The sequence below is a fragment of the Virgibacillus sp. W0181 genome (assembly GCF_051846915.1).
Classification (GTDB): domain Bacteria; phylum Bacillota; class Bacilli; order Bacillales; family Amphibacillaceae; genus JBPYCR01.
Genome location: NZ_JBPYCR010000031.1, coordinates 1 through 42,107, shown reverse-complemented (window position 1 = coordinate 42,107; position 42,107 = coordinate 1). Strand labels below are relative to the sequence as shown.

The following is a 42,107-nucleotide window of genomic DNA, read 5'->3' as shown; positions in this document are numbered from 1 at the left end:
TAAGAAGTAAATCACAGCTGAAAAAAAGGCTATTGTAAATAAGTCAAATTTTCTTTTAGCTAAGAGAAAAAAGAAAAGGGAAATAAAACTTACTATATAAAACATTATAATCATTACGTTTAACTCCTCAAGGTATAATCAAATCTATTTCTTTTTGATTATTAATACCAATATTATCGACAACAATACCGTTTGTATAGAGCGAGAAAGAACTAATGCCCATGATGCACCTAATAAACCATTATTCATAATAAGATAGTACCCTAGAGATAAGGTTATAAAAAGATTTATTAGATTAACAGTTGACTGGATTATTAACTGTCTAGAGGATATTATTGATAAATTTAAAAAAGAATTAATAAATCCAAATAATATAGATGTATATAAAATAGTAAAGGTGATCGAATAAACTTCAAACTCTACACCATAAAACAACCGCAAAATGAATTTTGAGTGAAAAAGAACAGGAATAAATATGAGCAAAAACACAAATAGAGCAATGCCTATAAATACTAAATTAATTTTCAAGAACCTTCTATTACTTCCGTTCTGATATACATTAGCAATTTTGGGTGCTGCTAATAGCGATATAGGAGTCATAACCAAATTACTCGCTACTAAGACATAGTATAATGCTGAGTAAACTCCAACCTCAGCAATTCCATAAAAATAATCTAAAAAATACCTTGGTATATTAGCATTTAAAGAACCTATTAGTGCAGTCACCCCTAGTGGCCACGCCATTTTAATAAGCTCCCACGAAGTTGACTTTTTAAACTGAAGAAATACAGGGGTCAATTTTCGGACGTATTTTAAATCGTATAATAACAATCTTAAGGTCATTATAATTAACAAACCTATAATCGACGCTATAACACTCTTAGTTAAATAATAAATAGTGCCGAAAATAATAGTACTATAAATTCCTCTTAGTAATTGAGATTTACCTAATATACTAAGATTTTCTTTTTTTTGAAAGAATCCCATGCATATATCACTAAGTGCCTCTATGATTTTAACTAAACCAAGTAAAATTATTACAAAAAAAGTCTTTTTATCACTTGAATATATTAGAGCAACAGAAATAATTATAATATAAGCAACCAACATATGTAATATTCTTCCAGACATATACTCGCTGAAGTTATATTGGCTAGTACTATCCGTTGCAATTATAGTTCGCAAATCAAAGTTTAAAAAAAGTATTATTGGTGCGGTAATAGCTAAGCTTAAAGAGTATAATCCTAAGTCTAAAGCAGAGCCAAAACGAGCAAGTATTGTAATTATCAACCATTGTGATAGAGCAAAAGCGATGTTACCAGCAATAGCCCAACCTAATTTTTTTCTGAAATTTTGTAGTATTTTCTTAAACATTGCTACCTCACATTTTGCATTGGTTCTAATTTTAATTAGTAATTTTATTCAAAAGGATTTAAGAAACTAAACTCCCATACCACACTATCGATATCTCCTCTGATTATTTTACTTATCTTGCTACTGTTGCCCTAAAACCGAAAGGATAATCTAGCTACCCTTCACTGCCAACAACGTCTTTTCCATATAAACAATTTTCATTAATTCATCTTTTAAATCGGCTGAAGCGTAGTTATCGAATCGTTGAACCAATAGATTAACTAAACCAAAATCAACTTCCACCGTCCGGCCGACATATATCTTTTCGTACACTTCTCCCGGAAGAACTTCATCTTCACCCAGCAGTTCTTCGTACATCTTCTCACCGGGACGGATGCCGGAATATTCAATTCCAATTTCATCTTGGGTATAGCCAGACAGTTGAATCAAGTTCCGTGCAAGATCGACAATTTTTACTGGTTCACCCATATCAAGCACAAAGATTTCGCCTCCATTAGCAAGCGTTCCTGCTTGAATCACAAGTCTTGACGCTTCGGGGATCGTCATAAAGTACCTCGTCATTTCCGGGTGTGTGACGGTTACTGGTCCGCCGCGTTCAATTTGTTTCTTAAATAATGGGATGACACTGCCGCGACTGCCAAGCACATTCCCAAATCGTACGGCGACAAATTTTGTTGTACTTTGCTTTGCTATGTCTTGGATAACCATTTCCGCAATTCGTTTAGTGGCACCCATAACATTTGTAGGGTTGACTGCTTTATCGGTAGAAACAAGGACAAAGGTATCTACTCCATGTGCATCTGCTGCTTCTGCTACATTGTTCGTACCGATAATATTGTTTTTGACCGCTTCATGCGGATTATACTCCATAAGTGGTACATGTTTATGGGCAGCGGCATGGTAAATAATCGTTGGTTGATGCTTTTCGATAACTTCCATCATGCGCTCTCTATCCTGCACATCGGCAATGACCGGCAGGATTTCGATGTCGGTCTGTTTATATTTTTCTCTTAGTTCCATATGAATTGTATAAATGCTGAATTCCCCGTGACCGACGAGTACGATTTTTTTCGGTGCAAAGCGTAATAGCTGTCGGCATAGTTCTGATCCGATCGAGCCGCCTGCTCCCGTTACCATGACAGTATTTCCAGTCACATACCCTTGAATGGCGTGGATATCTAATTCGACCGGTTCTCGTCCAAGCAAATCTTCTACTTCAACATTTTTCAAGTGACTGACGGAAACTTTTCCTGTCATCAGATCTTCTATTTTCGGGATCATCTGCACTTTTGCTTTTGTTTTGTTGCATTGAGCAATAATTTTATTTAATTCCCCGTTCCGTAACGACGGGATGGCAATGACGATATGTTCAATTTCTTCTTTTTCCGCAATTGTTGGAATTTCTTTTACTTTTCCAAGCACCGGCAGATTGTACAGCTGCATCCGTTGCTTCGTAAGGTCATCATCAACAAAACCGACTGGAAGCAGTTCTGATTGATTATGGTTGTTGTTCAGTTGGCGGACAATCATCGCGCCGGCATCACCGGCTCCGATAATAAGTGTTCGTTTTTTCTTGCCAGTTTTCGTTATGTAGCGATCACGGTAGATGCGCCAAACAAAGCGCGATCCGCCAATTAAAATAATATGAAGCATCCATGTGACGATTAAAGCTCTACGATAAATGGAAAAGTCATTCATCAAGTATTGGACGATCCCTGCCGATATAATAGAAAAAGTAATTGCTTGAACAATGGCAGTCAGCTCGCCAACACTGGCATACGCCCATACTTTATTGTATAGCTTGTACAGTCCCGCATAAATATGATGAAAAATTAAAAGTGCAAGGGCGCTAACGATAATGACGGGCATATGGAGTTTATTAAAGTCCATACTTGGGTAGACAACCCAGGAAGCAATGAAGATGGCGGTACTGACGATGAGTGAATCAAGTATGATCAGCATGGTAAGTCGTGTTCGGTATGTCACAGGGGATCCCCCCTTTCTTCGGAAATTACTAGCTTGTTTTATGAATGATTCTGTTTCGTTTTAAGTTGCATGAAATTCTTTATATAGTTCTTTATTCATTCTCCATATTTTTACAAACGTACGTGACCATTGTACTAGTTTTACAGTCATAAAAGAAGTGACTTTTGGAATTAAAAGTCATTAATCGTTTTTATTTGTAAAGTTTTGGCGGAAAATTGCATGGTTTGTTTCCTGTTGTTCAACGAGTGACTTGCTGAAACGCACTTAGATCGACTAATTAAACAGTTAGTTCATTACGATTGTCAAATCCTAGTTTGCTGTACAGTTCGCTCACGTAATTTTTTATCGTGCCTTCCGTTAAGTGCAGTTCATGGGCAATTTCTTTATTCGTCCGCTCATTCGTTAGAAGGCTGGCGACATCAAGTTCGCGTTCCGTTAAATGAATGTTACGATTGATGAGCCGCTTCCGTAAGATTTCTTTTCGGCTGTATGCGTAATGCGTGATTTTTTCTGCCAAGATGCGTGCAGCCGCTCCGGAGATGATAAACTCGTCTTTTGCTATATCGCGGATCGCTTGGAGCAAATTTTCCGCAGGCTCGTCCGTTAACAAAAAACCTTTAGCACCTGCAAGAACTCCAGCAACAACGAGTTCTCTATCAGAATAATTGGTTAGCAGGATAAATGTAGTTTGTGGGTAATGTTCTTTCAACTGCGTCAATAATGCGATGCCGTTAATCGATGAAAGATGAATATTTACGACAGCCACATCTATTCTCTCTTGCTGCATCTGTTCATGGAAGGCGTCAAGCGTTGCTGCCATTCCGACAAAACGAATATCGTCTGTTCTTTCGGATATGGCGCGCATTCCTTCATAATATAATTGTTCCTCATGAACAAACAGCACTTGAATCATCTATACACACCTTCGCTTTCTTTCGCATTCTCTATTTTCATTATACAGTCGAAGGTAGACAAAAAGATGTATATCTTTCTTCCAGTAAAATATAATACGTCATCATTGGCTTGAAAGTATTGTAGTCGAATATGTATGAAAGTTAGTTCGTATAGGAGCAGCAGCTTTTCAAGCTAAATTGTCTGTACACACATTAAAACAACCCAAGAAACTTTTTCTTCTTCGGCATTTCCGGCTCCAGCCGGTTCACATTCATATTATCAATGAGCAAATGACTGTTCTCCAAGAGCATATAATACGTGTCAAGCCCATACAAATCCTTCACTTCCTGATACGCTTCGTTCAAATGGAAAGTCCGTGATGTTGTATTATGGGCATCTGATGCAATGAAATGGGTTAAATTGGCTTCAATGAGCTGGTGGCTGAGCTTCTGTGCATGCTTGCCAAATTTTCCAATAACGCTCGCCGCTGTCACTTGGGTCAATGCACCATTTCGTACAAAGTGATAAAGCTTTTCAGGCTGTGCGAGCAATTCCTTATTACGCTCCGGATGCACGATAATCGGCGTTAAGCCGGCAACTTGGATATCAAATAGCATCTGTTTTGCATAATGTGGCACACTGCTTGACGGAAATTCAATGAGCACATATTTCGTATCATTGACAGGAAGAATTTCCCCATTTTCGATATCGGTTAATATATCACCATTAATTCGCAGCTCCTGACCACCAAGAATGGTCAATGGGATCTGCTCACTTTGCAATAAATCGTTTAAAAAGGTGAGATGCTTCTCAATCTGACCTCGATCATTCTCATAGCTTCCATTTTTATGGTGTGGAGTAGCAATGATCGTATGGATGCCCTGCTCAACGGCTGCTTTCGCCATCGCTAGACTATCCTCCTCCGTCTTTGCCCCGTCATCAACACCGGGCAATATATGACAATGAATGTCGATCATGTTTTTTCCTCCTCACCTACTGCGATACAACGATGAAACGTTACTTTTTTCCTTTTAAACAAACAAACTGAAAAAACGAAACTCTGGTAACATAAGTAAAATGCCAACCGTAAGTGCAAGTTTACTAGTTTTCAACGGTTTAAGATAGGTACACTATTTAAAAGACATCTTGTAACGTATAGTTCAAATGTCACGACTTTTAGTATAATATATTTTTATTCTAACAGAAATAGACAAATTTTGCTAATTGATTAATTTTGTTCGTTGACTCTATTTAATTCGCAAGTACAGATGATTCATATCAGAGCCGCTTTGTTTTGGTTAGTGACAAATTCTATGAAAAACGGAACAATATTCAACGCTTTCTAGGGAGTTGCCCAATTATTGAGGTTCAACCCTGCACCAATCGAGCGCTCCCGCTGTTCCATCCTACAAGTGTGATTCTACAACAATTAACGAAAACTAGTTTCCGTAATAATAGTAGTAGTCAGACTTTGCCTTTTCCCGATCGTTCAAGACAGCTCCAAGCAGTTTAGCCGATGCACCTGCTAGAACTTCCTTTGATTTTTCGGCCGCTTCATATTCGGTCACTTTACTCCGTACAACTAGCAACGAGCCATCGACGATGTTTGCCAATATTTGCGCGTCAGCAACGGCCAGGATTGGCGGAGTATCGAATATGATTATATCGTACAATTTTTTTGCCAATTCTAGTGTCGTTTGCATTTTTTTCGATGCGAGTAGCTCGGATGGATTGGGTGGGATTGGTCCACATGAAATTAAATCCAGATTATCTACATCACTCGATACAATTGCATCTTCCAGTGTGCTTTCTCCGACAAGAACATTACTTAAGCCACGTAAGTTATCCAGGCGGAACGTGTAGTGTACTGTCGGTTTACGCATGTCAGCGTCAATCAGAAGAACTCTTTTCCCTTGTTGCGCATAGGTGACCGCCAAATTTGCGACCGTCATCGATTTCCCAGCTGCAGGACCGGGAGATGATATTAAAATTGACTGCAATTCTTCGTCAACCGAAGCAAATTGCAAGTTCGTTCGAATCGTCCGATATTGCTCGGATATGGGGGAACGTGGATTCAATTTTGTAATCAAGTGTCTTATTTTATTGTTTCTAGATTGTTTTTTTCTGCGTACCATTGAATCCACCTCTTTTCACTGCGTTCTTCCGAAAGGCTAAATGATCGCCGCGTATATCTTCGTCTTTTACGTGAGAAATCGTACCAAGAATTGGAATCCCAAGTTTTTTCTCGATATCTTCTTCCGTTGTAATTGTGTTATCCAAATACTCAAGCAAGAACGCCAGACCGACACCAACCATTGCACCAAGCACGACGGCGATTGCAATATTCAACATTGGTTTTGGAGCTACAGGAGACGGATTTGCTGACACTTCTGCTTCGGACAAGATCCCAATATTATCAACACCATTCATAATTTCAGGTGTTTTTTTCTGGAATATTTCTACAGTCGTGTTGGCAATTTTTGTTGCCAGTTCCTGACTTGGATCGGTTACTGTGACTGTTACAACTTGCGAATTTTGTTCGCTGGAAACTTGAACTTTCTCACTCAATTGTCCCGCATTGTATGACAAGCTTAGTTCTTCCGCAACGTCTTCTAGAATCGCTTTACTTTTAATGATAACGTTATATGTATTAATGAGTTCAACGTTTGTTCTGATATCATTTACATTCACTTGCATATCAGGGTCTTGCTGTTTCTGATTCACAATAAATTGTGAGCTTGACTGATACGTCGGCGTCAGAATGAAATAACTGACAACTGCTGCAATGAGCGCTGCTCCTATTATAAATAGAAAAATCATTAACAGGCGTTTCTTAATCACTTCAAAGATTTCCTTCAGGGATATTGTCTCTTCCATTAGTGTACCTCCACGTATTTACTATTGATCAAACTGGCTAGCTACTTGTCTTCTTCACCAGATTTGATTGAACTTTTTTGCTGATTGTTTCATTTTTTACATAAGGCTGCCAATATATAAGCGACAGATTGCGCCAGATAAATATAATAAATCTTTTTCGACATTACATTCGAGATTATACCATATTTATTATAAATAAAATATGGTTTTTCGTCGTAATCTAGTTCTTTTTATTTAGATCCTACACTAAATACCAACAATTCAATGATATTACCAAACTTTATACAAATATTCTAGCTATTTCCTTTTATTTCATGTTATAATCAGTGTTATATATTGGCGAGAAATATATTTATATTTAAATAATGGTTTAAATGACATAGTTCTCTAAGTTATAGTTATTTTTTTCTCATTCCGAAACGGATGAATTGTTGGTAAAGGTGGTAGGTTTTTACTGCAAGCACCAAAATGACAAACAATTTTTAAAAGGATTATATGGAAGATTAATAGATAAAAAGTTTTATATTTGAAAATTAGAAGGGAGTTCATACAGTGTCTAGTAAAAAGATAGTTATGTCTGTATCTGCTTCAGCCGTCATTGCATCAGCGTTTGTAGCTGCTGAACAGGCGGAAGCGGCAGCGTATAAAGTAAAAAGTGGGGATTCGCTCTGGACAATCGCACAAAAGCATCATACTAGTGTAGCTCAATTAAAATCGCTGAACAAACTCTCAAGTGATATCATTTTCCCGAATCAAGTTTTGCAAACAGATGGAGACAGCGGGAGTCGTTCATCGGGGGCGAGCTCGAATAACAGCCAACCAGCTGATTCGTCCGGCTCGAGTGATTCGAGTAACTCCATTTCAGACGGAAATACATATACAGTCAAGTCTGGTGACACATTGAGCGCCATCGCATTTAAGCATAACGTATCGATCGCTAACTTAATGAAATGGAATAACTTGAATTCGACACTCATCTATCCGGGAAATAAATTTGTTGTGAGCGGGAGTGGTTCTGGGTCAGGTAGCGGATCGAACGGAGGATCCAGTAGTTCGTCAGGGAATGATTCCGCGTCAAGTGGCGGAGGCTCGTCTAATTCCGGGTCAAGCGGGAGTTCTTACACCGTCGTTGCCGGGGATTCTTTATCAAAAATCGGCGCAAAATATGGCGTAAGCGTCGCTAACTTGAAAAAATGGAACAATTTACGCTCCGATTTAATTCTCGTCGGGCAGAAGTTGAAAGTAGGGAAAGCCGTCAGTTCCGGTTCAAACGGCGGGAATGCTGATGGTGGTTCCAGTTCGAACAGTGGATCGAATTCCGGCAGTTCGAGTGGTGGAAGCTCCAGCAGCGATTCAAGTACTTCCGTTTATACGGTGAAATCGGGTGACAGTCTTTCACGGATTGCTTCAAACTACAAGGTGAGCGTTGCCAATTTAAAGAAATGGAATAATTTAAGCTCTGATCTAATCCATATCGGACAAAAGCTTAGTATTAATGGACAAGCAAGTGGTGGTTCGAGTAGCGGCGGAAGTGGTTCTTCTGTTGAAAAGCCTTCAACAGATGTTAACTATAACGTCTCTCAGCTAGTGAACATCGCACGAAGCGTGCTTGGTACGCCATATACGTGGGGCGGACAGTCGACAAGCGGATTTGACTGCAGCGGCTTTATTCATTATGCATACAACAAGGCCGGAATGAGCATGACCCGCAAATCAACAACCGGCTACTTTAACCGCTCTTACTATATCGATAACCCGAAGCTCGGTGATCTCGTATTTTTCAAAAATACATACCGTTCCGGCATCTCGCATATGGGAATCTATTTAGGGAATAACCAATTCATCCATGCCGGCTCATCGACCGGGGTAACGATATCCAATTTAGACAACTCTTATTGGAAAAAGCACTACGACGGATTTAAACGATTTTATTGATAAGGATTCTAAAGAAACTTCCAGCTGCGGGCTGGAAGTTTTTTTAGAATCGTAATTATTGTTGTGACTTAAAGAAGTTTTACAAATTTTAACCACTAGACCTCATTTTATCTAACAAGAACATGGCTCTCTTGAACACGTAGCTCAGGATGTATCTTAAAATGACTTTCATGATCTTTCTTTCATTATATATTTTTCGATCGTTACTAAAATTCGGCAACGCTAAAAAGAAAGTGGTTTAAAATTAGCAATGAACAACTGGGATATACATCCAGTTTTATATTTTTCAATTTATTTATAGCATTAGTGTTTCTTACTATCTATCTCATCCGTTATTTAAAATCTTCTAAGTCTGACCAAAAATTACTTACCTCAGTTGTACACTTAAATCTTCATAAACGAACAGGACACCTTAAAAGGCATCCTGTTCAATTTTATAAATATAGTTTTGTCACGCGTTCTTTCTGTAAGAATAGAAAATCCTCAATACTATGGCTAGCCCAATTAATATCATCCCAACAAGTATCCAATTATAATTGGATGTGGATGTATGCGGTAGTTCATTGCCAGATTTACTCACTTCATCATTAGATTCATCTTTTAAATCTGAGTTTTCCTCCACTATAATCGTTTCTGAGCTTGCTTCCACTGTAACCGTGATTGTTTTGGTTGTCGTTTTCCCGTCACTGTCAGTCACTTCATAAACTACATCATAAGCCCCTGGCGTCGTTGTATCGACATCATTCGTTGTTACATTGATATTGCCCGTTACATCTCCATCTTCAGCATCTGTTGCAGTTACTCCGGCCAGCGGATCATACGTATCGCCTACGGTAATTGTTTTATCCGCTGCATTTATAACAGGTGCTTCGTTTGTGGATGCTGTTGCTTCCACTGTAATCGTGACCGTTTTGGTTGTCGTTTTTCCGTCACTGTCGGTCACTTCATAAACTACATCATAAGCCCCTGGAGTACTCGTATCAACATCATTCGTTGTTACATTGATATTGCCCGTTACATCTCCATCTTCGGCATCTGTTGCAGATACACCGGCCAGCGGGTCATACGTATCGCCTACCGTAATTGTTGTGTCCGTTGCATTAATAACAGGTGCTTCATTTGTGGATGTTGCTGCTTCCACTGTAACCGTAATCGTTTTGGTTGTCGTTTCCCCATCACTGTCGGTCACTTCATAGACTACATCATAAGCCCCTGGCGTCGTTGTATCGACATCATTCGTTGTTACATTGATATTGCCCGTTACATCTCCATCTTCAGCATCTGTTGCAGTTACTCCGGCCAGCGGATCATACGTATCGCCTACGGTAATTGTTGTGTCCGTTGCATTAATAACAGGTGCTTCATTTGTGGATGTTGCTGCTTCCACTGTAACCGTAATCGTTTTTGTTGTCGTTTCTCCAGCACTGTCGGTCACTTCATAAACTACATCATAAGCTCCTGGAGTAGTCGTATCAACATCATTTGTTGTTACATTGATATTGCCCGTTACATCTCCATCTTCGGCATCTGTTGCAGTTACACCGGACAGTGGATCATACATATCGCCTACGGTAATTGTTTTATTCGCTGCATTAATAACAGGTGCTTCGTTTGTGGACGCTGCTGCTTCAACTGTAATCGTGATCGTTTTGGTTGTCGTTTTTCCGTCACTGTCGGTCACTTCATAAACTACATCATAAGCCCCTGGAGTACTCGTATCAACATCATTCGTTGTTACATTGATATTGCCCGTTACATCTCCATCTTCGGCATCTGTTGCAGATACACCGGCCAGCGGGTCATACGTATCGCCTACCGTAATTGTTGTGTCCGTTGCATTAATAACAGGTGCTTCGTTTACAACTGGTGGGACGGTTGAATGTGGATTAAATTGCAAGTGTGGATATTCACCTGCATTGATTCCCCAAATAGACGAAAAATCCCATCCGGTGTATGTGCTTTGTTCCAACATTTCTGATGTATCCTTCGGTTCGCCGTTTCCTGTGTCACTTTTTCCCGTTGTAGATTGATCGTAAAAATTATTCTCCACTGTTCCATAAGAATTACTATTATAACCAATGAGACCTCCACCAGAGCCAGTAACAGATCCGACAGCATAATTATTCCTAATATTAAAAGTATAACCAATAGTGCCACCTAGTAGTCCACCTACATAATAATTACCCTGGACGTCTCCCGTCGCAAACGTATTTTCAATAGTAACAGCACTACTATTAGGATGACCAATCAAGCCACCTACATGAGACGCAGTCGAAGAGCCTGTTACTGACCCAGTAGCATAACTAATATTCACTGAACCACCATTAATAGATCCGACTAAACCACCTAAATTCCTATTAATTCCGGTTACAGCACCCGTTGCATAACTTTCGCTAACGGGTCCTTCAATAACAAATCCAACTAAGCCACCTACATTCCGGTCACCTGTTACAGCGCTATTAGCATGACTAGTCATGACTTCTGATTGCCGTGTGTACCCAATCAAACCACCTACATCTCTTTCACCAGTCACAGTTCCCGACATTGTACTACCCTCTATCATTGATGCAGTGCCAGAATGACCATAAAGTTCTCCGCTGACCCCTCCAACGCGAACTGTCCCTTTTACATTACCTTGGACCGTGACATTTGCGACATTGCTCCGCCACACTTGCCCGACAAGGCCCCCGACATTTTCTTTTCCTTCTACGTTAACACCTGTCAATATCACATTTTTAATTTCGGCAGAACTTTGAATATAACCAAATAAACCAACATTATCTTCAGTAGGTCGGGTTATAGTAAGCCCGGAAATGGTATGTCCTTCTCCATCGAAAGTCCCCTCAAATCGACTAAAGGTGCTTCCATCACCTATAGGCTCCCAGTTCGAGTATCCTGATAAATCAATATCGTTTTTCAGCACATAATCCCCGCTTAAATCATTACGTACATTGTCTAGATCAGCCGCTGAATGAATCTCTGTTGGAGATGCTGCATTGGCATGATTTGCAAAAACACCTGATGAAGTTCCTATCATAATCATGATGCATAATACGACATACCACTTTCTTCCTTTTAGATTTATAGAATCTTGCTCTGTTCTATACATTTTCGACCTCCTCGTATATTAATAGATTAACTATTTAGTGTGGACTAATAAATAATCATAACAATTAAAGGTTAAATGTAAGTTAAGAAATGAAAAAAATTATTCATTATTGCCGTGATAGATTGAGTATATTACTATTAAATAGATTCAAATCTTTTTTTGCGCTCATTTGATAGCTTTGTTTTTATTGGTAAAGATTAATAATCCCTCATATTAACTAGTTTTCGTCAATCATTTGTCAGATTATGAATCGTCAGTCAGTAATCCTTTCCTAAGGCGGTAATTTTACAATTGAGCATTATTAACGTTTAGCAAAGTTTTCAAAATATGGTAGAATCCTAGTTGGAGTAATTTATATTACTATTATATGGAAGGGATTGAACAAGCATGAATTTTCAAGATTTTTTACGATTCGACAAGATGTTAACACCGACAATCATTAAAATTGTCTTCTGGATTGGGGTAGTCATTTCCGTTCTAAGCGGGCTTGGAATGGTTGTAGGTGGTCTAAATTCCCCGTGGGGTGGCGGATTCCAGGTGATCATGGGGTTACTGACTATCGTTATCGGACCAATTATCGTGCGAATTTATTGTGAACTGTTAATTATCTTTTTTAAGATGCACGAAACATTACATGACATAAAAGGGCTGTTGTCAAATCAATCAAAAGCGACAACTGGTGACATTGCCAGCAGCAATGAACATGGAGAAAATTAATAAGGGGTATTAAAATATTTTCAAATATGTACGCACTCATTTTTTATTACTAAATTTACATTAACAACTAATAGTTTGAAAAGGAAGGGGGCACCGATGATGAAATACGTATCCTATTTGCTCATTTTAGCAGGAGTAGCGATGCTCGCGTTTGGCGGAATCCAACTCTTTCAATCGAAAGTAAGTGAAGGAAAACGACTGGAAGAAGCGAAAACAATCGTTAACGATGAAGTTGTGCACGAGATTGAAAATGCTGCTTATGATTTCCAGGAAGGCGATACAGTTGGCGTTTTTTACATACCGCGGCTAGATCGAGAAATTCCAATTATTGAAGGAACAGATGAAGATGAACTGAAACAAGGAGTCGGCCATTACGCAGGAACCGGATTTCCCGGAGAAAATAAACAAATTTTGCTCTCCGGCCACCGCGATACAGTCTTCCGGAAATTTGGCGAACTAGAGCACGGCGATGAATTGCATGTCAAAATGAAAAATGGCACGTTCATTTACGAAATACTAGATCACGAAATCGTCGATGCAGATGACCGAACCGTCATTGATCCAAGTCGCGAAGATGAATATCTGACTGTTTCCACTTGTTATCCATTTTCATTTGTCGGCAGCGCCCCCGACCGCTACGTAATCTATGCCTATCCAAAGTAAATTTTGGATAGGCTTTTTTATTGGCTTCCAGTATTACCTAACCCGGAAGTATAGCTGAGAGCTTGTACGAATGATGATAGATTAATTTACTGTATTGACGGGCAATTCTCCTTAGCAATATCCTCGCATATTTGACCAGTGGTTATCCGGTGCCAATGCGTGGTTTTCTCCTTCTTATGCACGCTTCGGTCACATCACGAATAACTCACATGTAACGAGGCACTATTCCATCTTCATATCAAAACCTTGAATCCTAAAACAATAACCGGCCAACATAAATAACGAGTGTAACTGTAATGGTACTCATCAATGTTGAAAACAATACAATTTGTGCAGCAAAATCTGGATGATTTTCATACTCCTGAGCGATAACCGCGCTATTAATGGATGTAGGCATAGCCGAAGCAATTAACAGGGCTTGAGCGAACACACCGTCCAATCCGAAGGCGTAAATAATACCAAGGGTTAGGAGCGGACCGATAATAAGTCGGATAATTAAACTGAAATAAACTTCAGAAAGCTGAGCTGTCAGCCGCAACATAGCGACCTGCGCACCTAATGTTAAAAGCGCCAAAGAAATCATACCTTCAGCAATATAATTTGCAGGCACCCAGACAAATGATGGCAAGGAAATGCTCCAGGCATTCAGCATAACGCCCGCTGCCATCGCGTATAAGACCGGCATTTTAAAATATCCGAGAAGCGCTTTTAATTTGCCCACACTGACCGATTGCAACGAAAAAATGCCATAGGTATACAAAAAAATGTTTTGCAGCATAAGAACAATTACTTGGATCGACATCGCAAAAGGATCACTTTTAAAAACCAAATCGTTCACGGGTACTCCGTAATTCCCCGAATTGAAAAAGAGGACGCTGTTCGTAAAAGTTGCTTTTTTTCCATCTTTAATATGTAAAAGTCGTGCTGAAATATGTGAGACGATAAATAAAAGGAGCACATACAGAATGAAAAACAAAAAAACCTTCCCAAATAACGAAGCGCTAAACTGTGCTTCATACAATTTCACAAAAATAAAACCCGGTACAAAAATATAAATATTCAATCGAGCTAGCGTCTGCACATTCAAATGGAATCTTCGTTGGATGATAAAACCTATGACCATCAGGACGAAGATAGGTAGAATAATATCTTTTAAAATAAAAATGAGTTCGAGCAAGTGATGCACCTCTTTCGTAAGTTCCTGTAAAAAGTTCACTTCCATTAAAAATCGCTTTATATCAACAGTACAGCAATAGATCAGCAAAGTTAAATTAGCTCAATATCTGTTTTTAAAACAGCGGTCTAACTTGCAAATTTTGTCGATGACTATTCTCTTATATCATAATAGCATGTTTATTGTCCTGTTGAATATGGGGGAAACAATGGTTTGCGTCTCATGGACATTTTTTTGAAGGCGAACCAGAAGTGATAGAATAGTTGTTTCCATGTCAGCGGTCAGAGAACGTAGAATTATCCAACAAAAAAAGCCGTTAACCCCCTTCCGTTTCTTCAGGGAATTAACGACTAGTTATAAGTAACAAATAATCATTCATGTGCTTTATCCCAGCGCTGAGGTACTATCTTCCTAACAGACGACCACCCCTTTTTGCTAGGGTTAGTCTGTTGGAACCGTTCTATGTTGATACATGGAACGGTTTTTATATTATATGCATTTCTACTGTTATTATAGCATAAACGATGATAGCGTAAACAAAAAACGTTTGAACAGTTTTATTTAAAATACAAAATAAACATGGAAACAAATGTTCTTATGTGCTATACTTAGTTCACAATGGACTGGCTTCACATGAGGGATGGCGCACGTTTCCTTTCGGGCTTTTCCCGGGAAGGGAGGTGTCGCCTATGGATATGAATGATGCTTTAGTGCTGATGGTTTCTTTCGGCATGTTAATTGCGTTTATCATGTCCGACAAAAAGAACAAATAATCCCTCATGTGTTTTAGGTCAGCGCTGAGGGATTATTCTCTAATAAGCGCCTACCCCTCTTGTTGGGGTTGGTCTGTTGAAACCGTTCCATGTTGACGCATGGAGCGGTTTTTATAGTATATGCATTTCTACTACTATTATAGCATAAACGGTGATAGCGTAAACAAAAAAGCGTTTGAATAGTTTTGTGAAAATACAAAATAATCATGGGAGCAAATGTTCTTATGTGTTATACTTAGTTCACAATGGACTGGCTTCATATGAGGGATGGCGCACGTTTCCTGCCGGGATTCTTCCCGGGAAGGGAGGTGTCGCCTATGGATATGAATGATGCGTTGGTGCTGATGATTTCTTTCGGCATGTTAATTGCGTTTATCATGTGCGACAAAAGTAACAAATAATCCCTCATGTGCTTTGTCCCAGCGCTGAGGGATTATTTTCCTACAAGGCGCCTACCCCTTTTGATGGGGTTGGTCTGTTGGAACCGTTCCATGTATCAGCATGGAGCGGTTTTTATAGTGTATGAATTTCTACTATTAGTATACCATAAAAAGCGAAGTTGTACATAAAATATGTGTATAGTTTTCACGAATATTCTCACAGTACATGCGCTTTCCAACCCAGTATTCAAAATCCTTTTTACCTGTAAAAATTATACATCGAAGTTTTCGTGAACATGTGGATATCTTCGATGCGTATTTCCGACGTGATCATTTCATCTTCTCAGGCAGACCACGGATTGATTCGATCAATATATTCAGCTTTCCCTCAATACGGTGTAACAAATAAAAGGTAACCGCAATCGGAAAACCTACTTCTGTCACAAATGAATACCATGTCTCCACTGAACACCCCTCCATTCTTATTTTTGTCGTACGGCTACAAGCACGTAAAATTTATTAACTGTTAGCGATAAAAATCCTTTGCTTGAATGTTGCTCATTAGCGAAACGATTGTAAAGTTACTTGGAAATCTATGAATTAATTTGTGGAACGGGAAGAATCAACTTTGACGCGCGGTCTTTTCCTGTTGATGCGCGGTCCTCACATTTCACCAATCGATGGTGATCTCAATCCATCAACAAACAATCCGATTAAACGAAAAATGGAGGAAAGTCTCCTCCATCTTTAAGATAATTGTTGCACTCCGAATTGAGCGGAGCGCAACAGCTTGTTTATTTATCTAATGAATACTATAAAGTTAATTCCTCTACAAGAGATGCGGTTCGAGGAAATTTAAATCCCCCCAGATCTTCCCGAACCTCCTTAACTCCTTACGGCAAATCGATATCCTCCACCGTTCGCTCAACGACACGGGCGCTTTTGATGGCGACGAGATCACCACCAGTGGATGTGAATGCATCCTGCGTAATGATTTCGTTCATCGCTGCCTTTACTGCAGCAGCATCAACTGGCTCAATTGGCTTTTCAAGCGAATATGTTACCGTTTTTCCATCCTCATTTTCAAATTTTAATTCTAGCTTTTTCATGTTTAATCCCTCCTTTCGCTCATATAATTTCCTCCCGGAATTCTAAAGATATCTTCTTCTCTACTGCCTCATCGCACTTTTTCGAATGCAAATTTGCTTCTCGCTCGGTTAGTTCAACTCTTCCCGAACAAATTCAATATGGGTAGCTTTCTTCCGCCTCGAGATGCTGCAAAGTAAGCCGCTCCTCACTCAGCTCACTTGTCCGATCCGAAAAGCTGTTATGCTTCTCGGATATCGGAGCTGTCCTTCCGCTGTAATTGGTAAAGCGGACGTTCCTGCAAATCTGTCATTGCTGTTGCTACGGTGTACAATTGATCTGCAGTTGCGCTCGTTTTCACGTTGTTGAAGCTTTTCGTTTTATAGATCGTTTCCCCCGTGAACATGTCCTCGCCGTCATCGAGAATCAAACGCAGCTGCGAATTCATTAAATCTGCTACTGCCATGATGTGCCACCTCCCTTCACCATTACAATCGTTGTGAATCGGGATTAGGGGGCATTAATAAATAAAGTTTTATTTGGAAATTATCCAGTGAAATGATTTGTTGGATGTACTTACTAATATTGCTTATGTATAAGGAGTGTTTTTTCTATGGAGAGGGATGAAGGTGGGTGTGTTTCTAGTGAAACTGCTCTCAGCGATTGTGAAATTTTTATCAGCGCACACGACGATTTTATCACAGCACCTGGATCTAGGCAGCGATGCTATTTCTTCAAATAGATCCGGATGATGAATTCGAATACTTTTATGATGCGTTTGATGCGCATTGGTTGTTTGATTAAACGATACATCCATTCCAAGTTCCATTTAATCCATATTTTTGGTGCTCGTTTTACCTCTCCTGCCAATACATCAAAGCTGCCGCCGACACCCATAAACAACCCCTTTGAAAATTCATCGAAATGAGAAGCAATCCATTGTTCTTGTCTTGGGAGACCTAGTGCTACAAAAACCATATCGGGTGCTGCTTGTCGGATAGCGGTTGGTATTTCGGTACTGTTCATTTCAAAAAATCCGTGCTGACGGCCGGCGATTTTTATATCGGGAAATTTATGCTGAATCTCATCAACCGCTTTTTGGTTTACTTCTTCTGATGCACCTAAAAAGTAACAGCTCCACTGATGTTGATTTCCAGAAGCCAGCAAATCGAGCATCAGTTCATAGCCGGGAATCCGTTCCTGGAGCGGTTCATTTTGATGTTTTGCCGCAACTAAAATTCCGGCACCATCAGGTACAATGTAATCAGCAGCTTTTACCGCGTTTTTATAAGAAACGTCTTCCCTTGTTTTCATGACAATTTCAGGGTTCGCTGTTACGACAAAACATTTTTCCCCTCGACGAACTGCTGGTATTAGTTTGTCATTTAGTAATTCTTCTCTTGTACTATTTGTAAATGGAATATCCATAATTGATACAGTTTTAGGCTGTTTCATAATCCGTAAACCTCTTTCCTTTATAATCGATATGGCATTGTGAATAGTAAAATGTGTGAAATTATACTTTTCCGCTTGAATCGCAACTCTCTACACTTTTTCATACGATAGTCAGCATCGTCAACTTTTATTACTGCTATCCGGACGCCGATTTTCTAACGTAATTCAGGAGAATTATAACATACACACTAAACCCCACATGTAATATAAATTTAATTTTACGATTACGGCAATTCATAGTATAATAATAAAATGTATTATGTAAAACTGTGTTATAATAAGAACGATATTTATGGATTTAGCATATCATGAAAGATTTACCTTTCCTATTGTTTAAATACATCATTTTGTTATGTAAATATTAAAATGACGAACACCACTTGCACGCTTTCTTTTTCTACAAATGAAATTTTAAATTTTTTACTCACGTGCTTCAACGATTTTCATGAATTATAAAGGGAGAATACATTTATGGCTAACAATAAAAATACACAATCACGAGTAAAAAGGAGGAAGTCGCGATTTAGAAAGCGGGCTTATTTCATTTTAATACCACTCCTTATTGCTTTTTTTGCAGTCGCTTTATATGGAACGTACCTGTACATTGAAGCAAAAAGTGTTTTTTCGGATGCGCATGATGGGCAAGACCGGGAAAAATCGGATCTTCGCGATAAGCTTGTTGATCCGAAGTTTGACAATGTCTCCGTCTTAATCATGGGTGTTGATTCCAGTGAAAAACGAGCGAATGAAGATAGCGCTCGTACGGATACGTTGATGCTTGCTACATTGAATAAAGATGATAAAAGCGTGAAATTATTAAGTATTCCTCGGGATTCATATGTTTATATACCTGAAGTCGGTTATGAAACAAAAATCAACCATGCGCATGCTTATGGCGGACCTGAAGCTACGATGGAAACCGTTGAACAGCTACTCGATATTCCAGTTGATTATTATGCACGGGTTAATTTTGAAGCTTTCATGGAAATGGTGGATGCAGTTGACGGAATAAACGTAGACGTTCCTTATGAATTGAAAGAACAAGATTCTAAAGATAGAGCGAACGCGATCCATCTCTATCCTGGAGAGCAGCATTTAAACGGGGAAGAAGCACTTGCCCTGGCACGTACGAGAAAATTGGATAATGATATTGAACGCGGAAAAAGGCAGCAGGAAATTATTAAAGCATTGTTGGATCGAGCCGTTTCATTGGACTCCATCTTAAAATATGATGATATTATTAACGCTGTCGGCGGGAATATGAAGACAAATATGACATTCAATGAAATGAAAAGCTTTATTCAATACGGTACAAGTGGGAAAAATTTGGCTGTAGAAACACTTACTTTGGAAGGTACGGATTACAAGCCGAATAAAACGTATTATTGGCAGCTGGACGAAATAGCCCTCGGTGAAACAAAAAATACGTTACAGCAGCATTTGGAAATTACACCTGCCACTAACACAGACACCATGACCGAATCAGCAACGGAAAACTAAAAAGCACGCATTCGCTTAATTTAAGGCGGATGCGCGCTTTTTGTTTTTGTGGACTTGTAGCCCGTGCTAGCTTGACCTAAATAAATCCAGTGATTTCTTCAGAAAAACCCGTTCCACGTTCCATGTTAATTAACGTTTTTCTGTTATGGCTTTTGCCGTAATACTTTTACGAGATACGTAATTGGTTTAAAGTTGCTGTTGATCAATTCGAGATTTTCAATTAAAAATTGAACAACAAACAACGTTATTACAATAATGAGGATAGAACCCCAAATCGTTGTCATGGAAAATAAAATCGCAGCGACACTGAAAAGTGCACTTAATGCATAGATAAATAGCACCGTTTGTTTATGCGTTAATCCGAATTTGATGAGACGATGATGCAGGTGCGAACTGTCCGGACTCGATATCGGTTGTTTATTAATAAACCTGCGCACCATTGCAATCAATGTATCGGAAATGGGTACGCCCAATATGAAAATAGGGATAATAAAAGAAATAACCGTTACATTTTTAAAACCGAGCAATGAGAGTACAGAAATCATATATCCTAAAAACATAGCGCCGGTGTCACCCATGAATATTTTTGCTGGATAAAAGTTATACCGCAAAAATCCGAGCGTACTAAAAAATAAAATGAGCGCCATCGTTGCTACATAAACATCACCCATAATGATTGCCATTCCGGCAATGGTGAATAAAGCAATGGTTGAAACACCTGCTGCCAGGCCGTCAAGACCATCGATAAGGTTGATGGCATTTGTTATACCGACAATCCATAAAATTGTAATGACCGTACTCAGTATTCCAAATTGGACTTGTCCGCCAAATGGCAAATTAATAAATTCAACTTGCAATCCTCCCCAAAACACGACAAGGAAAGCGGCAGCAAGCTGTACAATAATTTTAACTTTAGGTGATAAATTGTACAAATCATCCAATATGCCAAGCGCAATAATAAGGAATGCTCCGAAAACAATGGAAAGGTGATAATTACTTACCGGCTGAAGAATTAAAATGCCGATTAAAAAACTAGTAAATATAGCCAGTCCACCCAGTGTTGGAATTGGATCCTTATGAACTTTTCGATGATTTGGTTTATCCGTTGCATTTATTTTCAACGAAAACTTAATAAAAATTGGCGTTAACAGCAGTGTTGCAATACATGTTATAAAGGCTAACAGTGTAATTTCAATCATATAGCCACCCCGTTTTTCTTAAGTGCCCGAGCGCCCATTCTCGACAATAGCTATGCAGGGAAGGCCGCTTCTACCTTTAGTTTGTTTCTTTTACACTTAGGTATACATTATAAACGCTTTGGGCGAATTTCTCCAATGAAAATCGAGAAGCAGCATGTTGATGAAATTTTTCTCCGACTGTTTCGAGCCACCCATTTTGATGAAAAATGAGCGCTTCTTTCATTGCCTGTACTAATTCATTGACATCTCCTGGCTTGATCCGCCATCCGAGCGCTTGATGAGGGACAAGTTCTCCGACACCTCCGACATCTGTTGCAATGACCGGTGTTCTGGATCGGGCAGCTTCCAGCAAGACGAGCGGGAAGCCTTCACTAAATGAGGACAACACTTTTACGTTGGCCAAGTGATAATAAGGTGTGGGATCTTGAAGATGTCCAAGAAAATGAACATGTTCAGCGATACCAAGACTTTTTGCGGACGCTTGTAATTCCGTGCGCAAAGGTCCATCACCGATTAAAATGAACTGACAATTCCCCTTTTCCTTTATGATCTCGGAAAATGCCTCTAGTGCAATCTGATGCCCTTTTACTGGTTCCAGCCGGGCTACTTTTAAAAAAATAAAAGTATCGTCGTTCTTATTGATGTTATCTTCTGTATAAAACTCTTCGCCTATTTCCTCCTTAAAATCAATACCGTTCCAAGCCGTCGTCATTTTTTCCCCATGAACGCCGGCTGTTGTCAGCTTTTCTTCATATGTATTAGAAACAGAAATAATTTTATCCGCATTTCGAATCGCATGTACATGTAAACGTGTAAAGGCTTCACCGCGCAGTCCCTTTCCACGAAAATCATGCCACGGATCGCTATGCACCGTCACAATCCAATGAAAGGAACAAATTCTTTTTAAAAAGTTCGCATACACATTTGCACGGGGGCCATGAGTATGGATGACCGTTATTTTTTCTTTGCGTATATATTTTTGCAATTGATACATGAGTGGAATACTCATTCGCGTTTTATTCGGAAAATAAACAGTCCGGATTCCTATCTCATTTGCTCTTTTCAGAAGTTCTCCTTTTTCCAGCACGCCTAAAATAAATTCATCCCGATTAAATTGATTGAGCAGATTTAAAATATGATGCATGCCTCCACCAGTCTCATTTCCGGCATTTAGGTGCAATATTTTCAACTGCCATTCCCCTTCCAAGTTCATGATGTAGTAACTCAATATAACCAGTGGGTAGGAGAATTATAAGGACAGGTTGAATAGATGCTCGAATTTTGTCCATAATTGTAGCGTATGGAGGTTTTAAATTGGGATTGAAGTCAGATGTTCTTCCTACGTGGGAAGACAGCTCTGAGGCGTGCAATCCTAAATTTTATTAAATGTGGTGAAGTTTGTGGTTCATTTAATTATCTTTCTGTTTATCATCATACAGCCAGTTATCGATATGGCTACATCGTTGTCGACGGAATACGGTCTTCCTAGAATATCCATCGGCGCACTCGTAAAAGCAATGACCATTGGAATTTTGTTCATTATTATTTTTAAGTATCTGTTCACACACAATAAAAAACTACTGGGCATGTTTATCGCTACTTTTACAGGTATTTTGGTAATGGCTGCCGTTAACTTACTACTGAAACACCCGTACCTTCTTTATGAAGAAGTAAATTTTATGTTAAAAACGAGCTACTATGTTGTGATGATTTTTGCAGCGATTCTTTTAATTGATTCGAAACTAATTAATCGAGAGCTACTTTTTAAGGCCATAAATGTCGTCAGTCTTATCATTGGAATAAGCTTTTGGCTGGCAATCATTACAAAAACAAATATTACAAGCTATACATATTTAAAGGGTGGGTATTCTGGGTGGTTTTATGCCGCAAATGAGTTAAGTGTTATTGTCCTTATCCTGCTTGGTTTTACAATTGTTAACCTATTCATAACAGATACATTTACAACAAAATTGGCTTTTATTTTAATGGTCAGTATGGTGCCGATGATTGGAACAAAAACGGTTTTTCTCGGGGCAATCGTCCTTTTATTTTTCAACGGGGTTTATTTATTACTAAAACATAAAAACCAAACACTACAGCAAAAAACGTACCTCTTGTTCTTTGCGAGCATTATTCTATTTATAAGCTTTGCCCCTTTTTCCCCTATTGCATCGAACACGAAGGAAGTGGATTTTGCTCCGAAACAAGTTGAACAGGTTCGAATGGAAGAAAAGGAAGTGGAGGTCGCAAAACATACGTTCATTGGACGCGTATTAAGTTCGAGAAACATTTACTTCAATACGACGAAAGATAACTTTATTCAAACAGATAGTATGCGAAAACTATTTGGGATGGGGTTTGCTGGTGATTACGAAGACCATCCAAAAACGATTGAAATGGATTTCTTTGATCTGTTCTTTGGCTACGGGATCATAGGTACCCTACTTTTGCTGCTGCCACTGGCATATCTTGCTCGTAAAGTCTTTTCGCTTAAGCTGCTGACATTGGAGTATTTAACCTTTTTGCTTACCCTTGGTTTATGTTTCGGTATTTCTTTACTGGCCGGGCACGTACTGTTCGCACCTTCTGTTATGACGTATGTAGCGATTTTGTTTGTGTCGATTGGTTTACTTGTTGGAGAAGAATTGTCGGAGCCGACAATAAAAGGAAGTTGAAGTGTTGGGCAGGATCTCGATGAAAATAGTAAAAAGACACCCCAAGGGAAAATATCATTGTGTGGTGAAACGAATGGACAAATCAACATTAGTAAGCATTATTGTACCTATTTATAATGCAGAAAAAGTACTGGACAATTGCTTGTCGAGTGTATTAAATCAAACGTATTCGGATTTGGAAATTATTTTAGTCAATGACGGTTCAACCGATCAGAGCGGGGATATATGTGACGCATATGCCTTAAAGGATTCCCGTATGAAAGTGATTCATCAACTAAATGCTGGCCCTTCATCTGCCAGAAATGAAGGCGTTCAAGCGTCCACAGGAGATTTTATTCAATTTGTAGACGCAGATGATACGGTTGAGCCGGATTTGACGGAAAAACTCGTTGCAGCTATGGAGGCAGAGGGCGATATCGATTTCGTTATTTGCGGGTACACCATTCGTGTAAATGGTGAAACGGGAACAATTAGAAAAATTTTGCCGGCAGTAGAAGGCATTCTCAATCGCTCAACATTTTTAAACGAAATCGGTAAGCTTTATTACGATATTGTTTTACCTTCGTTATGGAATAAATTATACGTTTCAGACATAATTAAATCTCGTCACATACAATTTCGGGAGGATCTTTCAATGGGAGAGGATTTACTATTTAATCTGGCGTATATCGAAAATTGCCAGCGAGTAAACATTATTCGTGATCCATTATATTTGTATTCCATCGAAAATAACCACTCTCTTTCCAGCAAATTCAACAAAAATCTTTTCCAAAACCAACTGATGCTCTATCAGGAAATTAAACGTTTTTTACAAAAAAATGTGAGCTATTCAGGTGCGAATAAGGAATATGTTCAGCTTATTTTTGCAAACAGTATTGTTCTTGTGCTCAATAATTTATTTCACCCTGGCAGCGATCTTTCCGCGACACAGAAGAAGAAGACCATCCATGCGATTATTTCCAATAAAGAAGTAAGAGAAAACATTCCGTTTTTTAAAGACCGAATGCAGGCGCGACTTATTGGTGTACTGATCAAACGCCATTCTTATGGAGGTATCTACTCCCTTTTACGTCTAAAGTATTTTACGGAACATCGGATGTATCCGCTTTTTCGGATGGTTAAAAAAGTGAACTGAGTGAGTGGGCATGGGAAGTTAGTAGATGTGACCGTCCCGTGTAAAATATTTATCCGAAGAACAAGCTACATCATACGTCTAAAAAAACACTTTTTGTGCAATCCTTTTTAATACGGTCAACTCGACCAGGAAGCGATCATACAGAATTGATCGTCTTAAAAGGATGGGTCGTTGGAATGAAAAAAGTGATGGTTTATGCATATACCCGGTTTAATTTAGGTGACGATTTATTCATAAAAGTTCTATGTGAGCGATACCCGCAAACGACATTCGTTCTTTATGCGCCGAGAAACTACCAAAAAGTATTTCATGAAACGAATAAAAACGTTCACGTGATATCTAGCGATCTTTTTCTTGTAAGAGGAATCAATTTTTTATTTCGACTGTTTGGTATTCATAATTTATGTCGCAAACTGATCGCAAGTACGTGTGATGGGGTTGTATATGTTGGCGGGTCCCTTTTTATGGAGATTAGATATTGGGAAAAAAGCTTCCGAAATACGAAAGAAATGAAATTGAAAGGAAAGCCTTTTTTTCTATTAGGAGCTAATTTTGGCCCTTTTCAGGAAGCGGATTTTTTTGAAAAACATAAAGCATTATTTCAAACATATACAGATATTTGTTTTCGTGACCAATATTCGTACGACCTTTTTAGCGACTTGAAAAATGTGCGCAAAGCATCTGATGTTGTATTCCAACTCCCTGTGAATGAGCGGGGGTGTGGCGCCAGGTGCCTCGTCGGTGATAAGCGATCTGTCAATGAGCAGGGGCGTCAGACTGAGCGGATGGTCGGTGATAAGCGATCCTTCAATGAGCAGGGGCACCAGACTGAGCGCTCAGTTACTGATTTTTCCCAGAGCGCTGTGACTAAGCAAAGAAACCTAGAATTTGCTGCAAACAATGTTGTCATTTCAGTGATCATGCCATCACAAAAACAATTGAAAAATAAGGATACTATTTACTTTGAAAGAATAAAAGAGCTTTCCGTTTATTTTATCGAACGCGATCATACTGTTACATTAATGGGATTTTGCGAAGCGGAGGGAGACCAGGAAGCGATTGTTGCCGTAAAAAACATGATTCCCCCTTCTTATTTAAAATCTATAAACGAACACCTTTATCAAACAAATATGAATGAAACGCTGCAGATTATCACCAACGCGTCATTTGTCATTGCAACCCGCTTCCACGCGATGATACTAGGATGGTTATATGAAAAACCCGTATTTCCGATTGCATACAGCAACAAAATGAAACATGCCATGGATGATGCAGGCTTCACAGGAACTTTTGCAGATTTCAATTCATTGCATACACTCGCTCCAAACACAGTGTTTGAATCGATGAAGGCAAACGCATTTGATATAGCGCATCAAGTGAAAGATGCAGAGAGACACTTCGATAAACTGGACGAATACTTAAAATGATATGGATAAGTTTAGTCGAAAGCGAGCAGGATCATTAGTGATAGCTGCGATTGCGGGGTTACCATCGCAAGTGCGGATTTTATTAGCGGGTTTGGTGGATTTATTAGCGCGTGGGAGACTTTTATCGGCGGACAGGACTTCTTTATCAGCGAATCGGTCGACTCTATCAGCGCATGTGAAGCTTTTATCTGCGCACCTGATGAATGAATCAACGCGACCAAGTCTCTTATCAGCGCACAGGGACGCTTTATCAGCGGCAGATTGATCAATCACACACTTTCAACAGAGGAATCCAATAAAAAGGACAATATACAATGGAGAATAAACAAAAACTTATGCGGGATACATTCATATACGGAGTTGCTAATTTTGGATCTGCTGCATTAGGTTTTTTGATGATTCCACTTTACACGTTTTATTTTAGTCCGTCCGAATATGGGCTGTGGGACTTGGTTGTGACGACATCGACTTTGTTAATGCCTTTTATTACGTTTGAACTGATTAATGCAACATACCGCTGGGTACTCGAGGAAAAAGATGAAACGGTGCGGGCGACGCTCATAACTACAGGCGCCATTGCAGTAATTCGAAACATGCTTATTTTTACTGGTATTGCTGCCATCATCTTTTTTATCATTTCCATCCCATTTAAATGGGAGGCACTCTTGTATATCAATGTTGCGATTGGGATCAATTTTATCCAACAATGTGCCCGTGGTCTCGGCTTTAATAAATTATTTGCGGTTATGGGCATTTTGCAAACTCTCATCGTTGTCATATTAAATCTTGTTTTTATTCTTCTGTTCCAACTTCGAATAGAAGCTTTTTTTTACTCTGCTATTATTGCTGGCGTTTCCATGATTATATTAGGCTGGAAAGTCATGGGCTTTGGAAAATACATCCGTGTTCGTTCTTATTCAAAAAAGATACTCCATTCGTTTCTCGTTTATGCTATTCCAATTATCCCAGGTGCCGCGAGCTGGTGGATTATGACGATGTCGGACCGGTATATGATAACGCTATTTCTCGGTGTTGACTTCAACGGTATTTATGCGATCGCCAATAAAATTCCGGCGCTTTTATTAATGATCAATACCGTTTTTTTCCTAGCATGGAAAGATAGTGCCATCTTATCGTTCAAATCAGAAGAAAAAAACAGCTATTACTCCACTGTGTTTTTTCACTTTTTTAGATTAATGACGACGTCGGTTATCATGCTTACATTGCTCACGAAGCCCATCTTGGCATTGGTCATATCAGATGCATTTTATGAAGCTTGGAAGTATATCGGCATTCTGCTTGTTGGTGCTCTTTTCCACACCTTTTCCCTATTTTGGTCCGCTGGTTATCATGGCGCGAAAAAAACGAATATCATTTTAATTACGTCTGTAGCGGGGGCGGTCATTAATGTCGTATTTAATCTCGTTTTCATACACTTTATCGGCCTTTATGCTGTAGCTTTATCCACCGTGTTTGCTTTCTTGACTACATGGATTATCCGCGTCATGTCGGCAAAAAAATATTTCGATGTTTCCATGAACATAAAAGAAGTAGCTTTCCTATTTGCTTTGATCCCCGTCGCGATTATTGTTCCTTTTATATCGAATGGAGTTGGTATTGTATTCAGCATCGTCATCGGGATGGCACTCTTTTTTATATATAATTGGAAAATTGTGCGTTACTTGGTGGGAATAGTTACCGCTAAAAGAAGAGCCAACTAAGATACGAGTTTGTGCGGATTTTTTGTAATAAGCTGAACAAAACCTCGAAAATCTTTTGATAGGGGCGCTCGGAATCAGCAGATGGAAGATCAGTATCAGCGCTTATGCACAATTTATCAGCGCGGCGGACTCGAGTATCAGCGCGGTAGACTCGAATATCAGCGCTTATACACTATTTATCAGCGCGGCACTCTGTTTATCAGCGAAACAGACCTTAGTTTCAGCGCACCGGAAACGCAACAACTTGTCAGCACAACTTTTCACCGAATACCGAGCTATCTCACATTAGCTAGTCGAATCTATATCTCCTTTCGATGGAGCAAGTATTTTCTTGATTTGTACTCTCCAATGGCGGGATAACCAGATTTTTGCAATAGTCTCTTAACAATATGGGTGGAGTGTATATTTAGAAATTGTCTTGCTTCTCGATTTGTAATCATGGGAGAAATTAATAAAGAGTAATCATTCAGTGCATTCAAATGGGAGTCCGACGAACGATAGCCACACTTAAAGCAATTCCATTTTCCGTTTTTCCATTCCATTGCTAAGTATTCACAGTTGGAACATATCACACCACGGAGCAGCTCTTCTTTTCTAACCTCAAATTTTTTCAAAACATTTTCTTGTTTCGGGGTATTGGTCTTTTTTAGTTTATTGGATAGATGTTTTATTTGATTCGGTGTATAAATGGACTTTACATGTTTTTTTCGAATTTCTTCCATTTTCGAAAGCAATTTTTCCTTATGCATAACGGTATTCGCGATCATTTTACTATTCGTAGGGTTTTTTAGAATGGTGTTTGTATTACTGTAGACAACAATGCCTTCGACGGGGATGTTGGGGAATTCATTTTTGCGCAGCCAGTTTATTAGCCTCATTTTTTGAATGTTCACTTGTTCTATAGGATTGTGAAAGCCTTCTTCCAGATGCTCCGTTGTGCGTATTGCTTGTCCCATTCCATCAAACGTGATCGTCCCATAAATATTTTTAACTTCTATAATTAGAGCAAAACTTGCTGATAGGATAAGTATGTCTAATTGAAATAATCCTGCATCGTCAGGAATTCGAAGATCATGTAAAATGTGGAATTCAGCGCTGGGGAGCAATTGCAGATAATAGACGAGGGCGGTTTCTCCATTGAAGCCTGTGCGTAAATTCGTGGAACGGTTTTGAACACTTTTCTTATTTTTATGTTCCGGTGGCAGCCGACGATTTAATGCTTCCAATTGCAAAAGGTACTGTGGTATCACATGGGGTTTGACGATCAATCATTTAACATCCCTTCTAAAATTTTATTGCATTAAGTCATAATTCGCTAAAATATGTAGATCTCCTTCTATTTAATGCGACTATTTAGCGAGAGCTCGAAAATGGCTCATTGACCTTTATCAGCGGAGATGTTGATTTTATCGGCGCATTTATTAATTTTATTAGCGATCTACGCTTCAGTATAGGCGCGGAATCGTCATTAATCGATGCATTTGTGTCGAATATCAGCGCCAACCGGTATCTGGGGGAGAGATGTCCGCAACCTACGCATCGTCTCCACGCTTAAAAAATATGTTATCCTTAAGTTAACCAAAAAGCAGGGAGTGGGTTGTTTATGGTTTTAAATTTTGCTCATCGTGGTTCATTAACGGAGGCGCCGGAAAATACAGTGCCCGCATTTCAGAAAGCTTTATCACATGGGGAAAAAGCTATTGAATTGGATGTACAATTAACGAAAGATGATCACTTGGTCGTTTGTCATGACCATAAGTTGACGCGATTTAACAAAAATGCAAAAGAACTTATTAAAAATTATACTCTCGAAGAAATAAAGCAAATAGATGTTGGGGCTTCCTTTTCAGATGAATACGCGGGAACCACGATTCCCACGCTGGAAGAGGTGCTTGCGATTTGCCCTCCTGAACTCCTCATCAATATCGAAATTAAAAATATCCCAGTAATTTATCCCGGGATTGAAAGCAAACTGATTAATTGTCTTCGTATTCATGATCGAATGAGTAATGTGCTAATTTCTTCTTTCGATCATTTCTCGCTGCAAAAAGTCCAAACAATTGCACCTGAACTGGATTTAGGCATGCTGTTTTACTACCGCATTTTAAGAATGTGGGATTATGCAAAAAATAGTGGATTAAATATCCGAAGTATTCATCCTAATAATGTTTATACGGATCAGGAACTCGTTGAAGAATGTAAAGCACTTGACTATGAAGTTTATCCATATACGGTTAACTCTATAAAGAGATATGATGAATTGCTGAATTTTGGTGTTGATGGTGTATTTTCCAACAATCCGGAAATTTTCGGTTCAATTGAATGATGCCGGGCAGTAGTATTAACACTGCCTGACCTCTTCTCTCGAAGAACTACCAGCTGGCTGCTTGCTTATTCCGACTAGTCTCAACGCCCTCCTGTTCAAAAATATGGTCTACTATTCGTGCAGAAGCATTGCCATCTCGGTGGTCGAAAAAACGCTTCGCAAAAGATTGAACTTGATCAGGATCAAAGTTTTCCGCAGCAATTTCCTCCACTAATTCGGCAGTGTCTGAAACAACAGGGCCGGGAACGATTGCTTCATAATCGAAGTAAAAATCACGTGCTTTTTTATATTCTGCTAAATCATATGCATAAAAAATCATGCGCCGCCTTAGTAGACTGAAATCAATAAAGGTGCTGGAATAGTCGGTGATGAGCGTTTCAGTTAACACTAGCAACTCCATAATCGAATACGGCCCTTCGCTCATATAAACAAAATCATCCACACCTTCCGGGATAATAAAACCTTTTTTCATGTAGGGATGGACGTGAATAATTAATGCGTATTTTTCGTGTAAAAGTTCACGCATATGCACCAAGTCGAGCGGACATTCGAAAGCGTCATTTTGATTATGGCTTTTCCCACGAAAAGTAGGCGCATATAGAATTAGCTTCTTGCCGACTAATTCCGGGTATGCTTCATAAAACTCCTTCAGCAACTTCCGATGGGATATCGTATCAAAAAAGTAATCCGTACGTGGTACACCGAGCGGATAGATTTGATCTTTTGGCATGCCAAAGGCTTCAGCAAAATTTGGTACGACGGAATCTGCGCTGACATATGCTTTTGAATAGTTTCCATGGATATCTACGTGCTGCAAATACTTTTCACTTGGGCCATACGGCTTGCCTACTGTACTTAAACCGAATTTTTTTAATGCGCCGGAACTATGCCATAATTGGATAATCTCGATGCCATCTCTAATACGTAATACATAAATGGGAAAATAAAAGTCATCAATAATAAAATAGCGTGAGGTTGCTAGATGATAACATGATCGCACCATATGAAAAGTGTATGTTATTTTTCCAATTAAGCTATTATTTAATTTCCGGAACAAAAACACATGGTGGGTGGAAGGCTTTGCTTTCTTGATCTCCTGGTGAATGTAATATAAATTATCTTCTAAGCGCTCCGATCGATATGAAGCGTATGTCACTTTGTTCGGATCAATTGGAAACAACGCACAAAATAATTTATAAAAAGTACGCAAGAAATATTTAATCAATATAGTAGGTATTAACTTGAGCCATTTCAATTCGCATCGCCCCTGCCTCTTGCACATTCATTTTGTTTTTAAAAGCCGTTCTTGAATTACTATTTACTTTTTATGTACTACATTCAGCAAATGTTTATAAATAAATGCTGCTTGTTTTCCCAAAACTTCTCCTTGATTTTCTTCTGCATAAAATAGATCCAGCACCTTTTTTCGCTCTTTTTTATACAAATCCGGTTCTTCGATTGATCTTTTTAGTCCTGGCATTAAATCGACAAATTCGTTTATTTTTGGTCCAGGAGTTACATCAAAATAATTAAAATACATTTCATTTGACTTGGTCAGATATAGCGATAAATCGTAACAATAAAATAACACCGGACGATCCAATAACAAATAGTCCGTATAGCAACTCGAATAATCCGTAACGAGTATATCCGTATATTTCAATAAAAGCTGTGGATCATGCGGTTCTTCACTAATATCAACGATTCTTTCATAGGAAGTTGGCACTTGCCCGCTACTGTACATATGCCTTTTAACGAGAAATATATATCCCATTTCACGACAAAAGTCATTCAGTTGTTCAAAGTCAAATGCCAAATTAATATCTGTTTCTAATTTGCCAAATCCTCGGTGAGTAGGCATGTACAAAATTACTTTATCGTTCCGGATCCACTCAGGAATTAAAAAATCTTCCTCACTCTCTTTAAAAAATACATCATTTCGCACTTGCCCAAGTTCGAGAACTTTTTTTTCCGGAACGATAAACGTTTCGGGATAATAAGAAGAAACTGCTTCACTTGTAGACACAACATAATTTTCTTTTGCCTGGTTCGTTTTTACGACTAACTTGCCAAAATAGCGCTTGATGCTATTTGGTTCATGTAACACCTTATAGGAAAATGTATGTTTATTAGCCCCCCATACCTTCTTTAACCCTACACCGTGCCACGTATTGTACGAAATTGCACCGCCCAAAAATGATTTACTAAAGTCATCATTAATGGAGTGGGAATGAATCACTAGTTTTGCTCGAAGCTGCTGGTAAACCCCCTTTACAGAATGGTGTTTATACGCTTCATAACCTTTCCTTCTTAGTTGGGTAATGACACGGTTGTTTTTTGAAATCCAAACACACTGCAAGTTAGGGTCCCGCGCCAGTTTCAAAAATAAATATTTTGTGTTCCCGCGAAATCCTTGGCCATTTTCCCCTCCAAAAACAATAAGTTTTTTAGATTTCGGTACAAACTTGGATAAAAAGTGAATCGAAATAACAACTGCACGCTTTCCTAGTAATCTGCTTTTCTTTAATAACGGTCTGTTTACCGATAGCAAAATAAGCAGCAATAAAGCAATTTGAATCCAGTCTATTTTCGTCATAAATGATCGCCTCAACTATGTTATAATTTTCAATGGTTGTTGTATCGCTGTATGGACAATTGACTTGCGCAGTTGACACAACCTTATAATGTATGTCCGCCTTAATTGTTTTTTCACTTGATGTTTCGCCAAAACGATCTCTCATTAAGGGCCGTTAACAGCCATGTGGATTAAATAATCGAAGAAGCCAATATTTTTACATCGTTTGTTTCGTAACCTGTTTTTTTGCTATTTTCTCCACTTGTTTCCGAACGACAATGTTTTGACCATCCAAGCAAATACCATCGTCGGACAATAAGTTTTTCACTACTTGCCCTACATGTTCCGGCTGCATAATCGTGTCAGGATCTTCATCCGGTGCCAATATTTTTCTAAGCTCTGTTGCACATCTACCCGGAGAGATACAGTAAACGGAAATACCGTAATCCGCAAGTTCCTCGGACAATGTCTCGGACATACTGATCACTGCTGCTTTTGATGATGCATAAGCCAACCACCCCGGACGAGCAGAACTTCCTGCGGTTGATGCAACATTTAATATTTTTCCGCCAGTCTTTTTCATATATCGAACTACTTCTTTCGTTATATTAAAAATGGAATGGACGTTAACCTTGTAAGACTTTTCCCAGTCATGAACCGATGTTTCCAACAGCGATTTTGGATTAGCATAACCGGCAACATTAATGAGAAGATCGATTGTCCCAAATTCATTGCCAATCGTCTGCACCAATTCACCCACATCATCAAACGCTGTTAAATCAGCCACTTCATATTGAATGTTTTTATCCCCATTCATTAGCTGACAAGTTTCAATCAACCCTTCCTCCGTGCGTGAAATCAGCACAAAGTTTGTAATATCTTCACACGAACTTAACGAAACTGCAATCGCCCTGCCTATTCCCCGACTCGCACCAGTAATAATACACGTTCTGGACACTAGGATCTCTCCTTCACGATCGATTCTTTATAAATCGCTTCCGCTATCTTGCGGTCGATCGGTTTTGTTATTTTAATATTATATTCACTGCCTTTTAAAACAGTAATTTCCGTTTTGTAATAATGAAAATACAAGCTTGCATCTTCCGTAAAACTCAATTCTTCATCACGAGCACATGCATGCGCATATAAAAGTTTCTTCCGGTTATACTTATGCGGCAGCTGCACGTTTATTAAGCGATCCCGTTTTAAATTCCCCTCCACGACATTTTTCCCCTGCAGAACAGTAAACGGAATATCAGAACCAAAGATAGCGCTTTCATTAGTGCAATAAATTAATTCTTTGAGTTCCTCTACTGAAACGAACGGCCGCACAGCTTCATGAATAATAACTTGTTCATGAACTGCCTTACCCAATCCTTTATAAACCGACTCTTGTCTTGACTCTCCCCCTTCAATGCAAATGATTGGTGTAGAAAACCCATAATTTTGTATAATGCTTTCCGTCTGCACAATAAATTTGTCCGGACATAGAATAATTACTTCTTTTATTTCCTGAATGGTATCCAGCTTTTCCAATACGTGAATAAAAATTGGCTTTCCAGCAAGCAATAAAAACTGTTTCGGTATATCAAGCTGCATTCTTTTGCCAACACCGCCGGATAGTAAGATAAAACTGTAGTCCTGCATTTATGGCCTCCTGGTTTAAAATTAAATAGATATTTATAGTATACTTGAATGGTAATGGATAAAATGTCGAATGTTAGGAATATTGAGGTAATTTCGCTCGACAGTATTCGAGGGCAAGGAGAAAGGGATAAAAAAGAGAAGACTCAATAAATTGCATTGAATCTTCCCATTCTAAAGATATTTTTGATATTTTAACTCATTTAACCTGTTTATGATATTCGTTAGTGTAGTGTTTATTTATAAGCTCACTTTGTTTTTCCATAGCTTCAAGCCTATACGCTTCCCTATCTTTATTATTCATCTTTTTCCATTGATTTAAAAACTCTTCATACTTAGGTATTACCTCTTCAACTGTCCCAAACTCTTTCACCATACCAAATTCAAGCCATAGAATTTTTTCGCAAAAGTCTTTCATTTGACCAATCGAATGGCTAACAAAAACCATTGTTTTTCCTTGGCTTTTAAATTCCTTCATCTTCGCTAAACTTTTTTCAGAGAAAGCTTTATCGCCTACAGACAAAGCTTCATCAATAATAACAATATCGGGATCAACATTTACAGAGATAGCAAAACCTAAACGGGACTTCATACCGCTAGAATAAGATTTTACTGGTTGATCGATAAATTTTCCTAACTCCGAGAACTCTATAATCGCGGGTTCCATTTTTTTAATTTCTTCTTTATTAAATCCAAGCATTAAGCATTTAAGTTCGATGTTATCTCTACCAGTTAAATCATTTTTGAGTCCTGCCGAAACTGCAATTAATGAAGCCTGTCCATTCACTTCAACCGATCCAAATGTTTCTGGTACTATCCCAGCAACAATATTGGATAATGTTGACTTTCCTGAACCATTAATTCCAATAAAACCTATCGCGTCACCTTTATAAGCTTCAAAATTCACACCTGCAAGTGCATAAAAGTCTTCTCCGTATTTTTTTGGAGTAATTAAATCCAAAATACGTTCTTTTGAGCTATTATACAGTTTATATTTTTTTGTAATATTTTCTACGATGATCGCCTTTTTCATCTTCTCACAAACCCTTTATAAGTAATCAATAAAATGCCTTCTGAATTTAACATGTAGACTGGCGCCAAAAAGGAATAAGACAGCAATTAATCCCCAAAAATATAGTGTGTATTCCCAATGGGTAAATAAATACCAGTCCACGCCAAATAATGCAGCACGGTAGCCTTCGATTATATAATAGAGTGGATTAAGTTTTAAAATTGATATAATCAAATCATTTTCAATAATTTTAGATATCGGCCACAATATGGGAGATAAATAAAGTAACATACGTAGTGTTGCATTTAAAAACATATGAACATCTCTTACGATTGTTGATAAAGTAGATGTTATTAAGGATATTGCAAATAAAAAACAAAATGTGGCAAAAATGAAATATATAAACTGTAAATAATAAACCGTTATATAGTGTCCTGTAAGGTGAAAAATAATAATAGTCATACCCAACATAATTAAATGAATATAAAATTGGGAAAAAATTGTAAAATTAGGGATCACACTCATTGGAAAATTCATTTTAGATAACATTTGCAACCTGCTATAAACAGATTTAGAACCTTGTATAGTCGATTGATAAAAGAAAGTCCATAAAATAAAACCACTCATCAGCCAGAGTATAAAAGGAGCTTCTATCCCGTCAGCCAACTCTACATCTGCTCGTTGCCTAATACTCCCAAACACGAACCAATAAATAAGAATTTGAATGGATGGATTAATGACTTCCCATGCCATCCCTAAGTAATTATTACGGTTTTCACTTTTTAGTTCGTATAATGAAAGTCTGCGTATTAAATAAAAATGTTTTATTTGTTCTTTAAGAACAGTAATTGCCGATTTCATAGGTATATCCTTTCAAAGGTGATATCAACTTTTGTGTCGTTCCACATTCCCTTATTATATATAAAAATTACTTGTGAGTATAGTTTTAATCGGTTTAATTTGAAAAAGATTTATTAAAGTAATTTAATCCAGCATTAAAATAGGAGCTGCTTTTGCAACTCCCTCTATTTATTCAAACACTTTTTTAATAACCCTAGAAGTTGCATGCCCCTCTTCTACACTTCCAAACTCGTTCAAAAAATCGTTATAATCTTGTTCGAATTCCATAAACTTATCAGGGTACTCAATGTAGTCAACCACTTCTTCTATTGCTCTACACACTGGTCCTGGTGCTTTTTTAGCAAGTTCAAAGTACAAACCCCTTTTATACTTATACTCTTCAAGGTCATAACAATAGAATATAATTGGCCTTTTTAATAAGGCGTAGTCAAACATAGCAGAAGAATAATCTGTAATTAATATATTTGATATCAGATATAACTCTTGAATGTCTTCATAAGATGAAGCATTTATAATATTTTCGGGTAGATTAAACTGGTCTAGCTTATCTGATAATAAATAATGTAACCGTAAAATAACAACCGTGTTTTCAGAAACATTCTCACTCAGGAAGTTAACGTCTCTTAATACATTTTGAAAAGAATTTCTGTCCCATTCACGAAATGTGGGTGAATATAGAACAACCTTTTGACTTTCTCTAAGATCAAAGTAATTTCTAACCTTTGTACCTGTTTCTTTAGGATTATTTATTAATACATCATTCCTAGGATAACCAGTTTCTATAATATTTCCAGTATATCGGAAAGCTCGTCTAAAAATGTTAGTGCTGTACTGATTAGTAGTGATGAAATAATCCCAAGAATTTGTATGTCTTTTTAATCTAGATACTTCTTTTTTTGTCAGTTGTTTTTTCTGGTCGTATCCCATCATTTTTAATGGTGTCCCATGCCATGTTTGCAAATATATTTGCTGTTTCTTCTTTTTCGCTAAGTTAGCTAAACCTTGATTATCAATCCAGTACTTTGATCTATTCAAGTAATAATAATACTTGAGACTATCTTTCTTCACTTTTTTGGCTGGTCCAGGGATCTCTATATTTTCCGGATTTTGAAACCCCCATATATATTTGAGTTTTTTTCCCGTTTTAAACATCTCTTCATATATATATTTTGGGTTATCACTATACTGTTTACCCATATGGCTTTCAAAAAACACCCACTTTGAACGAAGAGGAAGTTTATTAACTAGCTTTTTCAAATTTTGATTAAATGTTTCATTAAATTTCTCTGTAACTTCATTGTTCCGTAGCTTCCACTTAATTTTTTGTATTTTACTGTGTGACGTAACTTTGATAGCAAATGAATTTTTATGGTTTATAAAAATACTTTTAGAAATAGAACTATCGTTGGTCTTTATATTTGGTAAGTAGTCTATTTGAGAATTCTTAATTAACTTCTTAAACAGGTTTCCTTGATGAGTTAAAAATAAAGACAAATAATAATTTCCCGGTGATACTTCTTTTAAGTTAAAACTAAAGTGATCTTTATCTACTTTTTGTGAATGGATAACTTCTCCTGTTTGTCTATTCCTAAGTCTCCAAAAATAAGTTATTTCATTAATTGAAATTGATGGTACTTCTACTTTACTTCGAAAAGAAAAAGTGTTACTTTCCAATGAAATATGATTAATTGTATAGGAAATTTCAGGTTCTCCAATTTTTAAAAACTTCTTATTAACACCCTCTGTTTTTGAGGTTTTAAAAAAATACTCATTTCCTATATTGTAAATTCTATTCGACTTTGTTGGTAACCCATTAATATAGGCAACATAATCTTCAAATGCATCTCTATCACCTATATACAAAAGATAATTCATTATCCGTTCTTTTTCAGGAAATCTTATAAATGCATATTCATCCATAACCTCATGTAAGTATTCATATATAAGCTCATGAAATTTTAAGCGATACTCTTCGTCAAAAAGCAAATAATCGTTAGTATATAGTTTTAAATCATGTTTTAAAAACCTATTATTTTTATGTTCTTGGTAATTGACTGCCCCTATATCTTTAAGAAATTCATCATAATATCTATGAGAAGTAATTCTATTTCTAAAATTTTCAAACTCATAACGCCTATTGGAAATTGATTTAACATCTGCATCTTCAACAACCCGCCAATAATAAATTGGTTCGGGTATTACACTTACAGAATCGGCTAAAAAGTATGCCTTCCCGGTAAATACAACGTCTTCATAGTGAATGCCTTCAGGAAATCGTAACTTATGTTTATCTAAAAAAGACCTTTTATAAATTTTATTTACTGATAAACTATCAAAAAGTAACGGTTTAAATTCACGAATATTAATATTTATTCTTTCTTTAGAGTATATAAGCCCATGATACCAAATGTTATAATTATTTGTTCTAATGGCTTGCCCTGCAACAAAATCAGAATCCGTTTTTTCAATCGCAGCAACCATCTTTCCACAAGCATCTATTGTATACCAGTCATCGCCATCTAAAAACATAATATATTCACCGGTAGAATTAGCAATTCCTGTATTTCTTGGTTTACTGCAACCACCACTGTTTTCTTTATGATGAACAACCTTAAAGTTAGGTTTATCCTTAATAAAGTCTTCAATTAATTGTCCCGTATTATCTGTCGATAAATCGTTAACAACAACAACCTCCATTTCACTGAAGGTTTGTTGATCTAGAGACTCAAGCGCCTCCTCAATATATAGTTCATTGTTATAAGCGATAACAATTACAGATAATTTTGGTGAATTTTGTGTTTCGCTATTTATCATTTTTTAATTCTCTCCTAGTACGTTAAATAGATCATACCACTGTTGTTTAATTGTACCCTTATCAAATTTCACACTATTTTCGTATGCATTTTGACTAAATGAAGTGAATAAATTTTGATTTTGTGCAAGCCTGCGCATATGCCTTGATAATACTGGTATATCGTCAACTGGTGCTATTAAACCATCTTTATATTCTTCAATAATTTCCCTTATACCCGGTGCACAGTCTGTTGAAATACATGGTAGGCCACAAGATTTTGCTTCAATAAGTGACATCGGTAACCCCTCTGCTCTGGAGGATAACACAAAGAAACTTGCCGACCTTAATACATTTTCAATATTATTTGATTGACCCTTTAATTGTATTCGATCTTGCATCCCTAATGCATTAATTAAAGTTTGTAGGGTCTTTTTTTCTGGTCCTTCACCATATATATATAATTCCCAACCTGGAATATTTGATGCAATTCTTGCAAAAGATTCAATTAGCACGTCAAACCCTTTATCTTCAATTAAACGACCCGTTGAAACAATCTTTTTATTAGAATATAGACTTAAAGCATCTGTATGAATTCGAAATGAAGACGGATTGTGCACTACCCCTGTGTTAGTGAAGCCTAATTCTTTAAAATATTCGGCATCATTCTTTGTAAGCAATAAAAACTTTGTTACTTGTCGATAGTATTTCAAAATCCTTTTATAACGATGAGTCCCTTTAGATGCAGATACACTTTCATGGCTCTGTCCTATTATTTTAATGTTTTGTTTATATAATAGGGGTTCAATCCATTGCATCCCCCATACTTGAATTACTATTACAAATACTTCTTCATTACCTAGCTTTTTTTTAAATAAATTAATAACTTCTTGTCTCTTCTTTTTTAATTGAGATCGCCTTTTCCATTCGACAAATACCTTTTTCATTTTACCTTTTTTAAAATTGGGCATGATCGCAGTTTCTCCCGGCGCTCTATACCCATCAGAATGCAACACATGTACTTTTACATTTTCGGAAAAATAAGACCCTTTTTGCTTATTCTCATTTATACTTAAAATGAATACATTATGATTATCCCGAATAAATTCATTAGCTAAAGTTGCCGTTACCCGCTGAGCCCCTCCGTAATCGTTATATTCATTTAAGACAAAAACAATATTTCGGTTCTTCATAACTATACTCCTTATATCTATATTAACATCCAAACAAATTAATTAAATATTTTAATTGATGAATTGATACGGTCTAAATGATTTCGTTAAAAAACATTCTATAAATTTCAGTTATACCCATTAGGATTATTTTTTTGCCAATTCCAAGCATCTTTACACATTTCAATAATACCCTTTTCTGCATTCCAATTAAGTTGGTCTTTTGCTTTAGTAACATCTGCATAGCTAATAGGAATATCACCAGGCCTTCTGTCTACAATTTCATATGGTACATTTACTCCGTTTACCAATTGAAAAGTCTTAACCACTTCTAAAACACTATAGCCTTTGCCTGTTCCCAAATTATATGTCTTAATTCCTGGTTCGCAATTATGCTTTAATGCTTGAACATGCCCTTTTGCTAAATCAATAACGTGGATATAATCTCTAACACCTGTTCCATCTTTTGTATTATAATCAGATCCGAAGACCTTTAAATTCTTCTGTTTCCCAACAGCAACACTTGTAATAAATGGCATTAAATTATTAGGTGTTCCATTAGGACTTTCACCAATTAGACCACTTTCATGAGCACCCACAGGATTGAAGTAACGTAGTAATGTTATTTTCCAATTCGAATCAGATTGATATAAGTCACTTAGCATTTCCTCAATAAACAATTTAGTCCTTCCATAAGGATTATTGGGTCCTAAATTTCCATCTTCATTTATAGGCATTTTGTTTTGTGCACTGTAAACAGTTGCTGAAGAACTAAAAATAAAGTTTTTGACATCAAATGCAGTCATTACCTCACACAAATTAACAGTTGATGCAATATTAGTATAATAATACTTTAAGGGATTATTTACGGATTCCCCCACAGCTTTTAATCCTGCAAAGTGTATAACACTACTAAAGCTAAATTTTTCAAACACATCATATATATTTTCTTTATTCAGCAAATCAGTGTTAATTAATATCGGTCTCTTATCAGTGATTTTTTCTATTCGATCTATAACTTTCATACTACTATTTGAAAAATTATCTATAATAACTACGTCATAATCTGCTTTTAACAGTTCAATTACAGTGTGAGAACCTATGTATCCAGTTCCTCCGGTAACTAAAATTTCACCTGACATTTTTCACATCTCCTGAAATACGATTTCTATTGCTGTAATTGCCCAATATTTATTGCACTCATTACTATAATAATCTTAACCCATATATCCCATATATATATTATTATTTTAGACATTTAAATACAAGCTTAGACAAAGTTAACTAATTTCCTTTTTAAAAAACTAATACCTTTACTCATACACCAAACAGTCTAGTCGACTCAAAAGCTCAATACCATAATTGAAAGCATAACCAGCCTAATTACCCAGTTTTTTACGCATTCATGTTTTAAACTCAAAACATGAAATGCATAATAAGTGAACTAAAAAACAAAAAGAAAAAAACATTTATAATATATCATTAGCAAATTGATAAATGCGTATATTTTACAATAATGGAGAGTGTAAAATAGTTTGTGTAAATAGAAATGACGATTAAACGATCTTCATTTAAAAAAGGAAGCCCCTTTCTGTAGAATAGAGTTAGCGACAACATTCACAGAAAAGAGGTCTTCCCTATGAACC

At 37.5% G+C, this 42,107-nt stretch carries 33 protein-coding genes; 9 read left to right on the top strand and 24 right to left on the bottom strand.

Going from position 1 to position 42,107, the window contains the following annotated elements:
- Positions 1 to 144 precede the first annotated feature (144 nt).
- From ACLIBG_RS11995 to ACLIBG_RS11970, 6 genes are all read right to left on the bottom strand, one after another.
- On the bottom strand, positions 145 to 1,374 hold the full coding sequence (locus ACLIBG_RS11995) for an oligosaccharide flippase family protein (RefSeq protein ID WP_439313001.1): 1,230 nt from the start codon (positions 1,372 to 1,374) through the stop codon (positions 145 to 147).
- Between the two features lie 150 nt (positions 1,375 to 1,524).
- Entirely contained in the window at positions 1,525 to 3,360 is a 1,836-nt protein-coding gene (locus tag ACLIBG_RS11990) for a polysaccharide biosynthesis protein (protein ID WP_439313000.1), read from the bottom strand.
- Positions 3,361 to 3,637: 277 nt separating this feature from the next.
- The gene (locus ACLIBG_RS11985; RefSeq protein ID WP_439312999.1) at positions 3,638 to 4,273 is read right to left on the bottom strand and encodes a response regulator; all 636 of its coding nucleotides are present in this window, start codon (positions 4,271 to 4,273) and stop codon (positions 3,638 to 3,640) included.
- 193 nt (positions 4,274 to 4,466) lie between these two features.
- Positions 4,467 to 5,231, bottom strand: coding sequence for a tyrosine-protein phosphatase (locus ACLIBG_RS11980; protein WP_439312998.1), 765 nt, complete (start codon positions 5,229 to 5,231; stop codon positions 4,467 to 4,469).
- Positions 5,232 to 5,693: 462 nt separating this feature from the next.
- On the bottom strand, positions 5,694 to 6,389 hold the full coding sequence (locus tag ACLIBG_RS11975) for a CpsD/CapB family tyrosine-protein kinase (protein WP_439312997.1): 696 nt from the start codon (positions 6,387 to 6,389) through the stop codon (positions 5,694 to 5,696).
- Positions 6,364 to 7,131, bottom strand: coding sequence for a YveK family protein (locus ACLIBG_RS11970; RefSeq protein WP_439312996.1), 768 nt, complete (start codon positions 7,129 to 7,131; stop codon positions 6,364 to 6,366). The genes ACLIBG_RS11975 and ACLIBG_RS11970 overlap by 26 nt, the downstream gene beginning before the upstream one ends.
- Before the next feature lie 552 nt (positions 7,132 to 7,683).
- Between ACLIBG_RS11970 and ACLIBG_RS11965 the strand changes: the two genes are divergently transcribed.
- A complete protein-coding gene (locus ACLIBG_RS11965; RefSeq protein ID WP_439312995.1) occupies positions 7,684 to 9,066 on the top strand; it encodes a LysM peptidoglycan-binding domain-containing protein in 1,383 nt (460 codons plus the stop codon).
- A 451-nt stretch (positions 9,067 to 9,517) separates the two neighbouring features.
- Here the strand turns inward: ACLIBG_RS11965 and ACLIBG_RS11960 are convergent, their stop codons facing one another.
- A complete protein-coding gene (locus tag ACLIBG_RS11960) occupies positions 9,518 to 12,175 on the bottom strand; it encodes an immunoglobulin-like domain-containing protein (protein WP_439312994.1) in 2,658 nt (885 codons plus the stop codon).
- A gap of 387 nt (positions 12,176 to 12,562) precedes the next feature.
- Between ACLIBG_RS11960 and ACLIBG_RS11955 the strand changes: the two genes are divergently transcribed.
- Both ACLIBG_RS11955 and ACLIBG_RS11950 read left to right on the top strand, forming a co-directional pair.
- Complete coding sequence (locus ACLIBG_RS11955; RefSeq protein WP_439312993.1) at positions 12,563 to 12,892, top strand: DUF4282 domain-containing protein; 330 nt, start codon at positions 12,563 to 12,565, stop codon at positions 12,890 to 12,892.
- Positions 12,893 to 12,991: 99 nt separating this feature from the next.
- Positions 12,992 to 13,555, top strand: a complete 564-nt coding sequence (locus ACLIBG_RS11950) for a class D sortase (RefSeq protein WP_439312992.1) — start codon at positions 12,992 to 12,994, stop codon at positions 13,553 to 13,555.
- A 253-nt stretch (positions 13,556 to 13,808) separates the two neighbouring features.
- On the opposite strand, the gene ACLIBG_RS11945 is transcribed toward ACLIBG_RS11950, so the two are convergent.
- The 5 genes from ACLIBG_RS11945 to ACLIBG_RS11925 form a co-directional block, all read right to left on the bottom strand.
- Positions 13,809 to 14,732, bottom strand: a complete 924-nt coding sequence (locus ACLIBG_RS11945; RefSeq protein ID WP_439312991.1) for an AEC family transporter — start codon at positions 14,730 to 14,732, stop codon at positions 13,809 to 13,811.
- A 1,480-nt stretch (positions 14,733 to 16,212) separates the two neighbouring features.
- Positions 16,213 to 16,347 carry a YvrJ family protein gene (locus ACLIBG_RS11940; protein ID WP_439312990.1) on the bottom strand — a complete coding sequence of 45 codons (135 nt, stop codon included), beginning with the start codon at positions 16,345 to 16,347 and terminating at the stop codon, positions 16,213 to 16,215.
- A gap of 428 nt (positions 16,348 to 16,775) precedes the next feature.
- Positions 16,776 to 16,991 carry a DUF2922 domain-containing protein gene (locus tag ACLIBG_RS11935; RefSeq protein ID WP_439312989.1) on the bottom strand — a complete coding sequence of 72 codons (216 nt, stop codon included), beginning with the start codon at positions 16,989 to 16,991 and terminating at the stop codon, positions 16,776 to 16,778.
- A 218-nt stretch (positions 16,992 to 17,209) separates the two neighbouring features.
- Positions 17,210 to 17,434 carry a DUF1659 domain-containing protein gene (locus tag ACLIBG_RS11930; protein ID WP_439312988.1) on the bottom strand — a complete coding sequence of 75 codons (225 nt, stop codon included), beginning with the start codon at positions 17,432 to 17,434 and terminating at the stop codon, positions 17,210 to 17,212.
- A 260-nt stretch (positions 17,435 to 17,694) separates the two neighbouring features.
- Positions 17,695 to 18,423, bottom strand: coding sequence for a WecB/TagA/CpsF family glycosyltransferase (locus ACLIBG_RS11925; protein ID WP_439312987.1), 729 nt, complete (start codon positions 18,421 to 18,423; stop codon positions 17,695 to 17,697).
- Positions 18,424 to 18,894: 471 nt separating this feature from the next.
- Here ACLIBG_RS11925 and ACLIBG_RS11920 point away from each other — a divergent pair, with 471 nt between their 5' ends.
- Entirely contained in the window at positions 18,895 to 19,923 is a 1,029-nt protein-coding gene (locus ACLIBG_RS11920; protein WP_439312986.1) for an LCP family protein, read from the top strand.
- A gap of 143 nt (positions 19,924 to 20,066) precedes the next feature.
- Here ACLIBG_RS11920 and ACLIBG_RS11915 read toward each other — a convergent pair whose 3' ends face one another.
- Positions 20,067 to 21,122 (bottom strand): glycosyltransferase family 4 protein, encoded by a 1,056-nt coding sequence (locus ACLIBG_RS11915; RefSeq protein ID WP_439312985.1) that lies wholly within the window; start codon positions 21,120 to 21,122, stop codon positions 20,067 to 20,069.
- A 76-nt stretch (positions 21,123 to 21,198) separates the two neighbouring features.
- Positions 21,199 to 22,311, bottom strand: coding sequence for a glycosyltransferase (locus ACLIBG_RS11910; protein WP_439312984.1), 1,113 nt, complete (start codon positions 22,309 to 22,311; stop codon positions 21,199 to 21,201).
- A 211-nt stretch (positions 22,312 to 22,522) separates the two neighbouring features.
- Here ACLIBG_RS11910 and ACLIBG_RS11905 point away from each other — a divergent pair, with 211 nt between their 5' ends.
- The 4 genes from ACLIBG_RS11905 to ACLIBG_RS11890 all read left to right on the top strand — a co-directional run bounded on the left by ACLIBG_RS11905 (position 22,523) and on the right by ACLIBG_RS11890 (position 28,080).
- Positions 22,523 to 23,797: an O-antigen ligase family protein gene (locus ACLIBG_RS11905; protein ID WP_439312983.1), complete on the top strand. Its 1,275-nt coding sequence runs from the start codon at positions 22,523 to 22,525 to the stop codon at positions 23,795 to 23,797.
- A 19-nt stretch (positions 23,798 to 23,816) separates the two neighbouring features.
- The gene (locus tag ACLIBG_RS11900; RefSeq protein ID WP_439312982.1) at positions 23,817 to 24,932 is read left to right on the top strand and encodes a glycosyltransferase; all 1,116 of its coding nucleotides are present in this window, start codon (positions 23,817 to 23,819) and stop codon (positions 24,930 to 24,932) included.
- Between the two features lie 176 nt (positions 24,933 to 25,108).
- Positions 25,109 to 26,359: a polysaccharide pyruvyl transferase family protein gene (locus ACLIBG_RS11895; RefSeq protein ID WP_439312981.1), complete on the top strand. Its 1,251-nt coding sequence runs from the start codon at positions 25,109 to 25,111 to the stop codon at positions 26,357 to 26,359.
- A 314-nt stretch (positions 26,360 to 26,673) separates the two neighbouring features.
- Positions 26,674 to 28,080, top strand: a complete 1,407-nt coding sequence (locus ACLIBG_RS11890) for a lipopolysaccharide biosynthesis protein (RefSeq protein ID WP_439312980.1) — start codon at positions 26,674 to 26,676, stop codon at positions 28,078 to 28,080.
- Positions 28,081 to 28,379: 299 nt separating this feature from the next.
- Here the strand turns inward: ACLIBG_RS11890 and ACLIBG_RS11885 are convergent, their stop codons facing one another.
- Entirely contained in the window at positions 28,380 to 29,348 is a 969-nt protein-coding gene (locus tag ACLIBG_RS11885) for a nuclease-related domain-containing protein (RefSeq protein WP_439312979.1), read from the bottom strand.
- A 335-nt stretch (positions 29,349 to 29,683) separates the two neighbouring features.
- On the opposite strand from ACLIBG_RS11885, the gene ACLIBG_RS11880 reads away from it, so the two are divergent.
- Positions 29,684 to 30,406: a glycerophosphodiester phosphodiesterase gene (locus tag ACLIBG_RS11880; RefSeq protein WP_439312978.1), complete on the top strand. Its 723-nt coding sequence runs from the start codon at positions 29,684 to 29,686 to the stop codon at positions 30,404 to 30,406.
- A gap of 46 nt (positions 30,407 to 30,452) precedes the next feature.
- Here ACLIBG_RS11880 and ACLIBG_RS11875 read toward each other — a convergent pair whose 3' ends face one another.
- The 9 genes from ACLIBG_RS11875 to galE all read right to left on the bottom strand — a co-directional run bounded on the left by ACLIBG_RS11875 (position 30,453) and on the right by galE (position 41,603).
- Positions 30,453 to 31,661, bottom strand: a complete 1,209-nt coding sequence (locus ACLIBG_RS11875; RefSeq protein WP_439312977.1) for a CDP-glycerol glycerophosphotransferase family protein — start codon at positions 31,659 to 31,661, stop codon at positions 30,453 to 30,455.
- 63 nt (positions 31,662 to 31,724) lie between these two features.
- Positions 31,725 to 33,002 (bottom strand): CDP-glycerol glycerophosphotransferase family protein, encoded by a 1,278-nt coding sequence (locus ACLIBG_RS11870; RefSeq protein ID WP_439312976.1) that lies wholly within the window; start codon positions 33,000 to 33,002, stop codon positions 31,725 to 31,727.
- A gap of 196 nt (positions 33,003 to 33,198) precedes the next feature.
- Positions 33,199 to 33,939 (bottom strand): SDR family oxidoreductase, encoded by a 741-nt coding sequence (locus ACLIBG_RS11865; protein WP_439312975.1) that lies wholly within the window; start codon positions 33,937 to 33,939, stop codon positions 33,199 to 33,201.
- Positions 33,939 to 34,628, bottom strand: a complete 690-nt coding sequence (locus ACLIBG_RS11860; protein ID WP_439312974.1) for an IspD/TarI family cytidylyltransferase — start codon at positions 34,626 to 34,628, stop codon at positions 33,939 to 33,941. The genes ACLIBG_RS11865 and ACLIBG_RS11860 overlap by 1 nt, the downstream gene beginning before the upstream one ends.
- 196 nt (positions 34,629 to 34,824) lie before the next feature.
- Positions 34,825 to 35,658, bottom strand: a complete 834-nt coding sequence (tagH, locus tag ACLIBG_RS11855) for a teichoic acids export ABC transporter ATP-binding subunit TagH (protein ID WP_439312973.1) — start codon at positions 35,656 to 35,658, stop codon at positions 34,825 to 34,827.
- Positions 35,659 to 35,673: 15 nt separating this feature from the next.
- Positions 35,674 to 36,498, bottom strand: coding sequence for an ABC transporter permease (locus ACLIBG_RS11850; protein ID WP_439312972.1), 825 nt, complete (start codon positions 36,496 to 36,498; stop codon positions 35,674 to 35,676).
- A 168-nt stretch (positions 36,499 to 36,666) separates the two neighbouring features.
- The gene (locus tag ACLIBG_RS11845) at positions 36,667 to 39,312 is read right to left on the bottom strand and encodes a bifunctional glycosyltransferase/CDP-glycerol:glycerophosphate glycerophosphotransferase (RefSeq protein ID WP_439312971.1); all 2,646 of its coding nucleotides are present in this window, start codon (positions 39,310 to 39,312) and stop codon (positions 36,667 to 36,669) included.
- A gap of 3 nt (positions 39,313 to 39,315) precedes the next feature.
- Positions 39,316 to 40,482: a glycosyltransferase family 4 protein gene (locus ACLIBG_RS11840; RefSeq protein WP_439312970.1), complete on the bottom strand. Its 1,167-nt coding sequence runs from the start codon at positions 40,480 to 40,482 to the stop codon at positions 39,316 to 39,318.
- A 107-nt stretch (positions 40,483 to 40,589) separates the two neighbouring features.
- Positions 40,590 to 41,603 carry a UDP-glucose 4-epimerase GalE gene (gene galE, locus ACLIBG_RS11835; protein ID WP_439312969.1) on the bottom strand — a complete coding sequence of 338 codons (1,014 nt, stop codon included), beginning with the start codon at positions 41,601 to 41,603 and terminating at the stop codon, positions 40,590 to 40,592.
- Between the last annotated feature and the right edge of the window lie 504 nt (positions 41,604 to 42,107).

Bases quoted from the DNA above. Each gene is read 5' to 3' on its own strand.
- ACLIBG_RS11985 (WP_439312999.1), bottom strand. From the start codon at position 4,273: ATGATTCAAGTGCTGTTTGTTCATGAGGAACAATTATATTATGAAGGA.
- ACLIBG_RS11890 (WP_439312980.1), top strand. From the start codon at position 26,674: ATGGAGAATAAACAAAAACTTATGCGGGATACATTCATATACGGAGTT.
- ACLIBG_RS11895 (WP_439312981.1), top strand. From the start codon at position 25,109: ATGAAAAAAGTGATGGTTTATGCATATACCCGGTTTAATTTAGGTGAC.
- ACLIBG_RS11850 (WP_439312972.1), bottom strand. From the start codon at position 36,498: ATGAAATCGGCAATTACTGTTCTTAAAGAACAAATAAAACATTTTTAT.
- ACLIBG_RS11960 (WP_439312994.1), bottom strand. From the start codon at position 12,175: ATGTATAGAACAGAGCAAGATTCTATAAATCTAAAAGGAAGAAAGTGG.
- ACLIBG_RS11935 (WP_439312989.1), bottom strand. From the start codon at position 16,991: ATGAAAAAGCTAGAATTAAAATTTGAAAATGAGGATGGAAAAACGGTA.
- ACLIBG_RS11870 (WP_439312976.1), bottom strand. From the start codon at position 33,002: ATGACGAAAATAGACTGGATTCAAATTGCTTTATTGCTGCTTATTTTG.
- ACLIBG_RS11980 (WP_439312998.1), bottom strand. From the start codon at position 5,231: ATGATCGACATTCATTGTCATATATTGCCCGGTGTTGATGACGGGGCA.
- ACLIBG_RS11845 (WP_439312971.1), bottom strand. From the start codon at position 39,312: ATGATAAATAGCGAAACACAAAATTCACCAAAATTATCTGTAATTGTT.
- ACLIBG_RS11930 (WP_439312988.1), bottom strand. From the start codon at position 17,434: ATGGCAGTAGCAGATTTAATGAATTCGCAGCTGCGTTTGATTCTCGAT.
- ACLIBG_RS11925 (WP_439312987.1), bottom strand. From the start codon at position 18,423: ATGAAACAGCCTAAAACTGTATCAATTATGGATATTCCATTTACAAAT.
- ACLIBG_RS11840 (WP_439312970.1), bottom strand. From the start codon at position 40,482: ATGAAGAACCGAAATATTGTTTTTGTCTTAAATGAATATAACGATTAC.
- ACLIBG_RS11860 (WP_439312974.1), bottom strand. From the start codon at position 34,628: ATGCAGGACTACAGTTTTATCTTACTATCCGGCGGTGTTGGCAAAAGA.
- ACLIBG_RS11920 (WP_439312986.1), top strand. From the start codon at position 18,895: ATGGCTAACAATAAAAATACACAATCACGAGTAAAAAGGAGGAAGTCG.
- ACLIBG_RS11880 (WP_439312978.1), top strand. From the start codon at position 29,684: ATGGTTTTAAATTTTGCTCATCGTGGTTCATTAACGGAGGCGCCGGAA.
- ACLIBG_RS11950 (WP_439312992.1), top strand. From the start codon at position 12,992: ATGAAATACGTATCCTATTTGCTCATTTTAGCAGGAGTAGCGATGCTC.
- ACLIBG_RS11995 (WP_439313001.1), bottom strand. From the start codon at position 1,374: ATGTTTAAGAAAATACTACAAAATTTCAGAAAAAAATTAGGTTGGGCT.
- ACLIBG_RS11970 (WP_439312996.1), bottom strand. From the start codon at position 7,131: ATGGAAGAGACAATATCCCTGAAGGAAATCTTTGAAGTGATTAAGAAA.
- ACLIBG_RS11975 (WP_439312997.1), bottom strand. From the start codon at position 6,389: ATGGTACGCAGAAAAAAACAATCTAGAAACAATAAAATAAGACACTTG.
- galE (WP_439312969.1), bottom strand. From the start codon at position 41,603: ATGTCAGGTGAAATTTTAGTTACCGGAGGAACTGGATACATAGGTTCT.
- tagH (WP_439312973.1), bottom strand. From the start codon at position 35,658: ATGAAAAAGGCGATCATCGTAGAAAATATTACAAAAAAATATAAACTG.
- ACLIBG_RS11900 (WP_439312982.1), top strand. From the start codon at position 23,817: ATGAAAATAGTAAAAAGACACCCCAAGGGAAAATATCATTGTGTGGTG.
- ACLIBG_RS11955 (WP_439312993.1), top strand. From the start codon at position 12,563: ATGAATTTTCAAGATTTTTTACGATTCGACAAGATGTTAACACCGACA.
- ACLIBG_RS11915 (WP_439312985.1), bottom strand. From the start codon at position 21,122: ATGATTGAAATTACACTGTTAGCCTTTATAACATGTATTGCAACACTG.